The sequence below is a fragment of the Streptomyces sp. NPDC102279 genome, from assembly GCF_044766365.1.
GTDB lineage: Bacteria > Actinomycetota > Actinomycetes > Streptomycetales > Streptomycetaceae > Streptomyces.
The window spans coordinates 1-55697 of record NZ_JBIWLU010000002.1; the positions used below are offsets into that span (position 1 = coordinate 1).

50 protein-coding genes and 2 pseudogenes are annotated in these 55697 nt (G+C 68.1%); 21 read left to right on the forward strand and 31 right to left on the reverse strand.

The genetic code is table 11. The features are described from left to right. The coding region (locus tag ACIRQH_RS03505) for a DNA-directed RNA polymerase subunit alpha C-terminal domain-containing protein (protein WP_404224003.1) at positions 1-606 on the forward strand (606 nt) is incomplete at its 5' end. Between the two features lie 279 nt (positions 607-885). Here ACIRQH_RS03505 and ACIRQH_RS03510 read toward each other — a convergent pair. The 3 genes from ACIRQH_RS03510 to ACIRQH_RS03520 form a co-directional block, all read right to left on the reverse strand. Then, positions 886-1425 carry a DUF305 domain-containing protein gene (locus ACIRQH_RS03510; protein ID WP_388881704.1) on the reverse strand — a complete coding sequence of 180 codons (540 nt, stop codon included), beginning with the start codon at positions 1423-1425 and terminating at the stop codon, positions 886-888. Between the two features lie 26 nt (positions 1426-1451). After that, positions 1452-2822, reverse strand: a complete 1371-nt coding sequence (locus ACIRQH_RS03515; RefSeq protein ID WP_388881707.1) for a DUF1996 domain-containing protein — start codon at positions 2820-2822, stop codon at positions 1452-1454. A gap of 142 nt (positions 2823-2964) precedes the next feature. Next, positions 2965-4677: a discoidin domain-containing protein gene (locus ACIRQH_RS03520; RefSeq protein ID WP_404224005.1), complete on the reverse strand. Its 1713-nt coding sequence runs from the start codon at positions 4675-4677 to the stop codon at positions 2965-2967. Between the two features lie 339 nt (positions 4678-5016). Between ACIRQH_RS03520 and ACIRQH_RS03525 the strand changes: the two genes are divergently transcribed. Beyond that, positions 5017-6009 carry a LacI family DNA-binding transcriptional regulator gene (locus ACIRQH_RS03525; RefSeq protein ID WP_388935161.1) on the forward strand — a complete coding sequence of 331 codons (993 nt, stop codon included), beginning with the start codon at positions 5017-5019 and terminating at the stop codon, positions 6007-6009. 295 nt (positions 6010-6304) lie between these two features. On the opposite strand, the gene ACIRQH_RS03530 is transcribed toward ACIRQH_RS03525, so the two are convergent. Together ACIRQH_RS03530 and ACIRQH_RS03535 are read right to left on the reverse strand one after the other, a co-directional pair. Further along, entirely contained in the window at positions 6305-6865 is a 561-nt protein-coding gene (locus ACIRQH_RS03530) for an SMI1/KNR4 family protein (RefSeq protein WP_404224008.1), read from the reverse strand. A gap of 292 nt (positions 6866-7157) precedes the next feature. Further along, a complete protein-coding gene (locus ACIRQH_RS03535) occupies positions 7158-8495 on the reverse strand; it encodes a glycoside hydrolase family 18 protein (RefSeq protein ID WP_388881719.1) in 1338 nt (445 codons plus the stop codon). A gap of 1205 nt (positions 8496-9700) precedes the next feature. Between ACIRQH_RS03535 and ACIRQH_RS03540 the strand changes: the two genes are divergently transcribed. Next, positions 9701-10300: a hypothetical protein gene (locus tag ACIRQH_RS03540; RefSeq protein WP_388881722.1), complete on the forward strand. Its 600-nt coding sequence runs from the start codon at positions 9701-9703 to the stop codon at positions 10298-10300. Positions 10301-10315: 15 nt separating this feature from the next. Here the strand turns inward: ACIRQH_RS03540 and ACIRQH_RS03545 are convergent. Then, positions 10316-10772 (reverse strand): annotated as a pseudogene (locus ACIRQH_RS03545) (IS982 family transposase); the annotation flags it as partial. Between the two features lie 70 nt (positions 10773-10842). Here ACIRQH_RS03545 and ACIRQH_RS03550 point away from each other — a divergent pair. After that, on the forward strand, positions 10843-11232 hold the full coding sequence (locus ACIRQH_RS03550; RefSeq protein WP_388935152.1) for a hypothetical protein: 390 nt from the start codon (positions 10843-10845) through the stop codon (positions 11230-11232). Between the two features lie 210 nt (positions 11233-11442). Here the strand turns inward: ACIRQH_RS03550 and ACIRQH_RS03555 are convergent, their stop codons facing one another. Next, positions 11443-13068: a phospholipase D family protein gene (locus tag ACIRQH_RS03555; protein ID WP_404224011.1), complete on the reverse strand. Its 1626-nt coding sequence runs from the start codon at positions 13066-13068 to the stop codon at positions 11443-11445. Between the two features lie 787 nt (positions 13069-13855). Here ACIRQH_RS03555 and ACIRQH_RS03560 point away from each other — a divergent pair. The 5 genes from ACIRQH_RS03560 to ACIRQH_RS03580 all read left to right on the forward strand — a co-directional run bounded on the left by ACIRQH_RS03560 (position 13856) and on the right by ACIRQH_RS03580 (position 19056). Further along, positions 13856-15178, forward strand: coding sequence for a phosphatase PAP2 family protein (locus tag ACIRQH_RS03560; protein ID WP_404224013.1), 1323 nt, complete (start codon positions 13856-13858; stop codon positions 15176-15178). A gap of 725 nt (positions 15179-15903) precedes the next feature. Beyond that, complete coding sequence (locus ACIRQH_RS03565) at positions 15904-16995, forward strand: NAD(P)/FAD-dependent oxidoreductase (protein ID WP_404224015.1); 1092 nt, start codon at positions 15904-15906, stop codon at positions 16993-16995. A 476-nt stretch (positions 16996-17471) separates the two neighbouring features. Beyond that, positions 17472-17678: a hypothetical protein gene (locus tag ACIRQH_RS03570; protein WP_404224017.1), complete on the forward strand. Its 207-nt coding sequence runs from the start codon at positions 17472-17474 to the stop codon at positions 17676-17678. A 116-nt stretch (positions 17679-17794) separates the two neighbouring features. Beyond that, complete coding sequence (locus ACIRQH_RS03575; protein ID WP_388881741.1) at positions 17795-18343, forward strand: SigE family RNA polymerase sigma factor; 549 nt, start codon at positions 17795-17797, stop codon at positions 18341-18343. After that, a complete protein-coding gene (locus ACIRQH_RS03580) occupies positions 18340-19056 on the forward strand; it encodes a SecDF P1 head subdomain-containing protein (RefSeq protein ID WP_388881744.1) in 717 nt (238 codons plus the stop codon). Before ACIRQH_RS03575 ends, ACIRQH_RS03580 begins: the two co-directional genes overlap by 4 nt. A 498-nt stretch (positions 19057-19554) precedes the next feature. Here the strand turns inward: ACIRQH_RS03580 and ACIRQH_RS03585 are convergent, their stop codons facing one another. The 3 genes from ACIRQH_RS03585 to ACIRQH_RS03595 all read right to left on the reverse strand — a co-directional run bounded on the left by ACIRQH_RS03585 (position 19555) and on the right by ACIRQH_RS03595 (position 21079). After that, positions 19555-20118 (reverse strand): GrpB family protein, encoded by a 564-nt coding sequence (locus tag ACIRQH_RS03585; protein ID WP_388881747.1) that lies wholly within the window; start codon positions 20116-20118, stop codon positions 19555-19557. A 281-nt stretch (positions 20119-20399) separates the two neighbouring features. Further along, the gene (locus ACIRQH_RS03590; protein ID WP_388881750.1) at positions 20400-20798 is read right to left on the reverse strand and encodes a hypothetical protein; all 399 of its coding nucleotides are present in this window, start codon (positions 20796-20798) and stop codon (positions 20400-20402) included. Next, positions 20795-21079: a hypothetical protein gene (locus ACIRQH_RS03595; protein ID WP_388881753.1), complete on the reverse strand. Its 285-nt coding sequence runs from the start codon at positions 21077-21079 to the stop codon at positions 20795-20797. The genes ACIRQH_RS03590 and ACIRQH_RS03595 overlap by 4 nt, the downstream gene beginning before the upstream one ends. 441 nt (positions 21080-21520) lie before the next feature. On the opposite strand from ACIRQH_RS03595, the gene ACIRQH_RS03600 reads away from it, so the two are divergent. From ACIRQH_RS03600 to ACIRQH_RS03610, 3 genes are all read left to right on the forward strand, one after another. Beyond that, a complete protein-coding gene (locus ACIRQH_RS03600) occupies positions 21521-21649 on the forward strand; it encodes an LPFR motif small protein (RefSeq protein WP_263973004.1) in 129 nt (42 codons plus the stop codon). Between the two features lie 183 nt (positions 21650-21832). After that, positions 21833-22225, forward strand: a complete 393-nt coding sequence (locus ACIRQH_RS03605) for a hypothetical protein (RefSeq protein WP_404224021.1) — start codon at positions 21833-21835, stop codon at positions 22223-22225. A gap of 418 nt (positions 22226-22643) precedes the next feature. Then, positions 22644-22838, forward strand: coding sequence for a hypothetical protein (locus ACIRQH_RS03610; protein ID WP_388935168.1), 195 nt, complete (start codon positions 22644-22646; stop codon positions 22836-22838). A 31-nt stretch (positions 22839-22869) separates the two neighbouring features. On the opposite strand, the pseudogene ACIRQH_RS03615 reads toward ACIRQH_RS03610, so the two are convergent. Together ACIRQH_RS03615 and ACIRQH_RS03620 are read right to left on the reverse strand one after the other, a co-directional pair. Then, a pseudogene (locus ACIRQH_RS03615) lies at positions 22870-22971 on the reverse strand (MerR family transcriptional regulator); the annotation flags it as partial. Between the two features lie 83 nt (positions 22972-23054). After that, positions 23055-23957 (reverse strand): LysR family transcriptional regulator, encoded by a 903-nt coding sequence (locus ACIRQH_RS03620; RefSeq protein ID WP_404224023.1) that lies wholly within the window; start codon positions 23955-23957, stop codon positions 23055-23057. 167 nt (positions 23958-24124) lie between these two features. Here ACIRQH_RS03620 and ACIRQH_RS03625 point away from each other — a divergent pair, with 167 nt between their 5' ends. Then, a complete protein-coding gene (locus tag ACIRQH_RS03625) occupies positions 24125-25063 on the forward strand; it encodes an SDR family NAD(P)-dependent oxidoreductase (RefSeq protein ID WP_404224025.1) in 939 nt (312 codons plus the stop codon). A 48-nt stretch (positions 25064-25111) separates the two neighbouring features. Here ACIRQH_RS03625 and ACIRQH_RS03630 read toward each other — a convergent pair whose 3' ends face one another. Genes ACIRQH_RS03630 through ACIRQH_RS03640 form a run of 3 tightly spaced genes read right to left on the reverse strand, consistent with a single transcriptional unit; the run spans position 25112 to position 28807 of the window. Continuing rightward, positions 25112-27322 carry a xanthine dehydrogenase family protein molybdopterin-binding subunit gene (locus tag ACIRQH_RS03630; protein WP_404224027.1) on the reverse strand — a complete coding sequence of 737 codons (2211 nt, stop codon included), beginning with the start codon at positions 27320-27322 and terminating at the stop codon, positions 25112-25114. Further along, positions 27319-28308 (reverse strand): FAD binding domain-containing protein, encoded by a 990-nt coding sequence (locus tag ACIRQH_RS03635; RefSeq protein ID WP_404224029.1) that lies wholly within the window; start codon positions 28306-28308, stop codon positions 27319-27321. The genes ACIRQH_RS03630 and ACIRQH_RS03635 overlap by 4 nt, the downstream gene beginning before the upstream one ends. Before the next feature lies 1 nt (position 28309). Next, positions 28310-28807, reverse strand: a complete 498-nt coding sequence (locus ACIRQH_RS03640) for a (2Fe-2S)-binding protein (protein ID WP_388881771.1) — start codon at positions 28805-28807, stop codon at positions 28310-28312. Between the two features lie 104 nt (positions 28808-28911). On the opposite strand from ACIRQH_RS03640, the gene ACIRQH_RS03645 reads away from it, so the two are divergent. After that, positions 28912-29337, forward strand: a complete 426-nt coding sequence (locus ACIRQH_RS03645) for a PPOX class F420-dependent oxidoreductase (protein ID WP_358820594.1) — start codon at positions 28912-28914, stop codon at positions 29335-29337. A gap of 53 nt (positions 29338-29390) precedes the next feature. After that, positions 29391-29657: a hypothetical protein gene (locus tag ACIRQH_RS03650; protein WP_388935131.1), complete on the forward strand. Its 267-nt coding sequence runs from the start codon at positions 29391-29393 to the stop codon at positions 29655-29657. 103 nt (positions 29658-29760) lie between these two features. Here ACIRQH_RS03650 and ACIRQH_RS03655 read toward each other — a convergent pair whose 3' ends face one another. Beyond that, the gene (locus ACIRQH_RS03655; RefSeq protein WP_388882269.1) at positions 29761-30756 is read right to left on the reverse strand and encodes a cytochrome d ubiquinol oxidase subunit II; all 996 of its coding nucleotides are present in this window, start codon (positions 30754-30756) and stop codon (positions 29761-29763) included. After that, entirely contained in the window at positions 30756-32192 is a 1437-nt protein-coding gene (locus tag ACIRQH_RS03660) for a cytochrome ubiquinol oxidase subunit I (protein ID WP_404224032.1), read from the reverse strand. Before ACIRQH_RS03660 ends, ACIRQH_RS03655 begins: the two co-directional genes overlap by 1 nt. Positions 32193-32903: 711 nt before the next feature. Between ACIRQH_RS03660 and ACIRQH_RS03665 the strand changes: the two genes are divergently transcribed. Further along, positions 32904-33167 (forward strand): hypothetical protein, encoded by a 264-nt coding sequence (locus ACIRQH_RS03665; protein ID WP_404224034.1) that lies wholly within the window; start codon positions 32904-32906, stop codon positions 33165-33167. Between the two features lie 285 nt (positions 33168-33452). Here the strand turns inward: ACIRQH_RS03665 and ACIRQH_RS03670 are convergent, their stop codons facing one another. Next, positions 33453-34769 carry a hypothetical protein gene (locus tag ACIRQH_RS03670; protein WP_404224036.1) on the reverse strand — a complete coding sequence of 439 codons (1317 nt, stop codon included), beginning with the start codon at positions 34767-34769 and terminating at the stop codon, positions 33453-33455. Between the two features lie 281 nt (positions 34770-35050). On the opposite strand from ACIRQH_RS03670, the gene ACIRQH_RS03675 reads away from it, so the two are divergent. After that, the gene (locus ACIRQH_RS03675) at positions 35051-35500 is read left to right on the forward strand and encodes a DUF1931 family protein (RefSeq protein ID WP_388882258.1); all 450 of its coding nucleotides are present in this window, start codon (positions 35051-35053) and stop codon (positions 35498-35500) included. Between the two features lie 411 nt (positions 35501-35911). On the opposite strand, the gene ACIRQH_RS03680 is transcribed toward ACIRQH_RS03675, so the two are convergent. Beyond that, positions 35912-36304 carry a DUF2267 domain-containing protein gene (locus tag ACIRQH_RS03680; protein WP_388882255.1) on the reverse strand — a complete coding sequence of 131 codons (393 nt, stop codon included), beginning with the start codon at positions 36302-36304 and terminating at the stop codon, positions 35912-35914. A 21-nt stretch (positions 36305-36325) separates the two neighbouring features. Next, a complete protein-coding gene (locus tag ACIRQH_RS03685) occupies positions 36326-38257 on the reverse strand; it encodes an MFS transporter (RefSeq protein WP_388882252.1) in 1932 nt (643 codons plus the stop codon). Positions 38258-38402: 145 nt separating this feature from the next. Between ACIRQH_RS03685 and ACIRQH_RS03690 the strand changes: the two genes are divergently transcribed. Further along, positions 38403-38600, forward strand: a complete 198-nt coding sequence (locus tag ACIRQH_RS03690; protein WP_388882249.1) for a hypothetical protein — start codon at positions 38403-38405, stop codon at positions 38598-38600. A gap of 242 nt (positions 38601-38842) precedes the next feature. Here ACIRQH_RS03690 and ACIRQH_RS03695 read toward each other — a convergent pair whose 3' ends face one another. The 8 genes from ACIRQH_RS03695 to dnaK are packed head-to-tail and all read right to left on the reverse strand — an operon-like array spanning position 38843 to position 47858. Then, positions 38843-40624 carry an FAD-dependent oxidoreductase gene (locus tag ACIRQH_RS03695; RefSeq protein ID WP_404224039.1) on the reverse strand — a complete coding sequence of 594 codons (1782 nt, stop codon included), beginning with the start codon at positions 40622-40624 and terminating at the stop codon, positions 38843-38845. Further along, the gene (locus ACIRQH_RS03700; protein WP_388882243.1) at positions 40624-40884 is read right to left on the reverse strand and encodes a UBP-type zinc finger domain-containing protein; all 261 of its coding nucleotides are present in this window, start codon (positions 40882-40884) and stop codon (positions 40624-40626) included. The genes ACIRQH_RS03695 and ACIRQH_RS03700 overlap by 1 nt, the downstream gene beginning before the upstream one ends. A gap of 6 nt (positions 40885-40890) precedes the next feature. Beyond that, positions 40891-41349, reverse strand: a complete 459-nt coding sequence (trxA, locus tag ACIRQH_RS03705; protein WP_404224041.1) for a thioredoxin — start codon at positions 41347-41349, stop codon at positions 40891-40893. Then, positions 41346-43985: an ATP-dependent chaperone ClpB gene (gene clpB, locus ACIRQH_RS03710; RefSeq protein WP_404224043.1), complete on the reverse strand. Its 2640-nt coding sequence runs from the start codon at positions 43983-43985 to the stop codon at positions 41346-41348. The genes trxA and clpB overlap by 4 nt, the downstream gene beginning before the upstream one ends. After that, positions 43976-44380: a chaperone modulator CbpM gene (locus tag ACIRQH_RS03715; protein ID WP_404224045.1), complete on the reverse strand. Its 405-nt coding sequence runs from the start codon at positions 44378-44380 to the stop codon at positions 43976-43978. Before ACIRQH_RS03715 ends, clpB begins: the two co-directional genes overlap by 10 nt. Continuing rightward, positions 44380-45333: a DnaJ C-terminal domain-containing protein gene (locus tag ACIRQH_RS03720; RefSeq protein ID WP_388882231.1), complete on the reverse strand. Its 954-nt coding sequence runs from the start codon at positions 45331-45333 to the stop codon at positions 44380-44382. Before ACIRQH_RS03720 ends, ACIRQH_RS03715 begins: the two co-directional genes overlap by 1 nt. 6 nt (positions 45334-45339) lie before the next feature. Beyond that, positions 45340-45951, reverse strand: coding sequence for a nucleotide exchange factor GrpE (gene grpE / locus ACIRQH_RS03725; RefSeq protein WP_388882227.1), 612 nt, complete (start codon positions 45949-45951; stop codon positions 45340-45342). An 8-nt stretch (positions 45952-45959) separates the two neighbouring features. Further along, positions 45960-47858, reverse strand: coding sequence for a molecular chaperone DnaK (dnaK, locus tag ACIRQH_RS03730; RefSeq protein WP_388882225.1), 1899 nt, complete (start codon positions 47856-47858; stop codon positions 45960-45962). Between the two features lie 509 nt (positions 47859-48367). Between dnaK and ACIRQH_RS03735 the strand changes: the two genes are divergently transcribed. The 3 genes from ACIRQH_RS03735 to ACIRQH_RS03745 all read left to right on the forward strand — a co-directional run bounded on the left by ACIRQH_RS03735 (position 48368) and on the right by ACIRQH_RS03745 (position 52339). After that, positions 48368-50152, forward strand: a complete 1785-nt coding sequence (locus tag ACIRQH_RS03735; protein ID WP_404224048.1) for a PucR family transcriptional regulator — start codon at positions 48368-48370, stop codon at positions 50150-50152. A gap of 780 nt (positions 50153-50932) precedes the next feature. Further along, the gene (locus ACIRQH_RS03740; RefSeq protein ID WP_388882219.1) at positions 50933-51739 is read left to right on the forward strand and encodes an ArsR/SmtB family transcription factor; all 807 of its coding nucleotides are present in this window, start codon (positions 50933-50935) and stop codon (positions 51737-51739) included. A gap of 198 nt (positions 51740-51937) precedes the next feature. After that, positions 51938-52339 (forward strand): hypothetical protein, encoded by a 402-nt coding sequence (locus ACIRQH_RS03745; protein ID WP_404224051.1) that lies wholly within the window; start codon positions 51938-51940, stop codon positions 52337-52339. Positions 52340-52853: 514 nt separating this feature from the next. On the opposite strand, the gene ACIRQH_RS03750 is transcribed toward ACIRQH_RS03745, so the two are convergent. The 3 genes from ACIRQH_RS03750 to ACIRQH_RS03760 form a co-directional block, all read right to left on the reverse strand. Beyond that, entirely contained in the window at positions 52854-54290 is a 1437-nt protein-coding gene (locus ACIRQH_RS03750) for a serine/threonine-protein kinase (protein ID WP_404224541.1), read from the reverse strand. A 149-nt stretch (positions 54291-54439) separates the two neighbouring features. Further along, positions 54440-54898 (reverse strand): hypothetical protein, encoded by a 459-nt coding sequence (locus ACIRQH_RS03755; protein WP_404224053.1) that lies wholly within the window; start codon positions 54896-54898, stop codon positions 54440-54442. A gap of 35 nt (positions 54899-54933) precedes the next feature. Continuing rightward, the gene (locus ACIRQH_RS03760; protein WP_404224055.1) at positions 54934-55422 is read right to left on the reverse strand and encodes a GNAT family N-acetyltransferase; all 489 of its coding nucleotides are present in this window, start codon (positions 55420-55422) and stop codon (positions 54934-54936) included. Positions 55423-55697 lie beyond the last annotated feature (275 nt).

The following is a 55697-nucleotide window of genomic DNA, read 5'->3' on the forward strand; positions in this document are numbered from 1 at the left end:
GTCGAGCGCGGTCGCGGCTACGTCTCCGCCGTTCAGAACAAGCAGGTCGGTCAGGAGATCGGGCGCATCCCGGTCGACTCGATCTACTCGCCGGTACTGAAGGTCACGTACAAGGTCGAGGCGACCCGTGTCGAGCAGCGCACCGACTTCGACAAGCTGATCGTCGATGTCGAGACCAAGCAGGCCATGCGTCCCCGTGACGCCATGGCGTCGGCCGGTAAGACCCTGGTCGAGCTGTTCGGTCTGGCGCGCGAGCTCAACATCGACGCCGAGGGCATCGACATGGGCCCGTCGCCCACGGACGCCGCTCTCGCCGCTGATCTCGCTCTGCCGATCGAGGAGCTGGAGCTCACCGTTCGGTCGTACAACTGCCTCAAGCGTGAGGGCATCCACTCCGTGGGTGAGCTCGTCGCCCGCTCCGAGGCCGACCTCCTGGACATCCGCAACTTCGGTGCGAAGTCCATCGACGAGGTCAAGGCGAAGCTGGCCGGCCTGGGCATGGGCTTCAAGGACAGCCCGCCCGGATTCGACCCGACCGCCGCCGCCGACGCCTTCGGCGCCGACGACGACGCGGACGCCGGTTTCGTCGAGACCGAGCAGTACTGAGCGCCGCGCTACGGCGGCCGTAGAGACTCTTCGCGTACCGGGGCAGGGAACCTCCACAGTGTTCCCTGCCTGCCGGGCGGTCTCGGCAGGGTCTCCGGCCGTGCACAAGCGGGGCGATGGCGGCTGGCGGCTGACGGCGCAGCTCCGGTGCTTCACGTACAACCCGCCGCTCGGCCGGCCAGCGGTTCCCGATGCCCGGTCCTTGTCCGGTGGCAAGGACCGGCCCGGAAACGTAGCGTGCTGTCGCGCAGATCGTCGGTGCAACGCCGTGGCTCCGCCCTACGATGACGGTCCCGCTGGGCGCACTTCATTGAGCCGGGAAGTTTGTGCGGTCGTGTTCTTTGCGATGGCGGCTGCCAGTTCTTTCGCCTTGCCCGAGTGACCCTGGGTTTGCTCGCCGGCGCAGAGCATCGCGGATTGTGCGAGGTGGGCGTGCAGTGCTTCTGCGAGGAGTTGGTCGAACGCCGTGCCGGTCACGGTGCCTGCCCTCTCGATGGTGGGGAGACTGACCATGCCGGGCATGTTGTGCCCTTCGTGGGGTCGGCTGTCGGCAACACCGGAGAGATTCAGGAGTTGGTGCAGCCGCTTTTGGTCTTGTTGAAGTGTCGTTCCGGTTTTTGCCGCCAGTGCCTTCAGTGCTGGACTTGACGCGCGGGAAGGTGCGAGATCGGTCAGGGCCTGCGCACGCTCGGCCATGGGGATCATCAACTGGATCCAAGCGATGTCGGTCGGGCTGAACGCTGTCGTCGGCGGTGCACCGGTTTGGGACGACGTGCTGGTTGTCGGCTGCGAGGTGCAGCCGACAACCAGCAGCGCCATGCCGGTGGCGCACACCAGACGCAGGGTCAGAATGTGCCGGCGGAGTTGCACTTGGCCTTCTGAGTGATGCAGTCCTTCACGCGGTGCCCCAGGGCGGCGTTGTCCCACGCGTTGAAGAAGTCACCGTGGATGGAAGAGGCCATGCCCGAGGCCAGTCGGAGTCCTGCCGCGCTGCCGCTGGTCGGGTAACTGACCACGAAGGAGAGGTTGGGGATGGCGACGGGATAGGCACCGCTGCACTTGCCGTCGTAGGTGTAGGCGACGTGGGACTTGTGGTCGGGACTGTCGAGGTTCTTGCCGTCCCAGCAGTCGGGGAAGACGAGTTGGTGGGTGAGATGGGCGGTGGGGGCGCAGACCGGCCAGTTGCCGTCGGTGCTGCGGCCGATCTCGCCGCCCTCACCGGCGCACCAGTACTGGCCGGGTGACCCCGCCGGCGTGGGTGTCTGGGCTTTGGCGTCGCCCGCGATCATGCGGAATCCCTCGGGGAAGGGCAGGGTTGCCGCGGGGTCGGGCAGCCGGGACCCGTAGTAGACGATCATGTTTTGCGGTTCGATGGCCTTGTTGCCCTCGTACAGGCTGGGGATCCAGTACGCCGAGAGGTCCTCCGCAGGTGCGCAGGTAGTCGCGGCGTTGTTGCGCAGGGACTGAGCTGTGGAGAAGGCGTCGGTGCTTTCGTTGCCGAAGAAGCTGTGCATGTGGGATGCGCCGGCCAGGTTCGGCAGGACGATGGGGTCGTCCTGCTTGGAGTGGCTGTAGTCGCAGGTGGCGTTGAACTCCGGAACCCGGACCACGTTGGCAGGCACGGGCGCGGGCGTCATCGCACGGAACTGTGCCACCTGGGCGTTCCACTTGGCCTGGTCGATCGGCACCCATCCCGCGGCCGGACCGCTGCCTTCGCCGACGAAGGAGAACCAGTTGATGTTGACGAAGTCACCAGGTGTGGTGCTGCGGAGAACGGCGAAGACGGTCTGCGCACCGGTTGGGTGGGTGGTGACGTCGGTGGTACGGGTCGCCCAGTTCTGCCAGCCGCCGGTCGGGGCGGCCTGTATGACGGCCAGGAGCGGTCCGGTCGCGCTCGTGGTGCGCAACTCGATCGTGCCCGTACCGACCGCGGAGGCGATCCGCGCCGATACGGTCAGCCGGCCGGCGGTGCCGAGGTCGACGTTGTCGAAGCGCATCCAGTCGCCGTCGGCGAGGAACGCCGCGTTCTGCCCTCCTCCCGCGTCCGCGGTCGCTTCCAACGCGACCCCTGACTGGGCGGCGTAGGACTCGGCCTGGACAGTGACCGTGGCGGCTCGCGCCTGCTGCGTCGAGACGGTCAGACTCAAGGCCGCGGCCAGGGCGACCACCAGCGCTTCCACTAACAGCGTGTACAGATGTGCGGGTTGTCTGCGCATCCCACTTCCTTCACGAGCGTCGGGGGTGAGGAGCCGGAGAGGTGGTCGGACAAGGGGTGACTACTTGGTGATCCGGGTGCCTTCTGCCACTGCCCTGGGGGCGGGTTGAGCGGCTTGGACGTTCGCAGACGTCAGCTGCTGTCTATTGGAAGACCCGCACGTAGTCGACGAGCATCCTGGACGGGAAGGGGGTGCTGGAATCGGTCGGGCCGGGCCAGTCGCCGCCGACCGCAAGGTTGAGGATCATGTAGTGCGGGTGGTCGAAGATCCACGGTCCTCGGGTCTGTTCCACCTGTTCCTTGTCCAGGGTGAAGACGTTCTGGCCGTCGAGGCTGAAGGTGATGCCCTTGCTGTTCCAGTCGGCGGCCCAGATGTGGAAGTCGGCGGAGAAGTCCGCGCCTTGGGGCAGTTTGTAGGAAGAGCCGATTCCGCCTCCGCCGTTGTAGGCGGGTGCGTGGACCGTCGAGTAGGCGGTCTTGACGTCCTTGCCGAGGATTTCCATGATGTCGACCTCGCCGTTGTACGGCCACGGCCGGCCGGTCAGGAAGTCGGCGCCCATCATCCAGAACGCGGGCCACAGTCCGTTGCCCTTAGGGACCTTGAGGCGCGCTTCGACACGCCCGTAGGTGAACTGGAAGGAGGCGCCGGTGTTCATGCGCGCGGAGGTGTACTGGCACGTGGTGCTGCCGCTCAGAGGGTCGGTCGGGCACGACGATCCCGCGGTGACCTCCTTGCGTGCCTCCATCACCAGGTGCCCGGACCCGTCCAGCGCCGCGTTGCGGTGGTCGGTGTAGTACTCCAGTTCACCGTTCGGCCCGGTCCCCGGATCGGCTCTCCACTTCGAAGCGTCCGGCTTGTTGCCCGCGGCACCGTCGAACTCGTCGCTCCATACCAGCCTCGGCGGGTTCGCCGGGTCGCTCGGCAGGGGCGGCGCCGGCTTCGGATCGCCACCGGTGCCGTACACCTGGAACTCCCACAGCGAGTAGCCGTACGGGGTGGCGCGTTCTGTGCCGTACATGCGTACATAGCGACCGGTGCCGGAGACGGCCAGTGTCTGCTTGAATCCCGTGCCGGACGTTGTCGAATAGACGGGCGTCCAGTCCTGCCCGTTCGGCGAGACCTGGATCTGAAAGGACTTGGCGTAGGCGGGATCCCACTGCAGGACGACCTTGTTGATCTGAGCGGTCGCGCCCAGATCAACGGAGATCCAGCCCGGATCGGCCCATCCCGTGGTGGAGCTTGTCGCCCAGCGAGAGGCCGGATCGCGGTCGAAGGCCCTGGCCGGCGTGCACTCCCAGCAGTTCTGATCGCTCTGGGAGGAGGAAGCCGCGCCGGTCCTGCCGTAGGAGAGGAGGGTGCCGGCGCCACCGGAGCCGTCGGTGCCGTACACCTGGAACTCCCAAAGTGAGTAACCGTATTGGGTGCTGCGCTGCGTGCCGTACATCCGTACGTAGCGGCCCGCGCCGGTCACGGTCAGGCTCTGGGTACCGCCTGTGCCCGTGGTCGTCTCGTGGACGACCGTCCACTCCTGCCCATTGTTCGAAACCTCGATCCGGAACGCTTTGCCGTACGCAGCCTCCCAGTTGAGGGTGACGCGATTGATCTGCGTGCTGGACCCGAGGTCGATCTGGATCCACTGCGGATCGGCGAATGCGCTGGACCACCTAGTACCTGGGTCACCGTCGACGGCGTTGCGGGCGTCGAAGGGCCCCTCAGCGCTGGAGGCGGTGGCGGGCTTGCCTTGCGAGAGCAGGACCTCTGCCGCCTGAGCGGGTGGGGCCGGCAGCGCGACGAAAGCGATCAGTGATGCAGCAACTGCCCAAAAGAGGCCAAATCTACGCACGAGCGTTTGCATCTGCGACTCCTCAAGTGGGGTTTGAGGTGAGAGAGCGGTGAGGGAGCGCTCCCTGAGGGGAGAATGGGGGGAGCCTCAGACACTGTCAAGTCCATTGCCCACTAAGAAAATTGGACGCCATGATCGCCCGCGGTACTGAGGGAACGGTTCCTGGATGATGTCCCCTCACGGCAAACGGACGCTGTGTGCCGCAAAGTGATTCAGGCCCTCAAGCAGGTCTGAGCCGTCCGGCCTGCGGATACGCTGCTGTCATCGCCACGACGCGGAGCCGGAGGTCGCCTCGATGAGAAATCCCTTCCCAGGAACGTACTTGGGTGGCGGCAGGAGGGACGGCCAGGCATGAAGCGCCCCACTCTCGAAGTGGTCGCCGCCCGGGCGGGTGTGTCCAAATCGAGCGTTTCCCGCGTCATCAACGGTGAGACGACCGTTGCTCCACAGATCCGAGACGTCGTGATGCGCGCTGTGCACGAACTCGGGTACGTGCCCAACGGGGCAGCACGCAACCTCGTCACGCGTCGCACCGACACCCTCGCCCTGGTCGTCTCCGACCCGCCGCAAGGGGTCGTGTCCGACGACCCCCTCTTCTCGGCCGTCGTTCGCGCGGTCAGCCGAGAACTGGAGACCGCCGGCAAACGGCTCGTGCTCATGCTCGCGGAGTCGGACCAGAGTCGTACCAGAGTGGAGCAGTACGTCGCCGGCGGGCACGTGGACGGCGTACTCCTCGTCGCCCTGCACGGTACGGATCCGTTGCCGACAGCTTTGGCCAGGCAGGGCCTGCCCGTCGTGTCCTTCAACCGCACCTCTGCACAGGACGTCCCGTACGTGGCCCTGGACAATGCCGGTGGGGCAACGCTGGCGGTCCGTCACCTTCTCGAGCGCGGCCGCCGCCGCATCTCGACCATCACCGGACCGCTCGAACTGCACGAGGCGCGGGAACGTCTCGACGGCTACCGCCGCACTCTTCGCGACACCGGCCGACGCTCCATCGTGGCACTGGGCGACTTCACGAGGGTTTCCGGCGCCGAAGCCATGCGTCAGCTCCTGGACGACGATCCCGACCTCGACGCGGTATTCGCGGCCAACGACCTCATGGCAATCGGAGCCCTGCGCACCCTCCACCAAGCCGGGCGTCGCGTCCCCGAAGACGTGGCCGTTGTCGGCTTCGACGACATAGAAGCCGCGTCCTACACCACCCCCGCCCTCACCTCGGTACGCAGCCCGATGGCCGACCAGGCAACCGCTGCCGTCCACCTGCTCCTCGGCCTCATCGGTGGCGGCCCCCCAAACCCGGTGATCATGCCGAACGAGCTGATCGTGCGTGAATCAACCTGAGTGGCACCCCTCCCCCACCAAGGTCTCCTGCGCCAGGTATCCGGGATCACGGGTCCGCTCGGGCCCGATTGATTCGGGGTGTCCTTGGCCCCCGCCTCGCCCCGGTGGACCTCGCGGTGGTCGACAAGGCCCACAGGGTTTCGGGGGCGATCAGTTCTTCTGCAGCTGAAGGACGCGCCAGGAAGGTGGCATCCCTCGATGCACCGTGCTCTTCGCTTGCGGCAACTGCCTCAGATGCTCGGCTTCGCCATCGTCGATCAGGTAGCCGAGTAGCACTGGTCGCATGCCTAGGGAGTCACGCAGCGTTATACCAGGTCTTGCCGTCTGCCCAGTGTCGGACCCAGCCGGCAAAGCCAGGCTCACCGGTGGTGAACCCGAACTGCGCGCCGAAGGGGACAGCGCCGACGTCGCTGATCATCCAGACGTGCCCTCGGTGAGGCCCGGTGACGATGAGGTGCCAGTTCATCGCGCAGCCGTCGGTGCCAAGCACGATCGAGCCATGGTTATGGACCTGTTCAAGGATCTCGTCGGCATCCTCGGCGGGGTCCGAGTCGTCCTCCCACATCCAGGCCTCCGCAAGCGGAAAGGGCCTGCTCAGGTCGCGTTCCTGTTCTTCGCCGCCCCAGTCGTCCGGCAGCTCCGCCGCCGGCACCAGGCCGTACTCGGGCGGACCAGAGTACGAGCCATCCGAGATCTCGGCGATGAAGGTCCGATACGGCTCGGGCAGCACGATCCCGTGCCCTGCCTCGAAGGCATGCACTGCTTCCCATCCAAGAGCCGACTCACCTCCGTCATCCACATCGAACGCTGCACGAAGCACCGCGACCTCAGCAGGGTCAGCCCGGTCAATGTTCATGCGGCATGGATACCACCCCGCTCCGACAACGCCGCAGTCGTACGGTGCCTTGAGCCTCGCCGGCCAACTCGCCACTCTGACGACCGGATTGATGAGGCTCGGCGAGGCGGGTGACCCCGCGGCGGTGCCGAAGGCGAAGCGGTGGGCCGGCCTGCAGGCCCAGATGCCGAGCCCGGTGGCGAGGCGGGTTCAGTCGGTGCCGGGCAGCCCCAGGAAGATCACTGTTCGTCGAGCGTCCCGCTGCCCGGCGTCGTGGTGCGGGGTGGCCGGTGCGAGGCCACCCCGCACGGGATCAGCGATCGAGGGCGCGGTCGACGGTCCGGACGAGTTCCCCGTCAGGGGTATCGCCGTCAAGGGACCAGAACATCGCGCCACCGAGCCCCTTGGCCCGGACGTAGCGGGACTTCAGCGCGAGTACCTGTGGATCGTCGTAGGTCCACAGGGTCGTTCCGTCGAAGAGCCAGGCGTGGCCGCCGCGTGGATCGCGGTGTATTCGGTACGGGCCCGTGTCCGCCAGGGCCTTCAACTCCTTGTAGTCGGCGTAGCCGTTGGCCCACTTGGCCGGGGCCGGTGCCGTGGCCGGCTGGCCCAGGCCGTCGCCGCCGCCGCTGACGCCGGTCCAGCCCTGACCGTAGAACGGCATGCCGACGACGAGCTTGCGGGCGGGAGCGCCGCGCCGGAGCCACGCGTCCACCGTGCCGTCGACGCTGAAGTCGTCGCGGGCGTAGAGGGCGGACTGCTGGGCCGTCGTCTTCTCGCCGCTGACGTGGAAGTCGTAGCCCTGGAGGTTGACGAAGTCGAAGTCCTTCATGATCTTGCTGACCTCGAACCCGGCGTCGATCTTGGCGGGTGCGGTCGGGACGAACGCGGACAGCTCGTAGTGGCGGTGGCCGGTGCGCCCGTAGGCGTCGAGCTGTCGGCGGAACTCCGCGACGAGGGCGGTGTAGTTGCGCTTGTCCTCCGGGCGGTACACGGTGTCGGTGTCGCCCTCGGAGCCGGGCCACTCCCAGTCCAGGTCGACACCGTCGAAGACGCCGGCGGCAGCACCGGCGCCGCCGCGGGCGCCGTCCTGCGGCAGGTTGCCCTTGAGATAGAGGTCGATGCAGGAGGCCACCAGCGCCCTGCGGGCAGCGGGCGTGCGGACGGAGTCCGAGAAGTGCGTCGACCACGACCAGCCGCCCAGCGAGATCATCGCCTTGAGGCCGGGATGCGCTGCCTTGAGTTCCTTCAGCTGGTTGAAGTTGCCTGCGAGGGCCTGGGTGTCGTTGTCGGCGATGCCGTCCACCGAGTTCTCGGCGTCCAGCGGTCGCTGGTAGTCGGCCCACGGATCGGACTCGCCGGGGACGTTGCCCATGAGGCATTTCCCGTCAGTGCCGATGTTGCCGAACGCGTAGTTGATGTGGGTGAGCCGGGCGGCGGCGCCGCTGCGGTCCAGATCCTGTACCTGGAAGTCGCGCCCGTAGACGCCCCACTGGGTGAAGTAGCCGACGCGACGCACGGTGTCGTGAGGGTGGCCACCGTGGGCGGCGGCGGCCGGCGCGAAGCCGGCGAGCAGGGAGAACGAGGTGACGGCAACGGCCGCCCGGGAGAGCAGTCTTCGGCGCGGACGAGGACGCGGGCGTAGGCGCATAGCGGAGCTCATTCCTCAGAGGCGTGGTGCATGTGCCGTACGGAGCAGTGGACTTACCTGCACGAGAAACTATTGGTCTGGACCAGCAGGGGTCAAGGGTCTGGAAGGGCGTCAACGCACGCTGTGCCTGGACTCTCTCCGCGCCAAGGGCGACGACGGTGCCGTCACCGAGCCCTCCCGTCGCCTCGCCACCTGTCACAAGGGCCGGCCGCTCAAGCCACCTGCGGATGGGGCCGTCCACACCGCGCTGCACAGAGGGCGACTCCCGGCTTCTCGGGACGCCGCATCGACGGCGCTCGCGGACCCGCTGTGGAGCCCCGGAGGAATGGACCCGGGACCAGTCAGCGCTCGGAGTCCCTCAGAAGAGCGTTGAGGCCGTATGCGAACCGCTCGCCGAAGTCGTCTGAAGTCAGAGATGGGAGGCGACGGCCTGGAGTGCGGGGTATGCCCCTGGGGAGAGTCCTGCTCCAGAGTCAGGAATTCGTTCGTTCCAGTCGGCTTGCTCCTCCGTCGTCAGCCCGAGTTCGAGGGCGAAGTGGAACGCCGACCAGTGCAGCCAGGTCCTTTCCCTGGGACCGCAGCCGTCCTCGATGAGAGCGGTGATCCAGGACGGCGCCCTGCCCCCGACTTCCGTCGACCTCCCATGTCCGAGCTCAGGGCGATCGCGGCCGGCGCGAAGTGGCGGCCTCGGGCCCCCAGGTTGACGGCGGCGAGGCACAGCGGGCTCAGCCGGCACACCCGGCTGAGCGCGCCCTTTCCCCGACCGGGGCCATGTCCCCCATCCCGCCTGTCCCTTACTCCTCCACTCCAGCCAGGGTAATCACCGGATATCGGCGCCAGAGCTGCTCACACAAATCAACCGGCCGCTGTCAAAGCTCCACGCGCTGACACATCCACGTCGAAAATTCGATTCCGACAAACCGGCCAGCTCAACAGGTCCAAGCGGACGGGCGTCCTGAACAGAGGGGCGGGCCGGGAGGCCGACGGTGTCCGGACGTGACGCTGTCGTCCTCACCTTTCCCCATGAAGATTTGCCGCCCGGGTCCCGCGTCTGGGATCTTGTCCGAGCGGCGATCTCAAGCAACGCTCTCGGCCGTCGGCACCACCCGCCTCGGCACCAACCCAGGCCTACCGGTGGAGCCGTAGCCAGGCCGCAGCACCTGATCTTCGGACTGTCCGCGGCCATATAAAGAAGGAGACATAGCGTGAACACCGAAAAGATAATAGCTCGACGCCTTACAGTCGAGGAGGTTTCAGAATTGAGTCCCCAGGAGGATGTCTTCGTCTCAGCAGAGCTGGACGATCTTTCTCTCGACTGCTACGCTCCGGCTTTTCTCACGAAGCCGGGAAAGTATTTCGAAGGAGGATCCTTCACCGCAAGGACAATTTTCGGCAAGGAAATTCACGTTCTTCCGAACAATGAGGATGAGCGTGGGATCTGGGTCGCCGACGAGGCGGGGGAAGAAATCGAGGTTCTCCAGAGCGCCGGCGTCCTCCTGAACCTCGCCCTTTTCGTGCCCAACGGGAACATGGAATCTCTGGAGTCGCTCTACACCGCCGCAAGAGAAGCGTTCGGCGCGGGCATCGTTCAGCGCTGGAACGAGGAAGTCGTGGCGGTGCCGGACGTCAAGGTCGACCTGTTCGAAGAACCTGTCCGAGGGCGCAAGAGCACGGGCGGCCAGAACCGCGACCGCCGCGCCTTGGACATCTACCCAACCCGAGTGCGGTTCATGGAGGCCAGCGCCGGCTGGAAGTTCATCGTCGAACCGCACCACGAGGTCATCGACGACACGCCGACGATCTGAGCTGGCAGCAGTCCTGCCCCAGAAGAACCGGCTGTGGCTGGCGCAGTAGCCGTATTCGGCCCAACCTGCCAGGTCGGAGTGTTTGACGGTCTCGCGGGAGCGGCCGCCTTCCACCGGGGTGGAGTCCACGCCCCCTACGTCGTCGCTCCACGCCTGGGTGGTGGTGGCCAGGATCCGGTTGACGCTTCGCATCAGACCGGCGGCCTTGCACAGCCGCTTGTTGTAGCCGGGCCGCTGGGGCAGGTAGGGGCCGAGGTGGCGCGCTGTGGGCGCGGGGATGGCGGAGCCATTTGGCCTCGGAGGTGTAGCGGAGTATGGCCTGCCTCGTGGCCAGGGTGACCAGTTCGGCATCGCTCGGTCGGGGCGAAATACCGACCGGCGGAGGCCACTGCGCCAGGTCGGGCTGCTCCTTCAGCATGTCGTCGGTCGTCGCATAGTGTGCTGTCGCGAGGGTGTCCACGTCGTTCGTCAAGGAACGATCTTGGACACCCTCGTTCTCGTCTCCGCAGGCGCCCCTTGGACCACACCGCCAGGAGGAACCAGTGTCGTACCCGCGACTGCTCACCCCCGAGGAGAAGCTCGCCGACGCGAAGAAGCTGTTGAGCCTCCCGCACATCGTCGTGATCTGCGGCTCCACGCGCTTCATGACCGAGATGAGCGAGGCCGATCTGCGGGAGACCGCAGCCGGAAAGATTGTCGTCAAACCGGGCTGTGACATGAAGTCGCCGCACGAACTTTGGTCCGATCCCGTCGAGGCCGAGACGCTGAAGGTTCGACTCGACGATCTGCACCGGGCGAAGATCCGTCTCGCTGATGAGGTGCTCGTAGTCGGCGACTACATCGGAGACAGCACCCGAGCCGAAATCGCCTACGCCCGGTCGTTGGACAAGCCCGTGCGGTTCACGCACCCCGAAGTCGACCCTGACGCCTGACCGCCCACTTCCACCTCGACCACCAGGGCCGGCAGCCCGCCGCCTGACCGTCTCGCGGCGGCTTCGGCCGCCGCCCACCCCACACCCTCGGCAGGCATCCCTGGAATGCCGAGTTCGAACCGCAGTACCAGCAAGAACGTAGCCGTGCCCTCGCGGCGTGAACCTCCTGTGTCTGCACTCCGGGGGTCACCTCACCTGTCCGGGACCCCCTCAGTACGCACCGTGCCGACGCAGGGAGCGCGGGCGGCCGTCGGGATCGGCGATGACCCGGTAGAGCGGGTCGGTCAGGGCCCGCGTGAGGTGGGACAGGCGCGGCGGGTGATAGGTGCGCAGCCGTCCCGACGGTCGCGGACCCTGACGGCCGCCGTCGTGCCACGCGTCCAGAGCGGCGGCCGAGTCGACGTAGGCCGCAAAGGCGCGGCCCGGTTCGCACAGAACAGCCGCTTCCTTGTCTCCGTCGCGGTCGAGGTGTTCGAGATTCAATGACAGCCGCAGTTCCCGCGCGAAGACGCGGGCGCCGTCACCCAGGCCGCCGGGGTCCATCGGTTCACGGGAGTCACGGGTCTCGTCGAGGACAGCGCAGCTGAGTTCCGAATCGTGCGTCCAGGAGCGCCGGTTGACGTTGTCGGAACCGACCGCGGCCCAGACATCGTCGATGACACAGACCTTGGCATGGACGTACACGGGCGTCCCGGCGTGATTCTCCAGGCTGTAGACGGCCACTCGGTCACCGCCGGCCCGTCGCAGAACTTCCAGGGCACGGATCCGGCCCAGCAGATTCATCGGTGTGCTGATCCGCCCCTCCTGGTCCGGCAGTGGCGGCAGGACGGCGATCATCCGCAGGCCCGGATGATCGGCGAGAGCCTGAGCGAACGGCTGGACGGCACTCTCCGACCACAAGTACTGGTCCTCTAGGTAGATCAGTTGGCGTGCCCGCCGTAGGGACTTCGTGTAGGCGCGGGCGATGCTGCGTTCGCCGTCGGGAGCGAACGGATAACCCCTGAGGCGGTTCGGGTAGGTGCGCAGGATCTGGACCGTGTGGGGACCGCGCGGGTCCGGGTCGGGTTGCTGTACCGGGAGCGGATCCGCCCGCGTGTCCTCGCCCCTGAGTGCCGCCCGCAGCCGGCTGCGCGGGCTGCGACTGAGCGGAGCCGGGTCTGTCCACCGCTCACGGAACGTGGCCTCGACATCGCCGACGGCGGGCCCGCGCACCGCCAGCTGGATGTCGTGCCAAGGCGGACGGGAACCGTAGGCGTCGGCGATGGGTTGTGCCAGCGGGTCGCCCTGATGAGCGGCGTCGTCCCGACGGCTGTGGCAGAGATCGATCCCGCCCACGAAGGCGACGTCCCGCTCGGGCCGGCCTGGGTGGCGCAGCACCACGAACTTTTGATGGTGCGAGCCGCCCGGCCGCACCCGCATGTCGAGCAGGCACTCGCCTCCCGCCTCCTCGATCTCCTCCCCCAGGTGGTAGTTCTCCTGTTCACTGAACTGGAACCGATCCAGGTGCGAGCGCCACACCAGCCCCTTGACGACGACACCGCGGCGTGCGGCATCGCACAGCACGTCGCCGATAGCGCTCTCCGGACCGTCCAGCAGCTCGTCCGGGTCACCCCGCCAGTCCGTGAACATCAACATGTCTCCGGCCCGCTGGGCCCGCACGGCCGCAAGCAGCTCGGCGAAGTACACCGCCCCGTGCACCAGGGGGCGGACGTCGTTGCCCGTGGACCACGCCGCACCGTCGGCATGACGGCGGTCCACCCGCGACGCGGGATTCCCCCGTTGAGCGGGGGTGAGCAGCCAGTCGGCGCGTTCCACGTGGCAGTCCTTCCACTCCATGGCCCTTCCGGGGTCTCCTGCTAGATCCGGTACCCCATGAGCGCGTGACCACGCGACGAACTGCGTGCCCGCGTCTCCGCGGAGTGCGCGTCACTCGCCCTGGGCTCCTGCCCGCCACCCTGGCCTCCGACCGGCTTGCCGGCCTCTTGGACGCCAATGCTGCCACCCACAAACCCGCCCCATCAGCTTGACGAAGCCCATAGGGGCCCCACGTCCGCGGCGCACCGGCCGCCGCGACTGCCGGTGGCTCCGCATCTGACGGCGGCAGGTGAGGCCCTCGACCGCCGACAGTCGAGGACCACCCACTTCATTCAGCGTCGCCGGCGCGGCGACCATTGCCGTCGACGCGCCGAAGAGCGTTTCTCGAGCCGCGGCCGCAGCAGTCCCTCCTGCGACGCCCGGCCTACTCCGTACGCCCTAGCCTCGGGGACCGGACGGCCATCGCCGCACACTTCTTGACCTGCACAGATCCACTGTGTTTCGCTCATCGGATCCAGGCGGGGACCTGGCTCGGGACTCGAGGAGATCCATCCAGTGGGCGCGGCTGTCGGAACACGCGGGCACGCACCACCCTCGGCCCTCTGTTAGCGGTCCCGCACGCCGGGCCGGCGCGGGGCCGGCACCGGCCCCGCGCGGAGCGGAACGCGAAGTCCCTCCCGGTCCGGAACCCGCGCGGGGTGCTTTCCGTCTTGCCTGGGCGAGTGGGACGGGCAGCACAAAAACCATCTAGTGAAGCGGTCGGGCATTGATACACATACGGCGCCAGTCGCCAGCGGGACTGTGGGCCGTGACGGCCGTCGCGGTCCTCGGGTTCCTCATAGCCCTCGAACTCGCCGTACGCCACTACGGCATGCCGGGACCGATCACCACCCAGGCGCGCGAGGTGCTCTGGCCACCCAAGTCCGGCGGACTGCTCTACGCCAGCTTGGCGCTGATGATGGTCGTCCTCACCTGGCGCCAGCGCTTCCTCGCCCTCGGCGCCGCGATAGGTATCGACGTCGTCTTCGGGCTGGTCCACTGGGCGGCGGGCATCGGATTGGGCGAGGGCCATCCCTTCGGCAACGGCGCACTGTGGGTCATCCTGGGCTGCGCGGTCCTCGCCCTCACCCGCCGCACCGGCCCCGAACGCCTCCTGCTGCTCAAGGGCGTGGGGCTGGCCCTGATCCTGATGGCCGGCCGCAAGACGGGTGACGCCTGGCTGTACCTGACCGCCATGACCCGCCCCATGGTCCTCGACCAGTACGTGGCGACCGCCGACCACGCTCTGGGCAACCCCTCCTGGCTCGCCGGCCGGCTCGTCACCGCCTCCGGCTCGATCGGCTTCAACGTCCTGGACTTCGTCTACGGACAGCTCCCGGTGGCCGCGGTCGTCGTCGCGCTGTACCAACTGCGCCACGTGGCCACCGAACGCCGCTTCCCCCGCCACCACCTGGTGCGCACCTTCCTCACCATCGGCCTCATCGGCCCGGCGTTCTACCTGATCTTCCCCGTGGTCGGCCCCGTCTTCGCCTACGGCACCGGCGCGGCACACTGGGAGGGGATCAGCCTCTGGGCGCCGCACATGCCGGCCAGCACACCTTGGGCCGTGGCCGACCTGTGGCCGGACACGCCGTCCCCGCTCAGCTCCCCGCACCTCATGCCGTTCGACGAGATCACCCCCCGCAACTGCATGCCGAGCCTGCACACCGCATGGGCCACCGCGATCTTCATCCACTCCCGCAAGGGGCCGCGCGCACTGCGTTGGGCCGGCACGTTCTGGCTGGTCGCCACCCTCGCCGCGACCCTCGGCTTCGGCTACCACTACGGCGTCGACCTCATCGCCGGTGTGGTGTTCACGCTCACCATCGAAGGGGCCCTGCGCGCCCACGACCGCAGCTGGGACCGGTCCGGGATCCAGCTCGTCGCCCACGGCTCGACGGTCTTCGCCGCCCTCCTGCTGTCCTACCGCTGGTTGCCGGTGCAGATGGCCGCCCACCCCTGGCTTGCCGGCCCCCTGCTCCTCCTCGCCCTGGGCTCGGTGATCCACGCCTACGTGCTGACCACCACCTCCTGGGAGCCGGGGCCGGCGCCCGCCCCGAAGTCGTCCGCCCCGCAACCCGAACTGATCTGACGGCACGTCGGCCGACGGACCGAAACGGTTGCCCGGACCGTGGTGGTGGCCATTCCTGGCCGTGTGCATCGCCCTCGCGCCGGACGGGTCCGGGTCGTAGCCGAGCTCGTCGAGTTCGCGTACAAGTGCAGCACGGTCTGGTGCGGCGTCCACGAACGCGGCTCGACGTTGCCGTCAACTACTGCTCCACCATCTTCCGTTCCCCGCGTCGTCGATGTTGCTGAAGATCATGGCAACGGCCACTGACATCGCGAAGGGACGCTCCCCCGGAAGAACCGGCCGACACGTGGGCGTACATCGGTCACGACCGCCTCGGCCCTTCGTCGCCTGCGCGGAGGTTATGAGGCCAGCTTGTCCCCGATTGGCGAACCGACGTCGGCACCGAGGCTGCCCGACCCGAAGTACACGGGGCTCGTCGCGACAGCACCTGCCTGCGCCGCTTTTCGAGGTGAGGACTCTGTCGTCGATGCCGTTCTTGCTCCCGAGACGATCGGCAGGTCGGGCTGGTGGTCACCGGTGACGTCGGAACGTCGGAGGCCGCCGTCAGGACTGAGTGCAGCGCCGAGCGATACAGAGCTGGTCAGCCGACTGTGCACTCAGGTCCGGCCAAAGTTCCGGATTCGGGTACTGGTGTCCGCGTTCGGGTGCTGAGCTGAATCGAGAGTTGGCCGCGCTCTGGGAAGGGGGCGTTCGTGAAGTACGGATCCGTGCGAGGGCCTAGCCGTGTGGCTGTCGTCGGAGTTGGCATCATCGGCGCCAGTGTGGGCTGGAACCTGTCCCGGCGCGGGGCCAAGGTGGTCTTCGTTGATGCGGGCCTGCCGGGCCAAGGCGTCACGAACTGGTCGTTCTCGTGGGTCAACGCCAGCAACAAGACCGTGCGACGGTCGTACTTCGACCTGAACGTCGCGGGCATGACGGCCTACCGTGAACTTGCCGAGGCCATCGGACCGGACTCGTGGTGGTATCCCAGCGGCCACCTGCGCTGGGCAGACAATCCCGCAGCGGAGGCGGGAATCCTGCGCACAGCGGAACTGCTGGCCGACTGGGACTACCGGGTCGAGGTGTGCACGGGGGCCGAGGTCCGCCGCCGCCTCGAACCCGCTCTCACGATGCCCGATGAGCATCCAGTCCTGTTCTACCCCGACGAAGCCTGGGTGCACGGACGTCATCTCGTGGGCCGTCTGGTGGGCAAGGCCGTTGCATCCGGCGCCGAACTCAGGTCCGGCACCGCGGTCTGTGACATCGCCACCAGCACCAACGGGCGTACTCGGACAGTGGCTCTGTCCGACGGGAGCCGGCTCGACGTCGACATCGTGGTGAACGCAGCAGGCCCCAATGCCTCCCACGTCGCCGGGCTCATCGAACGGCACTTGCCGATGCGCCGGGAACCCGGCGTCGTCACCCGGCTCGACTGTGCTCAGGTCCCGATCCACCGGGCCATGCACGCGCCTCACATCGAGATCCGGCCTGACGGAGACACATCGGTGGTTCTCCACAGCCGTGAAATCGACGCACTCATCGGCACAGGCCAAGACCTGGCGGAACTCGCGCAACTGCTGCACGAGTCAGCGCGGCACGTCGTACCCGAGCTCGACGCCGCCCGTATCGCCCAGACACGGATGTCCAACCGGCCCATCCCCGCAGACGGGTTCCCCTCGGTGGGGGCGCTGCCGTCTGTGCCGGGCTATTACGAAGCCGTCTCGCACAGCGGTATCACGCTCGGGCCGGCTATCGGCCAGCTGCTTGCTGCAGAGATCCTCAGCGGGAAGAGGAGTGCGATGCTTGCGGACTTCCGCCCGGAGCGCTTCTGCTCGTGACAGCCTGAGTCCCGAGTGTCAATGCGCAAGGCGATGAGTCGTCGGGGCTGGAGGACCTGGACATCCATCACGCTGATGACCCGCCGCCTCACCAGAAACCCGGCACGACGACCACATCGCGCGCCGACCACGATTGAGGGTCTCACTGACCTGGGGAGGCCTTTCGTGGTCGTGACAGCGGCCGCGGGCCCTCACGGTCCGCGCTCTGGGAGAGAGCTGGCGCCCGGTCACCTCCGAACGGCCATGAACGAGGCTGAACGAGACGGAAACTGGGACGGTGTCCCGTCGGTCGTTCGCTCTGACCACACAGCAGCTCCGGGCGGCAGCTGTGCCTGAACGACTTCTCCTCGGAGCGTCACGAGCGCGATAAGGCCAGTGTCGAGTTCTGCCACAGGAAGCCCGAAGTCGACGACCCGCGTCAGCTTCAGATCGAGTGCTTGTACAGACTCGCTTGAGTCCGACTCCCTGATGACGAGATGGTGCGCGAAGGCGCCCGCCGGATGCTCGCCGCCGCGCTGGAGGCCGAAGTCAACGAGAAAATGGCTGAGTTGGCGGCCGAGCGCGCCGAGTCCGCCCAAGGCCGCTGGAGGGCGATCGCCGGAGACCACCTGGTACAGCTGGTCCGGACAGACATCAGGTTCGAAAACGGTGTCCTGGTCGAGCGACAGGACGGGGCCGCATGACCGCCATGACGCTCCGCGCGAGGAGCCTGGCAGCGTCGTGGTCGAGAAAGTTTGACCGGCAGGGCAGTCGAACCCCCTTCCGTACCCGTCTTTACGGGGGAACGAGGGAGGGCACATTGAACGCCGAGGAGGAACGCCAGTTCCGCGAGTTCGTGGCGGCGCGGTCGAGATCGCTGCTGCACACGGCCTACCTGCTGACCGGGGACTGGGAGCAGGGCCGCGACCTGCTCCAGACCGCGCTTGCCTCCACCGCTCGGCGTTGGTCGCAACTGCGCGACCGGCAGCAGCCGGAGATCTACGTGCGCCGGGCGATCTACCACGCCCAGGTGGACCGCTTCCGACTGCTCAGCTGGGGACGGGAGACGGTCACCGACACCCTGCCGGACCAGCCGTCCGCGCAGGTCGCCGACTGGGCCGACACCGTGGTCCAGCGGCAGGACATCATGGCCGCGCTGCGGCGGCTGCCCAAGCGTCAGCGCGCGGTGATCGTGCTGCGCTACTTCGAGGACCGGCCGGACACCGAGATCGCCGCGATTCTGGGCGTCGCCCAGGGGACGGTCCGCAGCCAGACCCACAAGGCCCTCGCCTCCCTCCGCACCACCTTGACCGAGGCAGGACCATCGGCCTCCCCCTCCACTGCCTCCGGAAGGGGCGTCATCGCATGAACGACTCGACCGAACACTCGCTGCACGAGACGTTGCTGCACGATGCCTTGCACGCCCATGTCCGGGAGAGCGGCGGTAATGCCGCCGGTCCCTATCTGGTCGGCCTGGCCGACGGCGCATTGCAGGTCGCCCGGCGGCGGCAGCGGCTGGCCCGCGCCGGGTTCGGCATCGCCGCCGCCGCCGTGGTCGCCACCGCCTGGGTGGCCGTCGCGGACGGCGCGACGCAGCACGCGCACGTAGTTCAGCCCGCCGCAGGGGGCACTGGGAACACCGAGGAGGGGGCCCTGGTGTCCATCCTGCCGGTCACCTCGTCCACGGAGCACGCCTGCGCCCATGGCAGCGGCGGCTACACCGTGCACGCGAGCGCGACCCACCCGGCGTCCTGCGTACACGCCGACCGGGCCAGGGGCATGACCGACGTCCATGTCACGTCCGCGAAGGCTGACAAAGACAGCAGGGACGGCACCTGGCATGTCTTGGTGGCCCTCAGCTCTGCCGACCGTACCCGTTTCGCCGCCCTCACCGGATCCATCGCCTCGGCCCCGTCCCCGCAGAACGAATTCGCCATCGTCATCGACGGCAAGCTCTGGGGCAACCCCGCCGTGACCTCCTCGATCACCGGCGGCCGTCTCGAAATCGTCGGAGCCTTCGTCGGTGACCTCACCAGCGCCACCGCCCACGACCTCGCCCTCCGGCTGGATAGCGACAGATGACCCGCATACGCTGTGACCTGCACTGATAGCCGTGCAACTCATACGTCCCCGGACTCCCCCATGTCGCAGGGCAAACTCGACTTCTGGGAGAGCTACTCCATCCGCGCCGAGTAGTGGCGCCGGGCGAGCTTCCCGCCGCCTTTAGACGCCACCGGTACCGAGCTCTTGGCATGCGACGGACGTTCTGCGACCCCGTTCGAGCCTTGACACACCCTGGAGCACAAAGGGACCGCCCGCAGCCTTCCAGCCGCCCCGCCCGAACATCGTGGCTCCCGCCCCCGGCCACGTACACCGGCCACCGCTCACCGGTCGATACTCAAACGGTGGAGTCCCGGAACTAGCGCGACGATTGCGCGCGTGCGGCGGAACGATGCGGCGGATCGGCGATCTCTATCCCGGCGAGGCCAAGGCCCACGCGAAGGGCTGTTCCGCCCTGGTGGCTCGGGCGTCGCCGGTCGAGCAACTCTACCGATCGGGGAACCGTGACGTTACGCGGCTTCATTGGCGAGCTGCCCTCGCTCGGATTTTGATCGCGAGGATGACGTCGTTCTTGGCGTCGGAGTAGTCGTTCATGTCGTCCCACCGCTGACTGAGCAGGGCCCGTTTGACGCTCTCGTACAGGACGCGATCGTCTGCGTCGGTGCGCAAGTGGTCACGGAGGAGCAGATACTCGTGCACCGCTGCATCACCTCGTTGATACACGTGCACGTGTACGTCGCGAGCCGGTGTGCGCACGAGCCGATGTCCTGGCTCGCGAACCCGCAGCTCGTAACCGGCGGCGATCAGCACGTCGAGGTAGTCCTCTTCTGCGGTGATGTCGGGCACCGCGACGACGATGTCAATGATCGGTTTAGCGGCAAGGCCGGGAACTGAAGTGGATCCGATGTGCTCGACATCGACGTCCACTGCCGCCAACGCATCAAGGATCCGTCGCCGGTGCTCCAGGTAGTCCTGAGCCCACCGAGGGTCATAGCTGTGAAGATCCAGCTCCAGCGCCTCTGGACCACCGATGAGGTCGACCGCCGTGACGTCCGCCCGGCGCGGCTTGCTGCTGTTCGCCATCAGACACCCTTCCCGTTATGCGCCAGCTCGTCATCTCGATCGGACGGGACCACGGCCGGCGACTTCATCGAACTTGCCGTCGTCACGCATGCTCAGCCACTGTCATCAGCAGGGACCAGGGCACGAAGGACCTCCGAGGAAGGGCGCCCGCACCGGGCGCGAAGTCGTCCCGGGCCGACCGTGCAGGAGGTGCGTCTCAACTCTGCGCAGGGGGTTCCGCTATTGGTCTTAGCCAACCGGAGCAGCTTTCGTCTTCAGCGGGAGTTGTGCAGCAAAAAGCTCTAGGGGAAGCCGAGCATGCCGGGCGAGTTGATATGGACGGTGACCACACCGGGCGGGTAGCGGTCCTCGAACTCAGTGAGGAGAATCGACATGCCGGTGAACTCCGCCCGCGGCAGGGCGCAGTACAGGGCATGGCAGGTCTCGGGCACCCCGTAGCCGTCACGAATCATGGTGCCGACGGTGGCTGCCGCCATGGTGTCGAGCGGGTCAACGACGACGGAAGAAAACGCCAGTACACGGCGATGCGTGTGGGCCTCGTCAGCCTCAGCCTGCATGAGACACAACGCGGGGATACGGAGCTGGTCAGTAGGGCTGTGTGCCATGTTGCCGGCGAGGAGATTCAACGCTTTATGCCCTGTGGCCAGGGCATGGACAGCACTGGTATCGAGAATGATCACGCAGTCGTGCCCCTGGCCGTCCGCGCCTTCTCGGCGGCAATCATTTGGATGTTGCCAAGGACGTCCGGAGCGCCCTCGAACTCCTCATCGCTCACCTCGACACCGATCAGACGCCGCGCGACATCTCGGTCGGCAGCCAACCGCTCGGCGCGCTGAGCAGCGGTCGGCTGGTCGGCCGCCAACACCTCGATCAGTTGTCCCAGGCTCAACCCCCGCTCCTTGGCCAGCGTGGCCAGGTGGTCTCTCACCTCGCGGGATACCTGAATCGTCGTCGTTGCCATAGCTGCACTATAGACCACCCGTAAGGCCTCTAGATGGCCGCAGGACTGCTGGACGTGGCGGCCGGAGGCCGGGGGTCTCACCTGGATGTACTGATGCGACGCGTGACGCTGGAGGCCGGTCGCACCATGGAGTGCAGGCGGGCCCTGCGCAGCATCGTTGCGCCTGCCCCGGCCCGAAATGCGTGTCTGCCGCGCCCCTGGCCACGTACACGGGCACCGCGCATCCGTCGATGCGCGAACGGTGAGGACCCGGGACCGTGACGGCACCGGGTCCTCACCCCTCCGCCGGCACCCTCACTCTGATCATTTCCAGGGTGCCGCCTCTGCAGGACATCGGGCAGCGCCGGTTTCCTCCGCTGATCACCGGGCACCCGACCAACGAACCGCACTATTGCGGCACCGGATCCGGCGCATGAAGCCGGACAAGAACGGAGGACCACCATGTTGAAGGCCATCGCAGACGTTCTCCGCTCCATCGGCGGGGCCATCGCCACCGTCGTCACCCTGCCGTTCCGCGCAGTGGCCCGACTCTTCGGCGGCGCCTCGAGCTCCGCCCACGGACACCACTGACCCCGCGCACGCCCACACGCGAAGTACCGAGCCCGGCTGGACCCCGTCCAGCCGGGCTCGCACCTGCCAGGTTTCCCTGGAAATAGCCATTGGCGGACGGCCGCCAAGACGCACCGCCTACGACGCAAACGACGAGTGCGTCGGCATCGGCGAAAGTAGTGCAGGCAGCGCGTTCCTCGATGAATGCCCGGACATGCGCGCGTCTCGGGATCTGCGTCTATCATCCACTCCGCGATTCACCAACTTCTCAGGCACAACAACGCGGACGTACGCGATGCAGCCCCCGTCGCCGCCCTCTCCCTGCCAGAGCACCCGGTCCTCAACTCCGAACACGGTGAACTGGCCGACCATGCCCGACGCCTGCTGATCGCCGGCACCGACCGCTACAAGCGGGATCTTGTCCTCGAGGCGCTAACCGCGTGGGGACCCGACATCAGCAGCCTGGAAAACGCGGACGACGTCGCAGTCGCGTACTGCGTGCCGGGCGGATCACCGAGCGCTGGGCGGGCGGCTGCAACGAAGACCCACCGTTTTGGTTCAGAAGCCCTTGCCCGGGGCCTCACCCGTGGCTCGTGAACCTCATGCAAATCCCCGCACGATATGCGCCCCATGCAACGCTGGCCGTCCGATCCCCATGCCTGAGTCCGCACTACCTCTGAGGGGTCAGCATCCTCGGTCATAGATCGCCTGCGGCCACGGTTCACTGACCACTGGCATCCGCCGAGCGTGTACCGGAACGCCTCCATAGACGGCTGGAAACGGTACGACGGGTGCGGCGGCAGTGGGCCATCCCGTTCCACGCCCCGGTGCAGGACCTTCACTGTGGCCCCTTCGCCCAGGATGCCTGCCACGTTGTCGCCGTGGTCGGCGCTGTCCTGCCGGCTATTTCCGCGGGACGCCCCGTGGACTGACCGAACTCATCCAGCTCAGAGTCTTCGCCGACTTCGGTGCGCGCAGTGCGACTGGTGCGGCGCCAACGCGGATGCTCGCGGCGATGGCGTGCGCGCTCACGCCGTCCGGGCGGCGTCTGGTCGTCGAGGACTCCCCCGAAGCCGTCAGCAGGTTCCTGCGGCCCCATCCGGTCCGGCAGTTGCAGCGCATCGACGCCTACGCCGCCAGGTGGTACGTGCTGGGCACCGATGGAAGGCAGACCACCAAGCAGGCCTCCTCACAGGGCGGCGGCCACTGACCGCGCAACCGGTGAAGGCCCTCTCAGACGGGGCCGTCGCATCCACTGTCCCGGCGACGCGGCGGTACTTGTCGTTGATGCGCTGCGCTTCCGCGACCTGGTCTTCGAGGATGACGATGCGGCAGGCAACCTCGGTCACCACAGATTTTCGTTGGCTGGTGAGGAGGTAGTCGAGCTCGAGCAGCACGGCTCCCCTGGCGCGGCCGCGGCGTGAGGTCAGCCGGACGCGGTGAGGTCGGTGGAGGCGGCCAGTTCGGTCACCACATCCACGAGGAGGTGCAGGGCCGGTGCGGTGTTGCCCGCCAGCCAGACCATCTCGGTGGGGGTGGACTCGCCCGCCAGCGGCACGAACACCACGCCGGAGCGGCGCAGGCTGCTCGCGGACCGGGCCAGCCGGGTCACCCCGACGCCGGCTGCCACGAGGGCGAGCAGGCCCTGCACGCTCGCCTCGCGCTGGACCACGTCGGGAGCGAATCCGGCGGCACGGAACGAGTCGTCGAAGGCCTCGTGCCAGGGCTCCCACGAGCTGCGGGGGGTCAGCACCCAGCGCTCGGCGGACAGTTCGCCCAGGGTCAGCTCGGTGCGGTCGGCGAGCGGATGGCCTTCGGGCAGGACGGCGCACACGGGCTCGCTGGCGAGGGTCCTGCTCTCCAGCCCCGCCACCAGCGGCGGCCGGGTGAAGGCCGCGTCGAAGTGTCCCTTGCGCAGGCCGTCGACCAGGGTCGCGATGGGTGTCTCCGCCGTCGTCACATCGATCTCCGGCAACCGTTGCCGCAGGGCGCGGACGACCGGGGGAAGCAGGTGGTTCATCGTGGTGGACAGGAAAGCGAGGCGCAGCCCGCCGATCTCGCCGCGCGCGGCCCGTGTCACGACCCGGACGGCTTCCTCGGCCCGTGCGAGGACGGCCCGGGCCTCGGGCAGGAACAGCGCGCCGACGGCGGTCAGCCGGGTGCCCCTGGTGTCGCGGTCGAAGAGGCTCACTCGGAGCATGCGCTCCAGCAGCGCAATCTGCTGGGACAGCGACTGCTGGCTGATCACGAGCCGCTCGGCGGCGCGCGTGAAGCTGGACTCCTCGGCGACGGCGACGAAGTACCTCAGCTGCCGAAGGTCAGGGGTCACAGGAAAAGGCTACAGCCGTCACAAGCAGCTCGTGTTGGACGCCGCTGGGGTCCCGGAGCAACTCTTGGCCTCACAAGCGCCGGGGCGGGGCGGCGGGCGGCGAAGGCAGGCAAGGGCGATCCCCTCGGTCCCCGCCCGCCGGACCCCGGCTGACAGGGAGAGAGACCATGGCAGAACGCATCACCACACCGTTCGACGCCGGCAGCACGGCTGCCGACGTCGTCGCTGACCTGGACCTTTCCGGGCGGCGGGCGCTCGTCACCGGCGCGTCCTCGGGCATCGGCACCGAGATCGTCCGGGCGCTGGCCGGGGCGGGAGCCGAGGTGACGCTGGCCGTGCGCGACACCGGCGCCGGCAAGCAGGTCGCCGGGGAGATCGCTGCCGGCACCCCGCACGCCGCGCTGCGCGTCGTCCACCTGGACCTGTCCGACCCGCGGTCGGTGCGGGGCCTGGTCGACGCCTGGAGCGGCCCTCTGCACATCCTGGTCGGCAACGCCGGCGTGGCCTTCCCGCCCGAGAGGTACACGGCGCAGGGCCTGGAGACGCAGTTCGCCGTCAATCACCTGGGCCACCACGTGCTCGCGACCGGACTGCACCCGGCCCTCGCGGCAGCCGACGGCGCCCGGCTGGTCACCCTCAGTTCGGTGGCCCACCTCGCCGCCCCCGTCGACTTCGACGACCTGAACTTCCGCAAGCGTCCCTGGAACGCGGCCCTGGCCTACGGGCAGTCCAAGACCGCCACCGCGCTCTTCGCCGTGGAGGCCCAGCGGCGCTGGGCCGCGGACGGCATCACCGCCAACACCTGCCACCCCGGAGCGGTCATGAGCAACCTCGGCCGGCACCTCAGCCCCGAGGACATGGCCGGGATGCCGGACTACGACTTCCGCACGGCCGAGCAGGGCGCTGCCACTCCCACGCTCCTGGCCACCTGGCCCGGCCTGGAAGGCAAGGGCGGCAGGTACTTCGAGGACGGCAACGAGGCCCTGCGCCACGAGCCGGGCCAGGAATCGGGTGTCGCCGACCACGCCTTGGACCCCGAGACGGCGGAGCGGCTGTGGCGGGTGTCCGATGTGATCGCCGAGCGCGACGGGCGCGCGCATGAGTGAGGCCTGAGCGCGCCGGGCCCGGGACATCCCGGGCTCCGGACGCGGCGCTCAGTCCAGCAGTTGCTCGATCGTGAAGGGCAGGGATCGCAGCCGGCGCCCTGTCGCGTGGTGGATCGCGTTACCGATGGCCGCGGCGGTGCCGACCAGCCCGACCTCTCCGACTCCTTTGGTACCCACCGGCGTTGCCGGATCGGGTGCCCCGACGAACGCCACCTCGATGTCGGGGATGTCGGCGTTGACGGGGACCAGGTAGTCGCCGAAGGTGGCGTTGGCGATGCGGCCGGTCCCCGGATCGGTCACCGTCTCCTCGAACATGGCCTGGCCGATGCCGCCCACGGTGCCGCCGATGATCTGGCTGATGGCAGTCTTCTCGTTGAGGATGCGGCCGCCGTCGATCACCTGCACCACGCGGGCCACCCGCAGCAGCCGCAGGTCGGGGTCGATCCGAACCTCGACGAATTTCGCTCCGAAGGCGCCGGCCGCGGCCATCCCGAGCCCGTCGGCCGCAGGCGGGGTGCTTCGCCCGTCTGCGCTCAGTTCCTCAAGGCCGTGCCGCGCGAGGATGTCGACGTAGGACTCGCCCTGCCCGGGAGCCTCGGCCCGGTGGATACGTCCACCCCTGACGGCGACGTCCGCGAGGGTGCTGCCGCGCAGTGGCGACTCCGGATCGTCATGCACGATCCGGAGGAAGTGCCGCACCAGGCGTTCGCAGGCGACGTGCACGGCGTTGCCGAGCGCGCCGGTCAGCCCCGAGCCGCCGGCCTGTGGCGCGTAAGGCATGTCCGAGTCGCCCAGGCCGAATCGCACCTCGGCCGTGTCCAACCCGAGCAGATTGGCCGCGAGTTGGGTCATGACCGTGTACGTGCCCGTCCCGATGTCGGTGGCCGCGCTGCGCACGTAGGCGGATCCGTCCCGGCGGATCGACGCGCGTGCCTGGCAGGGGACCTGGTAGTGAGGGTAGGAGGAACCGGCCACGCCGTAACCGATCAGCCACTGGCCATCGCGCATCGACCCCGGCTCCGGGGTGCGGCGCGACCAGCCGAAGCGCCGGGCACCCTCGGTGAAGCACTCGCGGAGAGCCTTGCTCGACCAGGGCAGGCCGCTGCGCGGATCGGTCTCCGCGTAGTTGCGCAACCTCAGTTCGATCGGATCCATGCCGAGGATGTGGGCGAGTTCGTCGACGGCCGACTCCAGGGCGAAGTTGCCCTGGCCCTCGGCCGGCGCGCGCATCGATCCCGGGCAGGGAATGTTCAGCCGGATCTGGCGGTCGCGGGTGAGTACGTTGGGACAGGCGTAGGAGGCGGCGGAGCCGAGGGAGACCGGCTCGAAGTCGTCGTCCTCCATGGCGACCGACGAGGTGCTCGTATGCCGGATCGCCAGCAGCTCACCGGAGCTGGTGACACCGATCCTGATGTGTTGCAGGCTCTCCGGGCGGTGACCCACCGAGGTGAACATCTCGGGCCTGGTGAGCACGAGTTTGACCGGCCGTTGCACCTCGCGTGCGGCGATCGCGGTGAGGATCACGTGCGGCCACACGCGAAGGCCCGCTCCGAAGGCGCCGCCGACGTAGGGCGCGAGGCACCGCACGCCGCTCTCCGGGACGCCGAAGGCGGTCGCGAGCGTCGTCCGGACGTTGTGGGTCCACTGGGTTGAGTCGTGGACGGTGAGCGAGTCGCCGTTCCACACCGCGACAGTGGCCATCAGGCCGAGGGGGTTGTTGGTGTTGTCGGGGGTGGTGTAGGTCTCCTCGACCACGACGTCCGCGGCGGCGAAGCCTGCCTCCACGTCGCCGCGCTGCTGGTCGAGGTCCCACGGATCGGTCACGATCTCCGCGTCCGGGTCCGTGATGCTCAGGCGGGCTCGGGCCGCGTCGTACGCCACGTCGACGAGCGTGGCCGCGTGCCGGGCCTGTTCGGCGGTCTCGGCCACCACGACGGCGACGTGCTGGCCGTGGTGCAGGATGCGGTCGTCCTGCAGCGGGGCCGGCGGCGACGGGCCCAGCAGCGTCATGGGTCCGCGCTGGAGCCGCGGTGCTTCGAGATGGGTGATGACCGCCAGGACTCCCGGCGCCTGCCGCGCGCGGGCGGCGTCGATGCCACGGATCCGGCCGGCCGCGACCGTGCTCCGCACCAGCGCGGCATGCACCATGCCCGGATACGCGTAGTCGTTGGGGTAGTGAGCGCTCCCCGTCACCTTCGGCCGGGCGTCCACACGGTCGATGCCGGCGCCGACAGGCCCGCCTGCGTCAAGAGTGGTCATGAGCGTGCTCCTGCGACGGTTTCGAGGGCCCGCACCAGGGTGCGTCGGGCGAGGTCCACCTTGAATGCGGTGCCGGGCAGCGGCCTGGCACCGGCGACGGCGGCGTCCGCAGCGGCGTGGAAGGTGGCGCTGTCCGCCGGGGCCCCGCGCAGGATCTCCTCAGCATCCCGAGCCCGCCACGGGACGGTGCCCACGCCGCCCAGCGCGACGCGGGCCTGCTCGATCGTGCCGTCGTCGATCACCAGGGCCACGCCGGCCGAGGTCAGGGCGAACTCGTACGAGGCCCGGTCGCGGACCTTGAGGTAGTGGGACCGTGCGGTCTGCGGGAGCAGGGGGATGTCGACTGCGGTGATCAAGTCCCCGTGGTCGAGGACGTTCTCCAGTTGCGGGGTGTCTCCCGGTGGCAGGTAGAACCGCGTCAGCGGGATGGACCGCGGTCCGTTCGCCCCCTGCACATGGACGATCGCGTCGAGCGCGGTCAACGGAACGGCCAGGTCCGAGGCGTGCAGCGCGATGCAGTGCTCGCTGGTGCCGAGCACGGCGTGCATACGCTGGATGCCGGTGATGGCGGCGCAGCCGGACCCGGGGGCGCGTTTGTTGCATGCGCCGACCGCGGGGTCCCTGAAGTAGCGGCACCGGGCGCGCTGAAGAAGGTTGCCCCCGATGGTCGCCAGGTTGCGCAATTGCACCGAGGCGCCCTGGAGGAGTGCCTCGCGGACGAGGGGCAACCGACGGCTGACGACGGGATCGGCCGCCAGCTCCTCCATCGACGTGAGCGCCCCCACCCGCAGGGTGCTCTCACCGGCGGTGATGCCGCGCAGCGGCAGCCGGCTGACGTCGACGAGCCGGTCGGGCCTGAGCACGCCGTCCTTCATCAGGTCGAGCTGGGTGGTGCCGCCGGCAAGGAACGAGGCGGCCGGGTCGGCCGCCACGACGGCGACGGCCTGGTCCATGTCGGTCGCCCGTTCGTACGCGAAGGGGTGCATGTCAGCCACCCGCCGCGTCGCGGACGGCCGCGCGGATGTTCGGGTAGGCGCCGCAGCGGCAGATGTTGCCGCTCATGAACTCCGTGATGTCCTCGTCGGAGCCGGCTCGTCCTTCGGCGATGAGTGCCACCGCCGACATGATCTGTCCCGGGGTGCAGTAGCCGCACTGGAAGGCGTCGTGCCGGGTGAAGGCGTCTTGCACCGGGTGCGGCTGCCCGCCCCGGGAGAGGGCTTCGACGGTCGTGACCTCGCGTTCCTCGCACTGCGCCGCGAGCACGAGGCAGGACACCACCCGCTTGCCGTCCATCAGGACCGTGCAGGCCCCGCACGCTCCCTGGTCGCAGCCCTTCTTCGCGCCGGTGAGACCGAGATGGTCTCTCAGGGCGTCCAGCAGGGTGACGCGCGTGTCCAGCCGCAGGCGGTACGTGGCTCCGTTGACGCGGAGGTCGGCGTCGATCTGCGGTACGCCCGAGGGCGCAGTTTCGGCAATTCGTGGCATAACCCCTCATTTCTGAGGTTACTTTAGGTCGAAGCCGTCCGTATGGCGTGCAGAACGCACCTTTCATGCAGCTTCGGGCTTTTTCTCATTCTATGGTGAGCCGCATGGCTACCCAGATGACCGAGGACGAGTGGCAGGCCTTCATCAGCGAGGGCACCCGCACCGGCAAACTGTCGACCATCCGGGAGGACGGTGGTCCACACGTCGTGCCGGTGTGGTTCCTGCTGGACGGGAGCGATCTCGTCTTCACCACCGAGGACAGGACGGTGAAGAGCCAGAACCTCCTGCGCGACAACCGGGCCGCGCTGTGCGTCGACGACGAGCGCCCGCCCTTCTCCTACGCCGTCCTGCGGGGCCGCGCGGAGATCTCGGAGGACCCCGGCCAGTTGCTCACCTGGGCGACCAATATCGCCGCGCGGTACATGGGCCAGGACCTGGCCGAGGAGTTCGGCCGACGCAACAGCGTGCCCGGCATGTTCCTGGTCCGGCTCCGGATCGACCACGTCACGGCCTACTCGGCCATCGCCTGACCGCGATCGACCGGACATGGTGGTGACGGGCTGCCCGGCCGTGAGCCGCAGAGTTGAGTCCTTCCCTCAACACGGTCGGCTTCTTCGCCAGCCGCGTCCCCGTCCCGGTGCGCACCAACTGGTCCGTCACCGTCGGCGGACTGCGCGTCGCCCACCACAGCGCTGGCGAGCCGACGACATCGGCGGGCCGGGGCGGAGTCCTGCCCCGGCCCGCCACAACGGGTGAAGCCCACCTGACCGCAGGCGCGACAGCGAACAGCCCCAACCGGAATCAGCAGCGCGCGGACGGTCGGGTGGATGCCGGCGGCACTCCCCGGTGAGGCTGAGCGACTTCCGTTAGACCGAGCCCGCCTCCTTTGGCAGGAGAGTTCACCACTCGCCGGTCGTCCTCCGCCTCCGTGCGAGTCAGGAGGTCTGACGTTGTCATTCTGGAGCGGCGTCACGGCGGCCGGCCAGCCGGAAGAGGAGGACCAAGGAGGGGAGGATCAACAGGCCTGCCACGCAGGCGACGCCGACGAGTACGGCGAGTGTGGCGTCGGGGGCGGCCGCGCCCTGGACAGACACGTGGGTCCCCAAGAGGTACGGGTACTGGGCCACCCCCCACCCCAAAACGATCAGGGCGACAGCAGCCGCGGCCGTCACACGCAGAAAGCGAGTCTTCTCGGTGCGCAGGAGAAATAGGCCGAGCATCCCGCCGAGCGCCGCTAGGAGGGCCAGCGGTAGCGCCCGATGGCTGAGGTTGTGGAAGAGCCTTGAAGCGTCGGCTCTGAGGACGAAGATGCCGACGATGCTGACGGCGCCGGTGAGGATGCCGGCCACGATTCCGCGGTCGCGGAAGTAGCGGAACACCGAGCGGTCTTGTCGCCGCTCGGCAGCTACCGCAAGGTAGACGCTCGCGAGATAGGCGCATGCCAGTACGGCCAGGGCGCCGCCGAGAATGCTGGTTGGGTTGAGCCAGCTCGTGACGGCGTCTCCGTTGCCCTGTGCCGGCACGCGCCCTGCGGCGAGGGCGCCTGCGATGGAGCCGAAGCAGTAGGGCGTGAGCACGGAGGAGAGGGCGAAGGCTGCCCCGTACAGACGCTGTTCGGGCGTGCGAATCGAGGCTTTGCGGAAAGCGAAGCCGGCTCCGCGCAGCACGATCCCTAGCGCTGCGATTCCCAGGGGAATGTAGAGGGTGGTGGTAATCGCGGCGAATGCTGCTGGGAAGCCGCTCCAGAGGATGACCAGACAGTAGATGAGCCAGGTGTGGTTCGCTTCCCACACAGGCGCGAGGGATGAGTCGATCAGGGCACGTGGTGCGCGACCTCGCTGAGCTCCTCCCGCGAGGAGGTCCCAAAATCCTGCGCCGAAGTCGGCACCGGCGAGTACGGCGTAGGCGACGACGCCGATGAAGAGAAAGGATGCGACCAGGTCGGCCATCAGGACACCGTTCCCTCGATGCTCGCGGAGTGGCGGTCGTCCCCGTCTTCCGGGCCATAGGGGACGGAGACCATGTCATCGCCCTGTTGCTCCCAGCGACGTTTCATGGACCACAGAACCCACACGGCCGCAGTGCCGACCGCGAGATAGAGCGCCAGGACACTGCTGAAGAAGGGCCACAGGTTGCCATGCGTCGCCACGGCATCGCGGGTGAGCAGGTGGCCCACCACGATCCATGGTTGGCGGCCGACTTCGGTGACGACCCACCCGCTTTCCAGGCAGGCGATTGACAGGAGTGCGCAGAGCGACGCCGCGAGCAAGAACCAGCGGCTGACGGCGAGCTTGTCGCGGTGTCGCCACCACAACCAGCCGAACCAGACCACCACAGCGAGCATGAAGGACGAGGTTCCAACCATGATGTCGAAGGCCCAGTGGACAATGTTGGTCTGAGCGACGGTAGGTCGTACCTCGACAGGGACAGCGTCCAGCCCCTTGATGGTGGTTGAGGGTCGGAAGTCTGCGAGCACAGACGCCAAGTCTGGGATCTTGATGCCGTACCTGACTCTGCCGTCGATCAGCACGCCGCCCAGAGTTTCCGCGACGTGGCTGTCGGTGCGGGGCAGCATCTCGATCGTCGCGAACTTGGCGGGCTCCTTGTCGAATACGTACCGGGCGATCGTGTCGCCGACGACCATCTGTACCGGCAGCGCGAAGGCTGCGACTACGAAGCCGGTCAGAAACCCCAATCGGTGATAGCGAGTGCGACGGCCGCGCAGCATGCCCATCGCGTAGACCCCAGCGACGACGAAACCGGCAACGATGTAAGCGGCTAGGAACATGTGGAGGAACTCCAGCCAGAAAGCGTCGTTGAAAAACACTTTGCCCGGCTGCACTGAGGTCACTTGGCCATTTGTGACGGTGAAACCGCCGGGCTGGTTCATCCAGCTGTTGGCGGCGATGACGGCTGCTGTTCCACCGAGGGAGGCAAGCGGGACCGGAATTCCGGACCAAAAGTGCGCCCAGGGCGGCATCCTGTCCCAACCATAGATGTAGATGGCGACGAAGATGGCCTCAAGGAAGAAGAACAAGCCCTCGATAGCGAAGGGGAAACCGAATGCGGCCCCATAGTTCTTCATCAAGCCCGGCCACAGGATGCCCAGTTCGAAGGAGAGGACGGTGCCCGTGATGGCTCCCACGGCGAACAGGACGGCAGCGACTTTGGACCATCTCCGCGCCAGCAGCAGGGCGTCGGCGTCACCCTTCCGTAGCCCGCGGTAGTGGACGATGAGCATGAACGTCGTGAGGGCAACACCAAAAGGCACGAGGATGATATGAAAACCCAGTGTGAACGCCATCTGTTCCCGCGCCGGGAGCAGTTGCTCAGGATCTGTGAGCGAGAGAGATCCAAGGTTGAGCAACGTGCCAGGTGTCGTCATGAGAGGGGTCCTCGTTGTCGGCAGGAGTCCGAGCAAGATGGTCGCCGCCATCGGAAAACGGCACCCTCAGCCAGGCTCAGTGCTTTCCATGGAGCGCACGCATAGGGGATAGCACGGGACTGGAGAGCGAGGCAGCGGACCGATGCCTCGCCGGCTCGCGCCGGAGCGACGGCGTCATACGCCTAGGGTTGAGGGTACGGGCGATCCGATGAAAGTCATGGTTGATCCTTTTCCGCACGGCGGATAGCGAAAGCACGCAGCGCTCCAACACCTATCACCGATTCTTCGCGGGGGGCGTGAAGCGCGACCGGGAGGGCCGCAGTTGCCACCCACCACAGCGCCTCAGCCAGGGGGGCCGCACGGATCGGGCCATCTCTGCGAGGGGGGCGCCGACGTTGCCGAGTCGTGGGACCCGCTGTGACCAGCGAGCGTCAACGTGGCACCTGTGATTGAACCCTGCGCCTCCAACCGGTTGCCGATGTCGAGCCGCCGGGGTCCTGATGCTGTTCGTGCCACAATGCTGCACTAGTTTGGCGATCTGCTGGGACGGCCTATGAGTGGCCGCTTCACCCCGCACCATCGCGTACTCGCACTCTTACGAAAGTTCGCTCTGGCAGGCCAGTTGAGGGCGCTGCCCTGGCAGGACATGCCCGTCCTTCACTGCTCCCGCGAGCGCGGGCACGGCCGGGAGGACGTCCGCGAGGTGAAGGCTTGCAGCGTCGACGAGCTGCTGATCCCCCACGCACGACAGGCCGTGCAGCTGCACCGCAGCGGCGCCGTTTCGGAAGCGGGAGATGGCAGACCGAGACCGTCTACGCCGTCACCGACCTGTCCGCGCACCAGGCAGGAGCGGCCGAGATCGCGCCCTGGTCCCGTGGCCACTGGATCATCGAAAACACCGTCCCCCAGACCAAGGACCTCACCTTCGCCGAGGACGCCGGCCAGGTCCGCCGCCACCGCACCCCGCCGTCATGAGCGCGCTACGCGACCTTGCCCGTCGCCCTCCACCAAGTCGGCGGGGCCAACATCGCCAGCGGCCGACGCGCTCACACCCAACCTGCAGCCATCCTCGCCCACCACGGAATCCCGGAATCAACTCGGATGATCTGGACGCTCCCCGGGCCCTGCCGGCATACCTCCGGCAACCGTTCACCGTTCAGGTGGAACGGTGTGTTCGCCGCCGGGCCGCCACGCGAGCTTCGTCGCTCCGGCGGCGAACCGTACGCGTCCTCCTCGCCCCGGACGCGACGCCGACGCGGATCAATTCGAAGGCTGGTCGCCGCGGTCGTCCTCGAGCATCTGTCGACGCTCCTGTTCGCGCTTGGAGTAGGCGGCTGCCCGGATCGCCTCGTCGCTCTCCACCCCCGATCCCAGCGCGCCGCCCACGGTCGCGGTCGAAGCGACGAACCAGGACAAGGTCAAGTACTCCGTGGCCTGCAGCGGGGTCCGTGTCATGGAAGCGAATACCCGGTCGTTGAGGATGAATAGCGCCCACATCAAGTTGATGACCATCAGCCCGACATAGCAGACGACCACACCAATACCTACGGTCAGGACCGTCGAGGCGTTGTAGAGCCTCGTTTTCACCTTCGTTTCCAGCGAGGTCTCATCTGAGCGATGCCACAGTTGCGCGTCCACGATCAGCCAGCCGATCATCAGGGCGACAGACCCGACCATGGCGATCACGAGGCGCGGCGTACTGAGGGCCTCGGCCAGGCTCCAGACGGTGGAATTCACGGTGGCGATGGCGCCGGTGGCGAGTGCGGCCGCCAGGGCTTTCGACAAGCCCGGCACCAGCCGCCATGGCCGGTTGGCGCGGACCATACCGGCAAGCACCGTCGCATATCCGCGCAGTCCGCTGACGACATACCGAAGATCGACACTCTCGTTCTCACCGACGGGGCCGGGATGAATAGGCGTGAGAGGGCCGGCGAAGGGCCCAGGGTGCGGCTGACCTTGCCGACGTTCGCCAGTGCCGGTGACCTGCGGCCCGGCCAAGGCGAGCACGGCTTCTTCCACAGCCCGTCGAGCCCTCTTCTGAAGCCGAAAGCCCCCCAGAGCAGGAAGAGACAGCAGTGCCAGGCCGTGCTCGTGATCCAGATTCACAGCGAGCTTGCGCCCGTGGGAGTGCATCGGAAGGTCAGTGAGGGCCACCACCATGTCCCAGTCCTCCGCCCTCGCCCGATCCGTGATCCGGTCCATCAGGGTGGCCAGGTCCTCGGTCTCTGCGGTGAAGGGCTCACTGACCACCTTGACATCGAACCGTCGCCCCTGTCCCACCTTTTCAGCCAGCCGGGCAGGAAGGATCCGGGCCATGCGCTCCGCGATCTCCGTCGGCGCGTCCGGATCTGCCAGGAGAGCCACGACCGTCACACCCTCGGACGACACCCGCATGCCTGGACCCTTCTTGTCAGCCGCCCCCACGATCGCGCGCCCACAGGATGCCCCAAAGGTGAGCACAATCAGGCGTACCGCCACGAACACCCTGGCAATACCCCAATTCCGCCCCGTACGCCGCGCCACGCCCGCCCGCTTCGGTGTCCGGTCCCGGAGTAGCAGCTCGATCCAGCTGTTCACCGGCCTCCCTCGCACTCGCCACGCAGCGTTCGGCCTCATGAGCAGCGGCCTCCGAGGACACCCTTTATGTGGGGTCACTGAGCGTGGCGATGGTCACCCTGCTGTCGATTGGCATGCTGGTCTGCGTACCCAGGCGGCCGGACACCTGGTCCTGACAGGGCAATAGAGGGAGGCCAATTAGGCCCGACATGCGCATGCGTTTACACACCTCGTCGGCCACGCTGAAGGGAAGCCCAGGAGGCCGGGGACCGCCCCGGCGGCCACAGTCGGAGGTTGTCGTCATGACCGTGATGTCCATCGCCAGGTTCGAAAGGTTCTTCCGCGCGGCCGCGGGGCTGGACGTCGACAAGAATGATCTCAAGCGCTACAGCGACTTCGTCGACGCCAAGTTCTACGATCTGCTGACCGTCGCTCAGGCCACCGCCAAGGCCAACGGGCGCGACATCATCCGTACCTGCGACCTGCCGATCACGAAGGGCCTGCAAGAGAGCATTCACCAGTTCCGCAAGATCGACCAGGAAGTAGAACTCAAGCCGATCCTGGAACAGCTCGCCACCCACCCCACTCTGGATCGCACACCCGACGAGGAGACCGAGGCCACCTATCCGGACATCATCGGCGGACTCAGCCTGGCCCTTGGTCGGAGCTTCAAGATCCTCCAGCCCGACCTTAAGAATCCCCGGACTCAGCACTGGGATCAGGCCCGAGCCGTCTTCGACCTCCTGGTGTGACTCCTGGTGTGAGCCGCGCGGACCAGGCAGCGCAGGCCGCGGCCGAATAGCTCGGCGCGCGATCGCCGATTTGTTGGTGACATCAGCGGAACCCTTACGCCCGCCGCGCTTCACCGCAGCATCACCCGGTCGACCGCAGCGGGGCAGAGCACACCGGGAGCGCTGCCGCTCATCGATGCCATCCCCCGCCTCGGCACAGCCGGTCGTCGTAGCGATGCGGCCTCACCCCGGAGCAAGATGCTCCCGGCGAAAAGGGGAAACCTGAGAGTCGGCTCGCAGGACTGCATACGACGTGGACGGCCCCTCATCCCACGCTTGCCATGGGGCCGATCGCAACATCCCACCGGACTGGCGGACGATCATCGCGCTCGACAGACACGGCGCCCCACGGCTCAGTCCGCAAGCCACGGCTCAGTCCGCAAGGTCGGCCTTGCCGAACAGAACCGCGTAGCTGGAGGGGAGTTGGCTGATGATCTGATTCAGCTCTCCGCCGGTGACAGCGTCGGCAACGGTGGTCAGGACCGCACTGGCGTCCCACTGGGCCGTACGCGGCCGAGCATGAATGCGATCGGCGACCCGACGGTAGAACTCCTCGATCCCAAAGCTCTTCGCCTGCTGCGGCGTGGCCCGGTCCAGAACTCCTCGCAGCGGGCCGGGCAGTTGGGATGCGAGGTCCTTGGTCTCTCCCGGACTGATCCGTAGGGCCAGCACTTCCAGCACGGCGTTGGTGACGTCCGCGGCTTCGTCTTGGTCGTTGTATTCGCCTCGTTCGCGCACGCGGGCGAGGAATCCGTCGTATTTCATCGCTGCCTTCCTTCTGCCCAGTCACCGCTGACCACTGGTGTCACCTGGTGGGCGGTCGGGTCGGCCGGGTTTGTCCGGCGGCGCGTAGCTGCCGTTCGCAAGGCCCTCGGCCCGGGACTCCCGCTCGGACTCACGCAAGGCTCGGCTGAAGCGACCGGGGCCCCAGGAACGGCCGCCCAAAACCTCTTCGAGTCGGTCGCGGCTCGTCGGGCCGCCTTCCTGGAGCGCGTGGGTGATCTGCTCGATCTCGTCGTCGAGCCGTTGTTCGGCCATGGCAGACGTACGGCTTGCCGTGCCCGCCGTGCCGGCCATACCCGGCGAGTACAGGCTGCTGCCCGGCCCGCTGCCCGGGCGATAGCGTCGGGCTCCGGCGCGCTCACGCTCCCGTCGGCGGGCGGTGCGGTCGGCAATCCGCAGTTTCCGCTCGCGCGCGGCCCGCCGAACGCTCGCGGGGCGGAGGCCGTCTCGTGCGTCCTGTGGGGCGGGTTCGTTGCGCCAGGCTGCCTCGGACTCCTCAGCGGTGAGCGGCCGGGCGATGTTCTCCAGGGACTTTTGTTCGGCCTGGACACCGAAGAAGACCTCGGCCAGGCCGCCCAGGGCCATGGCTGCCGCTCCGACGAGGAAGCCGATGGCCACCAGGTCCGCATTTCCGCTGTGAATCAAGTGGCCGAACAGCAGGGGGCCGGTGATTCCGCCCACGGCCGTGCCGATCGCGAAGAACAGCGAGATGGAGAGGGCTCGAGTCTCCATGGGGAAGACCTCGCTCACCGTCAGGTATGCCGAACTCGCTCCCGCGGAGGCCACGAAGAAGGTCAACGAGACCAGCACGAAGAACCACGTCGTCGTCAGGGAGCCGTTGATCAGCAGGGCGGCAAGGACGGCTGCCACGAGCGCCGAGCCGAAGTAGGTGCCCGCGATCATCGGCTTTCTGCCAACGGTGTCGAAGAGCCGGCCGAGGAGGAGTGGTCCGAGGAAGTTGGCGATCGCGAAGAGGGCAAGGAAGTAGGGGATCGAGCCCGAGCCGATGTCGAAGAAGCCGTTCAGGATCGTGCCCAGGTCGAAAACGATCGCGTTGTACAGGAACGCCTGCCCGACGAAGAGCGCCAGACCGAGGACAGCGCGACGGGGATATCGTCGAAGAGCCACGCCGGCGATCTCCGTGAACGGAATGACGTCGCGCTGCCGTACGGTGACCGCCTCGCCCGGTTCCTCCAGCTCGCGCCCGGTCTCCTGGCGCACCTCGGCCTCGATCCGGTCGACGATGCGTTCAGCGTCGGCCTGATGCCCGTGGATGAACAGCCAGCGCGGACTCTCCGGCACGTGGCGGCGGACCAGCATGATGCCCAGGCCGAGAATGCCGCCCAGGCCGAAGGCCAGCCGCCAGCCGAGGTCGGCTTCCAGCAGGCTCTCGTTGAGAAGCAGCACGGCGACGAGGCTGCCGAGCGCCGCACCGACCCAGTAGCTGCCGTTGACAGCGAGATCCACCCGCCCGCGGTTGCGGGCCGGAATCAGCTCGTCGATGGCCGAGTTGATCGCGGCGTACTCTCCGCCGATGCCCATGCCGGTGATGAATCGGGCGAGATAAAGGAACCAAACGTCGTGGGCGAAGGCGGTCGCGACGGTGGCGAGGACGTAGATACCGAGCGTGAGCATGAACAGTTTCTTGCGCCCGTATCGGTCAGTGAGTCTCCCGAACAGGAGAGCGCCCACGCATGCGCCGGCCACGTAGATGGCGGCGGCAGTGCCTATGTCGGCGCTGGTCAGGTTGATGCCGCTGCCCGGCTCGGTCATACGGGCGGCAACGGCCCCGACGATGGTCACTTCGAGTCCGTCCAGAATCCAGACGGCTCCCAGACCGATGACAATACGCCAGTGGAATCGGGACCACGGTAGCCGGTCAAGTCGGGCGGGGACCTTGGTCGTGACGACACCGAGCTCAGCGGTGGTGGTCATGCCGTACCTCCTCGTTCAGGGCCGTGGGCTGTGCGTGGAGAGCGACAGAACAGGCCGGAACGGACCGGACCGCATAGGGTGGTGTGCTGTGCTGCGCTGCCACCTTCTGGGACACCGTTTTCGCTTTCGGCATGAGGGCGACGCGATGCTCTGGCGCTGTGCGCGTGGGTGCGGAGCAGGGGGGAGCAAGCACTATCCGACGGCCCTGGACGCCGACCGTTACGCGCGGGCGTTCGACCGCGAGGACCAGGCGGACCTGGGCCGGCGAGCGCCGCTGGGCCTTCTCCCCCTTCGGCTGCTGCGCGCCTGGCGTCTGCGGCACCACAAGCAGGCTGACGGGTAGCGGCGTGCCGAATACCCGCCGCCAGGTTGTGACGCCTACGTCATTCATGAGGCACCTCAGGGGGTCCGGCCTCGCCGCTGGCCGCGGTGCCGGACGGTTGCCCGAACCGCGGCGTTCGCGTCTCAGCCGCCAGCCATGGGGCCTGGCCTGCACTGCGCCACCGCGTTGGCGCCGGACGGGCGTCGGCGTGGTCATTCCCATCGCCTCCTTGTTCTTCTGGTGATCTCGTCGCACCCCGGGTGTCAAGCGAGCCAAGCGGACTCCTTCGGACGGGTGTGCGGAGACCTGTCGGTGCCGCCGGAGGCCGCCGTGTAGCCCAGGTAGCGGTGCACGAAGTGAATGCTCATCGCGCCTTCGCCGACCGCGGAGGCCACACGCTTTACCGAACCGCTGCGGACGTCGCCGACGGCGAAGACGCCGGGGAGGCTGGTCTCCAACGTCAGGCAGTCGCGGCCCTGGCTCTGCCACAGTTCGGGAACGGAGCAGGCTTGTGCCTCCGCGCCGGTGAGCACGTAGCCGCGCGCGTCCAGGGCGAGCGCGTCGGACAGCCATGCGGTGCGAGGGTCTGCGCCCGTGAAGACGAACAGGGCACGCACCGCGAGGTCGCGGTGCTCGCCCGTGCGGCGGTCCACCACGGTGACCGCGTCCAACGTCTTGCCGCCGGATGCCTCGCTCACCTCCGTATGCAGCAGCATCCGCACACGCGGGTGACGCTCGATCTGATCGATCAGGTAGCGGGACATATGCGCTTCGAGGCTCGGCCCACGGACGAGCAGATACACCTGCGATGCATATCCGGCCAGGAAGAGCGCAGCCTGGCCGGCGGAGTTGCCGCCGCCGACCACCGCCACCGGGTCGCTGCCGCACTGTTGGGCCTCATAGAGGGTCGCCGAGTAGTGGATGCTCGAGCCCTCGAACGGCTCTGCGCCGGGCACCTGGAGACGGCGGTAGCGGGCGCCGGTGGCCAGGACGACGGTACGGGCGGTGACTTCGCTGTCGTCGGCGAACCTGACGGTGAAGTAGCCGTCCCGCCTTTCAAGCCGGGCCGCCTCCGTCGGAACGCTGATCCGAGCGCCGAACTTGCCGGCCTGGAGCACAGCACGATCGGTTAGTTCGGCGCCGGAGATGCCGGAAGGGAAACCGAAGCAGTTGTCGATGCGGGAGGACGTCCCGGCCTGGCCACCGGTGGCCAGCGCCTCGACCACGGTCGTGTCGAGACCCTCGGATGCGGCATTCACCGCGGCGGCGAGACCGGCCGGACCCGAGCCGACGATCAGGAGATCACCGCGGCCGTTGCCGGACCGCAGGGGCGGCAGGCCGATGAGCCGGGCCAGTTCGGCGTTGCTCGGATTGCGCAGCAGGGTCGTGTCCCGCCAGATCACCAGCGGCGTCTGCTCCGGACCGACCGCGAAGCGGCGCAGCAGCGCCTCGGCTTCCCCGTCCGTCTCCAGGTCGATCCAGCGGTGCGGCAGTCGGTTGCGTGTGGCGAACTCGCGCAGCCGCCGGGTGTCGGGCGAATAGCGCGAGCCGATGATGCGGAAACCGGCGCCCTGTCCGACGAGCAGAGCACGGCGGCCCAGGCAGGCTCGCAGCACCACATCACCGAGCACGGAATCCCGGGTCACCAGGTCACGCAGCTGATCCATGGTCAGGGTGAGGACATCGCCGGGGTCCCTGACCACGGCGGTGTAGAAGGCCACCTGTTCGTTCAAGAGGCCCAGTTCGCCGATGAAGCGGCCGGGGCCGTGCACCCGCAGCAAGCGTTCACCGGGCGTGCCGTAGCCCTCGACGATGGCGACCGAGCCACTGAGGACGACGTAGAACATCTCGCACCGCTCCCCCTCTCGGATCAGCACGTCACCGGCCTCAGCCGCGCGCCGTCGGCCATGCTGCGCCAGGCGGGCCGTCTGGTCCTCCGACAGGCGGGGATAGGCGCCGTAGATGTCGGGCGTCTCGAAGGGGACACTCTCGGCCTCGGCGTCGTCCGGCACGGGTGCGCCAGGCTGCGTCTCGTCGCCGGACATCACACGAACGCCTCGTGGACGAAGCACCACCGCCAGCTCTCGCCGGTCTCCAACGAGGCCACGATCGGGTGGCCGTCGGCGGCGGCGTGACGGCGAGCGTGCCGGTTCGGCGAGGAATCACAGCAGCCGACGTGGCCGCAGGTGAGGCAGAGCCTGAGGTGGACCCAGGAGGAATGTGTGGCCAGGCACTCCTCGCACCCTGGGGAGCTAGGGGTGACGGGGCGTACGAGGGCGAGGTGGGGGTCGGTTCGTACGGTCATGGCTGTTCATCCTTTCCCGGCCGGTTCACGGCCCGCGATCGACTGCTCCACCCACCGACGCAGGGCAGGTGCAGGCGCGGCGCCCGCCTGCCGGGCGATGGTCTGTCCTTTGTCGAGCACCAGCAGCGTCGGTACCGCCTGGACCTCGAACCGCCGCGCCAGGCGCGGGTTCTTGTCGATGTCGACCTTGACCAGCTTGATCGTGCCGGCGAGTTCGGTGGCGACCTCCTCCAGCGCGGGGCTCACCATGCGGCAGGGGCCGCACCAGGTGGCCCACAGGTCCACGACGACGGGTACGGTGGCCCGCTCGACTACCTCGGTGAAGTCGTCGTCGCCCGCGTCGGCCATCCACGGCAGAGGCTGCTTGCAGTTGCCGCACCGGGGGCGGCCCTCGGCGGCGGCGGGCACCCGGTTGGTGCGCCCGCAGTGCGGGCAGGTGACGTTGGCGACTTCCACGCTGCTCATGCCGCCCTCGCTCCCTCCACGTCCTGGGGCTGGTCGTAGCTGACCACCAGCTCGCCGTGCTTGGCGTCGACCCGCACCGTCGCACCGTCTTGGACGTCCCCGCGCAGGAGGGCGCGTCCGACAAGTGTCTCGACCTCGTGGGAGATGTAACGCCGCAGCGGCCGGGCCCCGTATACCGGGTCGTAGCCTTGGTGGGAGATGAGCTCCCGGGCTGCGTCGGTGAGGCGGACGGTGATGCGGCGTTCGCCGAGCCGCTGCCGCAGTTCGTCGAACTGCAGCTCCACGATCCGCTCGATCTGCCGCTCACCGAGTGGTCTGAACAGCACGATGTCGTCGACGCGGTTGAGGAACTCCGGGCGGAAGTGCCCGCGCAGCTCGCCCATGACCAGGGCGCGCGCGTCCGGCTTGATCTCACCTTGGGGGGCGGCGCCGTCGAGCAGGTACTCGGAGCCGATGTTCGACGTCATGATGATCACGGTGTTGCGGAAGTCGACGGTGTGGCCCTGAGCATCGGTGATGCGACCGTCATCGAGGATCTGCAGCAGGGTGTTGAAGACATCGGTGTGCGCCTTCTCGATCTCGTCGAACAGCACAACCGAGTACGGCTTGCGGCGCACGGCCTCGGTGAGCTGGCCGCCTTCCTCGTAGCCGACGTATCCGGGGGGTGCGCCCATGAGGCGGCTGACGGTGTGCCTCTCCTGGTACTCGCTCATGTCGAGGCGGACGATGTTCTCCTCGGAGTCGAACAGGGCCCGGGCGAGGGATTTGGCAAGCTCGGTCTTTCCGACGCCGGTGGGACCGAGGAAGATGAACGAACCGATGGGGCGGCGGGGGTCACGGATGCCGGAGCGGGCCCGGATGACGGCGTCGGCGACGAGCTTGACGGCTTCGTCCTGGCCGATGACGCGTTCGCGCAGGATCTCGTCGAGGCGCAGCAGTTTCTCGCGTTCGCCCTCCTGGAGGCGGGCGACGGGGATGCCGGTCCAGGCGGCGACGATCTCGGAGATCTCTTCCTCGGTGACGACCTCGCGCAGCAGTCGGTTCTGTCCCTGTTTGGCGGCCAACTGCTCCTCCTCTGCGACGAGTCGGCGCTCAAGGTCCTGGAGGCGGCCGTAGCGGAGTTCGGCCGCGCGGTTGAGGTCATAGGCGCGTTCGGCCTCCTCCGCCTCGTGGCGGACCTGCTCCAGTTCCTGGCGCAGCTCCTGCACGCGGCGGATCGCCTGTCGTTCGGCCTCCCACTGCGCGTGCTTGGCGTCGGCCTCGCCGCGCAGGTCGGCCAGTTCCCTGCGCAGTTCCTCAAGCCGAGTCCTACTGGCGGGGTCGCTCTCCTTGGACAGGGCGGCCTCCTCGATCTCCAGACGAGTGACGCGGCGAGTGATCTCGTCGAGTTCGGCGGGCATCGAGTCGATCTCCGTACGCAGCCGGGCGCACGCTTCATCGACGAGGTCGATCGCCTTGTCGGGCAGGAACCGGTCGGTGATGTAGCGGTGGGAGAGCGTCGCCGCGGCGACCAGCGAGGTGTCCTGGATCTTCACGCCGTGGAAGACTTCCAGGCGTTCGCGCAGTCCACGCAGGATGGAGACGGTGTCCTCCACGCTCGGCTCGTCGACCAGGACCTGCTGGAAGCGGCGCTCGAGGGCGGCGTCCTTCTCGATGTACTTGCGGTACTCGTCGAGGGTGGTGGCGCCGATCATGTGGAGTTCGCCGCGGGCGAGCATCGGCTTGAGCATGTTGCCCGCGTCCATGGCCCCTTCGGCGGCGCCCGCGCCGACGACCGTGTGCAGTTCGTCGACGAAGAGCAGGATGCCGCCCTGTGCCGCCTTCACTTCCGACAGGACGGCCTTGAGGCGTTCCTCGAACTCACCACGGTATTTGGCGCCGGCAACCAGTGATCCCATGTCGAGGGCGAACACGATCTTGTCGCGGAGTCCCTCGGGCACGTCGCCGCGCACGATGCGCTGGGCGAGGCCCTCGACAATGGCGGTCTTGCCGACACCGGGGTCGCCGATGAGGACGGGGTTGTTCTTGGACTTGCGGCTGAGGATCTGGGTGACGCGGCGGATTTCGGCATCCCGACCGATGACCGGGTCGAGCCTGCCCTCCTTGGCTTCGGTGACGAGATCACGGCCGTACTTCTCCAGGGCCTCGTAGGCCACCTCGGGGTTGGCGGAGGTGACCCGCTGATTGCCGCGGACCTGGGTGAGCGCGCTCAGGAACGAGTCGCTGGTGACGCCGGCCTGGTTGAGCAGACGTCCGGCGGCAGTTCCTGAGCCCTCCTCGGCCAGGGCCAACAGCAGGTGCTCCACGGACACGTACTCGTCCTTGAGACGTTTGGCCTCCCGCTCGGCCGTGTCGAGCAGCCGGGCCAGGCGCTGAGTGACGAAGACCTGGCCCGGCGCGGCGCCGGGTCCCGTCACCTTCGGGCGACGCGAGAGTTCCTCGCGCACGGCCGTGCGCAGTTGGTCGGGGTCGGTGCCCGCTTGCTGGAGCAGCCGCGGGATCAGGCCCTCCTCCTGTTCGAGGAGGGCGAGCAGCAGATGCTCGCCGTCGACCTCGGTGTGGCCCAGGCGGCCGGCGGCGTCCTGGGCCTCCTGCAGGGCTTCCTGGGACTTCTGGGTGAGGCGGTTCATGTCCATGGGGGTGATTCACTCCTCGTGCCGTGGCCTCGCAAGGCGGCTTCGAGCAGGCTGATGCGATCGAGCAAGTCGAGCACCAGGCCGATGGATGCGTAGTTGAGGCAGAGTCCGGAACGCAGCCGCTGGACGCGGGCGAGGACCGCCGGGGCCGTGGCATCGAACACCAGATGCCCCGCCGCGTCGCGCTGGGCGTCGACCAGGCCGAGGGCGACGAACCGGCGGATCAGATCGGGGTGAAGGCCCGAGCCACGGGCCACAGCTGCCAGGGAGAGCCTGGTAACCGGCACGAGGGCGTACCGGACAGCCGTCGAGGCACTGACGTCGGCGCCTGGTCGGACTCGACGGTCGCCGCTCGCCCGGCCGAAGCCTGCCGCTCCCTCGGGTCGGTCGTTCATCACGTCCTCCTGGGGTCGAACGAGGAGGCACTGGCGAGCTCCTCGAACAGTTCGCGCTCCCGATCGCCGAGGGTCGGCGGCACCACGATGCGGAGTTCGGCGTACAGGTCACCGTTCGCGCCACGCGGGTTCGGCATGCCCTCGCCGCGCAGCCGTAGCCGCCGACCGCTGGACGAGCCCGCGGGCACCGTGACCTTTGCCGTACCACCGCCGGGGGTGGGCACCGGCACGGTCGCACCCAGAGCCGCCTCCCAGGGGGCGACCGGGAGCTGGACGCGCACATCCCGGCCGTCCAGCCGGAACCGGGGGTGCGGCTCGATCCGCACCCGCAGGTACAGGTCGCCTCCGGGAGCCTCACCACTGCCCCGGCCGCCCTCACCGGCCAGCCGGATGCGCTGGCCTTCGGTGACGCCCGCCGGCACCTCGACCTCGTATCTCCGCGGCTGCCCGGAGGGACCGGCCAGCGTGACGGTGCGACGGCCGCCCCGGTACGCCTCTTCGACGGTGAGCGGCAGCTCGGCCTCCTGGTCCGCTCCGGGGACGCCGCCCGGGGCGGCGCCGGCCCCGAACATGGACCCGAACAGGTCCTCGATGTCGATGCCCTCCGATCCGAAGTCATCGCCGAAGCCGGTGCTGTACCGGACACGGGGGCCGCCCCCGCCGCCTGCGGTCCTGCGAGCGCGGAAGCCGCCGTGCGCTCCGGCCCCGACCTGTTCGTCGAAGTCCTCGGGGACTTTGCGGAAATCCTCGCCAAAGCGGTCGTAGCGGGCCCGCGATTTCGGGTCCGACAGGGCGCTGTAGGCCTCATTGAGGTCCTTGAAGCGTTCCTCCGCCCCCGGGTCCTTGTTGACGTCGGGGTGGTACCTGCGGGCAAGCCTGCGATATGCCTGCTGGATCTCGTCCTGGCTCGCGGTCCGTGACACGCCCAGCACCTCGTAGAAGTCCCGTGCCATGACTGGTCACTCCCGTTTCGCGACGGTCACGGCGGCGGGCCGGAGCTGCCGTTCGCCGTCGCCATAGCCCGGGCGCAGCACCTCGATGACCGTGCCCGGTGCGGCGTCGGGATCCTGCACCACTCCGACCACCTCGTGCCGGGCCGGGTCGAAGGCGATGCCGGTCTCCGCGTGCCGCGGGTAGCCGAGCAGTTCCAGCACGTTCACCGCCTGGTCGCGCACCGCCCGGACCCCTTCCACGATCGGGCCCGGATCGATCCCGGCGTGGGTCAGGGCGAGCTCGAGGTTGTCGAGGACGGGCAGGAAGGCGGCCGCGGTACGGGATCGCTCGACCGTCCGCTCGCGCTCCAGTTCCCTGGCGTGACGTTTGCGCAGGTTGTCGAGGTCGGCGAGCGCGCGCCGCCACCGGTCCTCCAGTTCCTGGAGCTCGGCCGTGTACTCGTCCTCGACAGGCGCGGGGCCGGCGGCGTCGGGTCCCGGTTCGTCGCGCCCCGCTTCCTGCCGGGGCGGCGGGCCCGGTTGCGGCAGATCTCCGCGTGGAGGGTGTACACCGCCCGCCGGGGCCGGTTCGACCGGATCAGAAGCGGCCCGGTCGGATTCCTGAGGGTGACTGGGCATGACGCACCTCAGTCCTTGTCGAACTCGGCGTCGATGACATCATCGTCACCGCCACCACCGCTCGTCGGACCACTGGTGGCGGGGCCCTGACCGGGCCCATCCGCGGCGGCGGCGCCCTGATGGGCCGCCAGCGCCGCGAGCACCTGGTGAAGTTCGGACGTCAGGGGCCGCACGCGCTCGACGCCCGCTTCTTCCTTGACGGCCTGCCGGGCGTCGGACACCAGCGTCTCCGCGCGTGCCTTCTCGTGCGCGGGCGCTGCCTCGCCCAGTTCGGCGAGGCGCTTCTCGATCTGGTAGGCGACGGCGTCGAGCTCGTTGCGGGCGTCGACCGCCTCGCGGAGCGCCTGGTCCTGGCCCTGATTGCGTTCGGCTTCCTGGACCATGCGTTCGACCTCACCGCGGTCCAGGTTGGAGCTTTCGCTGATGGTGATGCCCTGTTCCTTGCCGGTGTCCTTGTCTCGCGCGGTGACGTTGAGGATGCCGTTGGCGTCGATGTCGAAGATGACCTCGATCTGCGGTTCGCCGCGCGGCGCCGGCCGGATGTCCGTGAGCTGGAACCGGCCGAGCACCCGGTTGTCGGCGGCTCGTTCCCGCTCGCCCTGGAGGACCACCACATCGACGGCCGGCTGGTTGTCCTCGGCTGTGGAGAAGGTCTCGCTGCGGCGCACCGGGATCGTGGTGTTCCGTTCGATGATCTTCGTCATCACTCCACCACGCGTCTCAACGCCCAGTGACAGAGGTGTGACGTCGAGCAGCAGGACGTCCTTGACCTCACCCTTGAGCACCCCGGCCTGGATGGCGGCGCCCAGGGCGACGACCTCGTCGGGGTTGACACTCATGTTGGGTTCCTTGCCCCCTGTCAGCCTCCGCACCAGGGCCTGGACAGCGGGAATGCGGGTGGAGCCGCCGACGAGTATGACCTCGTCGATGTCACTCTCGCCCACCTTCGCGTCGGCCATGGCCTGCTGGACCGGCCCCAGGCAGCGTTCCACCAGGTCGCCGGTGATCTGCTCGAACGTAGACCGCATGATCGAGTCGGTGAGGTGCTTGGGGCCCGAGGCGTCGGCGGTGATGAACGGCAGGCTGACCTGCGTCTGCGTCACCGAACTGAGCTCGGTTTTGGCCTTCTCCGCCGCCTCGAACAATCGTTGTAGAGCCTGTGGGTCCTTGCGCAGGTCGATGCCGTTCTCCTTCTGAAAGTCGTCCGCGAGGTGATCCACCAGACGACGGTCGAAGTCGTCGCCGCCCAGATGGCTGTCACCGGCGGTGGAGCGCACCTCGACCACGCCGTCGCCGACGTCGAGGATGCTCACGTCGAAGGTGCCGCCGCCGAGGTCGAAGACGAGCACCGTCTCGTGCTGCTTCTTGTCCACGCCGTACGCGAGAGCGGCCGCGGTCGGCTCGTTGATGATCCGCAGCACCTCCAGGCCGGCGATCCGTCCGGCATCCTTGGTGGCGGTGCGCTGAGCGTCGTTGAAGTAGGCGGGCACCGTGATGACCGCCTCCGTGACTCGTTCCCCCAGCTGCTTGGAGGCGTCGTCGGCCAGTTTGCGCAGCACCTGCGCGCTGATCTCCTCGGGCGCGTACAGCTTGTCGCGCACCTTGAAGCGGGCCGCCCCGCCGTCGCCCTCGACGACGTCGTACGTCACCGCCTTGGCTTCATCGGAGATCTCGTCAAAGTGCCGTCCGACGAACCGCTTGGCCGAGTAGATGGTGCCCTTGGGATTGAGAATCGCCTGGCGGCGGGCCATCTGGCCTACCAGACGCTCGCCGGTGTCGGTGAAGGCGACCACTGATGGTGTGGTCCGGTTGCCCTCGCTGTTGGGCACGACCGTCGGCTCTCCGCCCTCCCACACGGCGATCACCGAGTTCGTGGTGCCCAGATCGATACCCACTGCCTTAGCCATGAGGAGCTCCTCCCGGTGCGGCGGCATGTGCCGGCTGTGCGAATCACGTTCGTTTCGATTTGGATGGCCCCCACTGATCCACCGGGGTTCTGCGGCGCGCCGATCAGGATGGGAGCCGCGTTGGCGGGCACCTCGTCATCGACGGCCCCGTACCGTCCCCGCCACCCCGGCCAGAGCAATACGAGGCCCCGGTGACGGCGCCGACGACAGGCGTGCAGCAGGTTGCCCGCCCCGGCGCCCTGAGAGCGCTGCTCAGGTCAGCCCGTACACCCCGAGGGCCACGGGTTGTGCCCTTCCTCCGCCGGTGGGCGCGAAGGTTGCGAACACCCTCAGGATGGCGAGCCGAGTGGCTCCCCGCTTGCACCTGCCGGGTCGGAAATGCGCGGGCTCAGTGGGCCTACACGTACAAGAGACAGGGAGCTATGTTTTCTCGCTTCAGGCAGCCCATGAGGGGATACTTGGTGTAACCCTTGCCTCCCGCTATAGAGGCTCGGGAGAACGGAGATCCCATGGCCGGCAGCAGGGCGCACAACCTGTATCGCTGCTGCTCCGACCGGGAGGGCACCCCTTCGTGGGGCAGTTCCGTGCGGCCCCCGGCGGGCACGATGGCAGGTCCGAGCCCGCCCACGCTCACTCCACCTGCGGGCGACCACGCCCAAGCGGTGATAGCACTGTCCAGCGCCCTGTTCGATACGCGGGACGAAGATGAAATCCTGCGCCTGGCCATGGAGCACATAGCCGCCGCGGGGCCCTACAGTGCCGAGGCCGGATACCTCAAAGTGGACGGCCGCCTGGTCCCCAGTCCCGCAAACGAGCAGATACACGCCGTGGCACTGGACCGGAAGGTGGAAGAGCTGGGCGGGCGGGACGGCCCGGTGAATGTCCCCGGCAGGCACTGGGGCCGCGCGCTGGGATTGCGCAGGCTGGAGAGACTCCACGGCTACCTCATCGTGACGTCGGCCTCGCGGCCCACTGATGCCGAGCGCTCACTGCTCGCCACGCTGGTCCGGCACGCCGCTGTTGCTCTGTCAGTCGCCGGCGCACAGCGCCGCCACCTCGGAGACGCGACGGAGCTGCACCAACTGAGAGAGACCCGTACGGCCCTGCAGAAACAGCTGATCTCCACAGTGGCTGAGCTGGGGTATCAAAGGGCCGTTCAAGTGTTCATGGCCGATGTCGCTGCCGCAGGGGGCGGCGAGAAAGCCATCACCCGCGCACTGCACACGCTTACCGGCCTCCCCACACTCATTGAGGACCGCTTCGGCCGACTGAGGTCCTGGACCGGCCCCAGCCGTCCCGATCCCTATCCTGAACCAGACCCCATACGCCAGGAGGAAATGCTGCACGCCGTCGCCCGGGAGGTCGGCCCCGTGAGGATAAAGGACCGGCTGATCACCTTGGTCCGGCCGCACGGCGAAGTCCTGGGCGTGCTTGCACTGATCGATACTCGAGACGTGGCCGACGAGTACACGGTGCTCGCGCTGGAACACGCCACTACGTCGCTCTCCCTGGAAATGGCACACCTGCACCATCTGGCCGAGGTGGAGCTGAGGCTCCACCGTGAGCTCGTCGACGACCTTCTGGCAGGCACGGACGAGGCGAGCGCCTACGCCCGATCCGAAGCAGTCGGTCATGACCTGCACCGCACTCCCTACATCGTCGTGGTGCAGTGGTTGAACCGGGCGGCCGACGATTCTCTCACCCAGACCGTGAGCCGGGCGGCTGCCGCCGTAGGCATCCGCTCGCTCTTGACTCGACGTTCCGACCACGTGGTCCTGATCGCCGACGACAGGCCGAACGCCCGGGCCCTATACGAAGCAATCGCCCGGGAGACCGGAACACGGTCCGGAGGCATCGGGGTGAGCGCACCCAGCGACTGCCCGGACGACATTCCGCACCGCTACCGGGAGGCGCAGCGCGCCTTGGAGGTACGCCTCCACTCCTGCGAGCCCTACGGCGCAACGTATTTTGACGAGCTAGGCCTCTACCGCATCCTGGGACCCGGCAACGACTACCGGGAGTTGGAGACGTTCGTCAACGAGTGGCTCCAGCAACTCATCGACTACGACTCCCGGCACCAGACGGCCATGGTGGAGACCTTGTCCCGGTACTTCGACTGCGGTGGGAACTACGACGAGACCGCAGATTCCCTCGCGATCCACCGCAGCACCCTGCGCTATCGGCTCCAGCGCATCCGCGACATCACCGGCAGCGACCTCGCAAATGTAGAGGACCGGCTCAATCTCCAGGTGGCGACCCGAGTGTGGAAGATCGTGCTGCGCGGACACGGCTGACGCCGCACTGGATATCTCTGGCGCGCGAAGGGCGAGAGCCGGGCGAGTACGGGGCCGAGCCCGCGACGTCCTGGGCATCGGGGCTGAGGGCTCCCGACCTCCGAGGCCGGAGCAAGGCGCACCCACCGCAGCCCGGTGGGCTTGTTGGACTGGTCCGGACTCGAATGCTTGCTCGTGCCCACCCCTACTGTTTGCCCCGAGCCCCGTCACGCCAGTTGGCTTGCTTGCGTGCGTCGGAGCAGAACCGAGGCATGCGCCCCGGCTGCCGTGCTCGGCTCCAGCCCAGCCCCCATCGGGCGCACTCAACCCGCTGTACGGCCAGGCCCTTCCGGCTGCACTGAGCGTGCTCGCCGGCGTGCCACACGGCGCCTTCCCCCGTGCCGGCAGGGGAACACTGTCGGGCGTACGCGCCATGCGCAGCAGGTCCCGGATCACTTCGGCCTTGTCCCGGCGGATCCTGGTGTGGATCACGACAGGTGGTCGTGATGGAGGCGCGGCCACGCCTGAATACCCCATCAGGCGCACCGGGTTGGGGCATGCTGGGGTGCGCTCACGCGCTCTACTTCGCTGGCAGGAGGCCGGTCGGTGTTACGCATTCACTTCACGACGGAAGACCTCGCCCGCATACGAGTGGCCGCAACGATCGGCGTGGCAGCGGAGGTCTACTACAGCCTGGAACTCCTGAGAGATGACCGGGAGCTTCCACACTTCCGCACGTGGCGGTCGGGGGTCGCAGGCCGGATGGGAGCCGACACGCGCCCCCTGACGTCCCTGGTTCCGATGCGAGGTCCCGGGCTTGATCTGCTGGCCCTGATGGGCGATGTGCCGTCTCTGGACCACGCCGTGGACAACCTGCTGCACGCCCCGGTGTCCCGGCTACGGCGCGAGTTCGAAGGTCTCCACTTCCACCCCGGACAACTGCCATGGGCCAAGCGGGTGTCCGAGGGCGACCGTGACGCGCGGCGGGAACTCGCCGGGGCCGTGCGCGCCTGCCATCGGCTGACCGTAGAGCCTTACTGGCATCAAGGGCGGTCCGAACTGGTCGCGCTGTCCACCCGTTTCGCGAACCTGGAGCTGGAGGGAGGAATCGATCTGCTGCTGCGATCGATCTGCGCACCACTGGTCCGCTGGCGCCCGCCGGTGCTCGAAGCTCCCTACCCGCGCCGAGTCGAGGTACATCTCCGGGGAAGGGGGCTGATCATCACGCCCACGATCTTCTCGAAGCACCCGGTGAGCTTTCTGTGGGACCCGCTCGATACCGCCCAGCCACCCCGACTGACCGTGCCGGCTCTCCGTCGGCCGCTGACCGGCACCGGCCCGGCAGAAGCGGACGGCTCAGCCGTGCGGAACCTGGAGTCTCTGCTAGGCCGCACGCGAGCTGCCGCCCTGCATGTGACAGCAGAGGGCTGCACGACGAGCGAGTTGGCCCGGCGCCTCAACGTCACGGCCGCAGCGGCCAGTCAGCACGCGACCGTGCTACGGAACACGGACCTCATCACCACCAGCCGCCGAGGCGGGTCCGTGCTGCACCTCATCACTCCCCTCGGGCTGTCCCTGTTGCAGACCGGTGGCCTCACCGAACCGTGAGGCCCCGCGGCACGGCGTCGGACCGGTGAACGCGGTGCAGCCCGGCGCGGGTGCCACCGGACACTCGTGCCGAGGTACATGAAGCGGTGCGCCCGCCGTCCCGTCCCGCTTTAAGCCGTGACTTAAGAGATAGGCCGCAGGTGGTCGACCCGCCCAGTATGTGAAGCCGCAACGGGCCCATCCCATTCTGGAGATCGTATGAAGACTCATCTCGCTGCCGCCGTCGGTTCCGTCGTGCTGACCGCGGGCACCTTGTTGGGTGCTCCCGCCGCCGGCGCGCAGACAGCCGCCTACCCGACCACCGCTTTCGACGTTACATACGGGGCCAGTTACGCCCGCGGCACCCTGACTTGGTCCAACCGGTCGGTCGGGGCCGATGGAACACTTCGTGCCGTCGGCTGCCGACGGGCGTGGGTCGGCACGTACACCGCCTCTGCAAACTGGCTCGACGCCAGGAGCACCAGCACTCAGTGCGACGTGACGTATCCGATCAAGACCACAGTCCCTGCGGATGTACCCGGCGGGGCCGCGTTTGTCATCGTCTGTGTCGACGATGCGAACGCGAACCCACTCAAGTGCGTGCAGTACAACCGGCCCTGACCCGTCCGTCCGGTCGGACGACATCGTGTCGAGGCTGGAGGCCGAGGCGGTGGCCGGCGCCCACACCTGGATCTCCGAGAGCAGCGCCCCGCATGGGTCCGAAGAGCGGTTCGAGGACGGCTGGTTCGCCGGTGCCCGCGATGTCGCCGGCTTCCTGTTGCGCATCGCCGACACCGCCGCACACGCTCAGCGCGGGCGGCGCCATCTCAAGTGCCCTGCTGCGCGCTCACCTTCAACAACAGGCCTCCCCTGTAGGCGCGGGAGGCTGAGCGAACGGCGGCGTGCGAACTCGATGACCTGGAAGAGGGCGGTCCGAACCGGGGTTCCGGGGCGGTGCCGCTGCAGCGGAAGGGCCGGGTGCGGTGTGTGCGGACCAGCCAGGGCTGAGAAGTGAGTGCGGGGGCAGCGAAGGCCTGCCGCTGCACCGCGGGGGCTCCACGTACTGCCGGGACTCGCGCCTTGCGGGTTTACGTGACTCTCAGCGCCTATAGCGCACGCCAGCACGGACTCCATGTCACTTCCCCGCCTTGACATCCTTCTTGTCCCTCGCTGTCTTCACCGCCTTCTTTGCCTGACCAGGCGGAAGGGGAGACGCCGCGGCCTTTTCATCGTCGTGGGCTGCTGTGCCAGGCGGCCCCGCAGGGCCTGGCGTTGTGCGCGCCGACGTCACCTCTTCTGTCTCACTGTCTGACGCCTGGGCCGGCCCACGAGGGGCAGCATGGTCGCTTCGACCGGGGGCGACATCACTGCGCTGACCCTCGTCGTTGCGGCCAACAGGGCTTTTCTCCGCCGCACCTGTCTCCTCCCTCTTGTGCGCTGCGTCGGGGACGCTGGTGGTCGGGGCACCGCTCGGATCGTTGCGCTGGGTTGCGGAGTTGCCGGAGATCGCGAGGGTGGTGGCCGTGATCGCGAAGAGGGTGATGCCGACGCCGACGGCCATCGGGCGGCGCCGCGCGGACGTCGCGCGCGCAGCCGTGGTGCGGGCGGGCGTCCGCTCCTTGCCCTGAAGCGGGGTGCGGTGCGTGCTCTCATCCGCTCTCGCAGAGAGTTCAAGCTCCAGCCCGGTACTCAGGGCGTGGAGGGAAGGGCTGGCGGCAGTTCGAGCCTCTTCGATGGTCTTCGCCAATGCGCAGGCGCAGTCGGGGGCTGTGGGCCGCTCGTTCTCGTCCAGGGCTGTCATGGCCCGCAACACATCGGCCAGCTGCGGGGGCAGGCCCTCGGGCACGATTGGCTTACGGTGCAGCCGGGCGATCGCAGCTTCCAAGGGAAGGCCGTCGTACTCGAGCCGACCGGTGAGGCATTCGAGGAGTACCAGGCCCAGGGCGTAGACGTCAGCGGGCCGGCCCACGGGCTGTCCGAGGACTTGCTCGGGGGAAAGGTAGGCGGCGGTGCCGATGAGCGTACCGGTGGCGGTTCGCGTGGTGGTGTCGAGCAGCCGGGAGATGCCGAAGTCGGTCAGGTAGGGCCGCTGATTCGCATCGAGGAGGATGTTGGACGGTTTGACGTCCCGGTGGACGATGTTCGCTTCGTGTGCGTGTGTCAGCGCATGTGCCAGGTCTGCACCCAGGACGGCAGCCTCCGTGAAAGACAGGGGGCCCCTGGCGATCCGGTGTTTCAGCGTGGTGCCCTCGATCAGCTGCATGACCAGGAAGGCGCGATCTTGGTGCTGTCCGGCGTCGTAGGCGGTGACAAGGCCCGGGTGGTGCAGTCGCGCCAGGACGACACCCTCCCCGTGGGAGCTCGCCCCGCCGTCGAAGCCGGTGTCGGGCCGGAAGACCTTGATCGCCACAGACCGCTTCAGCCGCAGATCGAAGCCTCGGTAGACGTCCGCGGCGCCACCCGACCCGAGGAGACCGTCCAGACGGTAACGGCCGCTGAGTACGTCAGCCGAGCACCGGGACGCCACGGCCCGAGCCGAGTCACGAAGGCCCATTTCCCTCTCCCACTGCATCGCGGACACAACCCCGGCGAGCCCTGTCCGACGCGCCACCGCGGGCAAGTACCCCCCAGAAGCGGGAGTACCCGTCAGTCCCGTGCAGAAGGACGGGGCGTGACCGGACACGGTCCGCCCGTCATCCGCTCACCGCGAAAGGTCCCCATCTACACACCGTGCGGCGGCCAGTGCATCTCTACCGGACGGACCGGCTGCACGGGGGTAGTCCCACCGGCGCCGCCCTTCGGCGTCTCGAAGTCTTCGGCCGACCGATCATCGAGCTCCTCGATCTCGATGTCGTGGCCCATGAACTTCGGCCACCCATATCTGCGGGGAGTCGCGGCCCGAGGCGTAGTAGAACGGTCGCTGCGCAAGCTCCAGGTCCGGCACAGCGTGGGATGCGCGGCCTCGCACACCGGTGACACCGGCAGCCGCTGGAAGTGGATCTCCGCTTTCAGGGTGGACGGGTGCTTGGCTCGGTCTCCAGGTGGGTGAAGCGCGCCCGCGATCCTCACATCCAGCACTGGGGCATCATGCCCGCCCGCGTCCAGGACGGCCGGCACGAAGAGCTTCAGCAGATCGAGGGTGTCTCCACGGTTGGTGACTGTCAGGTCACGGCTGCTCATTGCAGGCGGAGCCGGTGCCACGCAAGTAGACCGCGTCATTCCGGAGAAATGCGAAACTCGAATTGGGGACGGTCCCACTGCACGGCTGGCGGGTTCGCGAGCGCGGTCCCGGTGCGCACTGCACCAACGCGGTGGTAGAAGCCCTCGGCGGGAGGATGCGAAACAACCAGGACACGGTCGAGCCCAGCGGCACGGGCCTCAGACCGCATGTGCGCGATGAGCAGCCTTCCAATACCCCGCCCTTGCGCGTCGTCGGCGACGAACAGCAGGTCCAGTTCCGGCGGCGCGAGGACGAGAGAGTAGAACCCGAGGACCCGGCCTCCCTGCTCGTCGACGTCAACGGCCACAAAGACACGGTGGGCCTCGATGTAATCAGGACCGACCCGGTAGCCCGCAGTAGCGGCTGCGTACCTTCCCCGGTAGGCGCCTGAGCCACGCACGAGCCGCGTGAGCCGCTTGGCATCCCGCGCGACGGCCCTCCGAATGGTGATCGGCTGGCTCATCGGGAAAGTACGTGACCTCATCAGGAGAGTATTTCGCACCGGGCCATAGGTTCGTGCGAGGGGGCGACTGCTCGGGCAGGCGTTCCTGAAGGCCCCCGGGAGTTTGACGCCCTCGTACCGGGCGCGAGCATCTGCACCGGTTCGGTGCCCGCAAGTGGTCACGGAGAAGAGATACTCGTGCATAGTTGCGTCCCCTCGTTGATGCAGGTGTACGTCACGAGTCGGGGTGCGCGCGAGCCGATGCCCTGGCTCGCGAACCCGCAGCTCGTAACCGGCGGCGAGCAGCACGCCGAGGT

Excerpts from the sequence above, each read along its gene's own strand:
- ACIRQH_RS03510 (WP_388881704.1), bottom strand. The coding sequence starts at position 1,425 with ATGGCGCTGCTGGTTGTCGGCTGCACCTCGCAGCCGACAACCAGCACG.
- ACIRQH_RS03515 (WP_388881707.1), bottom strand. The coding sequence starts at position 2,822 with ATGCGCAGACAACCCGCACATCTGTACACGCTGTTAGTGGAAGCGCTG.
- ACIRQH_RS03520 (WP_404224005.1), bottom strand. The coding sequence starts at position 4,677 with ATGCAAACGCTCGTGCGTAGATTTGGCCTCTTTTGGGCAGTTGCTGCA.
- ACIRQH_RS03525 (WP_388935161.1), top strand. The coding sequence starts at position 5,017 with ATGAAGCGCCCCACTCTCGAAGTGGTCGCCGCCCGGGCGGGTGTGTCC.
- ACIRQH_RS03530 (WP_404224008.1), bottom strand. The coding sequence starts at position 6,865 with ATGAACATTGACCGGGCTGACCCTGCTGAGGTCGCGGTGCTTCGTGCA.
- ACIRQH_RS03535 (WP_388881719.1), bottom strand. The coding sequence starts at position 8,495 with ATGCGCCTACGCCCGCGTCCTCGTCCGCGCCGAAGACTGCTCTCCCGG.
- ACIRQH_RS03555 (WP_404224011.1), bottom strand. The coding sequence starts at position 13,068 with ATGGAGTGGAAGGACTGCCACGTGGAACGCGCCGACTGGCTGCTCACC.
- ACIRQH_RS03570 (WP_404224017.1), top strand. The coding sequence starts at position 17,472 with ATGGTGCGCGAAGGCGCCCGCCGGATGCTCGCCGCCGCGCTGGAGGCC.
- ACIRQH_RS03580 (WP_388881744.1), top strand. The coding sequence starts at position 18,340 with ATGAACGACTCGACCGAACACTCGCTGCACGAGACGTTGCTGCACGAT.
- ACIRQH_RS03585 (WP_388881747.1), bottom strand. The coding sequence starts at position 20,118 with ATGGCGAACAGCAGCAAGCCGCGCCGGGCGGACGTCACGGCGGTCGAC.
- ACIRQH_RS03595 (WP_388881753.1), bottom strand. The coding sequence starts at position 21,079 with ATGGCAACGACGACGATTCAGGTATCCCGCGAGGTGAGAGACCACCTG.
- ACIRQH_RS03600 (WP_263973004.1), top strand. The coding sequence starts at position 21,521 with ATGTTGAAGGCCATCGCAGACGTTCTCCGCTCCATCGGCGGGGCCATC.
- ACIRQH_RS03605 (WP_404224021.1), top strand. The coding sequence starts at position 21,833 with ATGCCCGGACATGCGCGCGTCTCGGGATCTGCGTCTATCATCCACTCC.
- ACIRQH_RS03610 (WP_388935168.1), top strand. The coding sequence starts at position 22,644 with ATGGCGTGCGCGCTCACGCCGTCCGGGCGGCGTCTGGTCGTCGAGGAC.
- ACIRQH_RS03625 (WP_404224025.1), top strand. The coding sequence starts at position 24,125 with ATGGCAGAACGCATCACCACACCGTTCGACGCCGGCAGCACGGCTGCC.
- ACIRQH_RS03630 (WP_404224027.1), bottom strand. The coding sequence starts at position 27,322 with ATGACCACTCTTGACGCAGGCGGGCCTGTCGGCGCCGGCATCGACCGT.
- ACIRQH_RS03635 (WP_404224029.1), bottom strand. The coding sequence starts at position 28,308 with ATGCACCCCTTCGCGTACGAACGGGCGACCGACATGGACCAGGCCGTC.
- ACIRQH_RS03640 (WP_388881771.1), bottom strand. The coding sequence starts at position 28,807 with ATGCCACGAATTGCCGAAACTGCGCCCTCGGGCGTACCGCAGATCGAC.
- ACIRQH_RS03645 (WP_358820594.1), top strand. The coding sequence starts at position 28,912 with ATGGCTACCCAGATGACCGAGGACGAGTGGCAGGCCTTCATCAGCGAG.
- ACIRQH_RS03655 (WP_388882269.1), bottom strand. The coding sequence starts at position 30,756 with ATGGCCGACCTGGTCGCATCCTTTCTCTTCATCGGCGTCGTCGCCTAC.
- ACIRQH_RS03660 (WP_404224032.1), bottom strand. The coding sequence starts at position 32,192 with ATGACGACACCTGGCACGTTGCTCAACCTTGGATCTCTCTCGCTCACA.
- ACIRQH_RS03675 (WP_388882258.1), top strand. The coding sequence starts at position 35,051 with ATGACCGTGATGTCCATCGCCAGGTTCGAAAGGTTCTTCCGCGCGGCC.
- ACIRQH_RS03680 (WP_388882255.1), bottom strand. The coding sequence starts at position 36,304 with ATGAAATACGACGGATTCCTCGCCCGCGTGCGCGAACGAGGCGAATAC.
- ACIRQH_RS03685 (WP_388882252.1), bottom strand. The coding sequence starts at position 38,257 with ATGACCACCACCGCTGAGCTCGGTGTCGTCACGACCAAGGTCCCCGCC.
- ACIRQH_RS03690 (WP_388882249.1), top strand. The coding sequence starts at position 38,403 with ATGCTCTGGCGCTGTGCGCGTGGGTGCGGAGCAGGGGGGAGCAAGCAC.
- ACIRQH_RS03695 (WP_404224039.1), bottom strand. The coding sequence starts at position 40,624 with ATGTCCGGCGACGAGACGCAGCCTGGCGCACCCGTGCCGGACGACGCC.
- ACIRQH_RS03700 (WP_388882243.1), bottom strand. The coding sequence starts at position 40,884 with ATGACCGTACGAACCGACCCCCACCTCGCCCTCGTACGCCCCGTCACC.
- trxA (WP_404224041.1), bottom strand. The coding sequence starts at position 41,349 with ATGAGCAGCGTGGAAGTCGCCAACGTCACCTGCCCGCACTGCGGGCGC.
- clpB (WP_404224043.1), bottom strand. The coding sequence starts at position 43,985 with ATGGACATGAACCGCCTCACCCAGAAGTCCCAGGAAGCCCTGCAGGAG.
- ACIRQH_RS03715 (WP_404224045.1), bottom strand. The coding sequence starts at position 44,380 with ATGAACGACCGACCCGAGGGAGCGGCAGGCTTCGGCCGGGCGAGCGGC.
- ACIRQH_RS03720 (WP_388882231.1), bottom strand. The coding sequence starts at position 45,333 with ATGGCACGGGACTTCTACGAGGTGCTGGGCGTGTCACGGACCGCGAGC.
- grpE (WP_388882227.1), bottom strand. The coding sequence starts at position 45,951 with ATGCCCAGTCACCCTCAGGAATCCGACCGGGCCGCTTCTGATCCGGTC.
- dnaK (WP_388882225.1), bottom strand. The coding sequence starts at position 47,858 with ATGGCTAAGGCAGTGGGTATCGATCTGGGCACCACGAACTCGGTGATC.
- ACIRQH_RS03735 (WP_404224048.1), top strand. The coding sequence starts at position 48,368 with ATGGCCGGCAGCAGGGCGCACAACCTGTATCGCTGCTGCTCCGACCGG.
- ACIRQH_RS03740 (WP_388882219.1), top strand. The coding sequence starts at position 50,933 with ATGCGAGGTCCCGGGCTTGATCTGCTGGCCCTGATGGGCGATGTGCCG.
- ACIRQH_RS03745 (WP_404224051.1), top strand. The coding sequence starts at position 51,938 with ATGAAGACTCATCTCGCTGCCGCCGTCGGTTCCGTCGTGCTGACCGCG.
- ACIRQH_RS03750 (WP_404224541.1), bottom strand. The coding sequence starts at position 54,290 with ATGCAGTGGGAGAGGGAAATGGGCCTTCGTGACTCGGCTCGGGCCGTG.
- ACIRQH_RS03755 (WP_404224053.1), bottom strand. The coding sequence starts at position 54,898 with ATGAGCAGCCGTGACCTGACAGTCACCAACCGTGGAGACACCCTCGAT.
- ACIRQH_RS03760 (WP_404224055.1), bottom strand. The coding sequence starts at position 55,422 with ATGAGGTCACGTACTTTCCCGATGAGCCAGCCGATCACCATTCGGAGG.